The following is a 57,483-nucleotide window of genomic DNA, read 5'->3' as shown; positions in this document are numbered from 1 at the left end:
AGGGCGTGGCGCTGGAGCTGATGGCGCGCGGGGTGGCCGAGACCTACGAGCTGGCGGAGGAGATCAACCGGCGGGCGGGCCGGCAGCAGGTGGACACCCTCGACATCGGCGGCGGGCTGCCGGTGAACTTCGCCTCGGAGGCGTTCACCCCGACGTACGGCGCGTATGCGCGGGTGCTGCGGGACACGGTGCCGGGGCTGTTCGACGGGCGGTACGGGATCGTCACCGAGTTCGGCCGGTCACTGCTGGCCAAGCACGGCACGCTCCTCGCCCGGGTGGAGTACGCCAAGCGCGCGGGCGGGCGGCCGGTGGCGGTGACGCACGCGGGCGTGCAGGTGGCCACGCGCACGGTCTACGCACCGCAGGAGTGGCCGCTCAGGATCGCCGCCTACGACGCCAAGGGGCTGCCGAAGGAGGGGCCCGCGGTGGTGCAGGACATCGCCGGCCCGGCCTGCTTCGCGGGCGACCTGCTGGCCCGGGAGTATCCGCTGCCGCTGCTGGAGCAGGGCGACTACGCGGCGGCGCTGGACACCGGCGCGTACTACTTCGCCCACCACTACGCCTACAACTCGCTGCCCCGCCCGGCTGTGCACGGCTTCGTCGCGGATGAGCCGGGTGACGTCACCTTCGCCCTGGTCCGCCCCGCCCAGACGACGGAGGAGATCGTGCGGGAGTCGGGCGGCGACCACGCCGACGCGCTCGTGGAGGGCCTGGGGTCCTGAACGCGGCCAGGGCCCGCCGCACCCGGCGGGCCCTGCCCGAGGATTCCGTATTCGCCCTGGTCAGACCAGGGCCGGGGTCTTGCGGCGGGAGCCGCCCGGCTTGGCGTCGCCGGCCGCGATGCCCGTGGTGCGGTAGGCCTTGACCGCCTTGCCGGCCGGGTTGCCGGCGTTGCGGCCGAGCCAGTCGACCCGCACCCACAGCAGCTGGTCGCCGGCCTTCTCCAGGCGGCCGATCCAGGAGGCCTTCAGCCACAGGCCCACACCGCACCCGGCGAGCAGCAGACCGCCGGCGGCCGGGGCCGCGAGGGCGCTGCCCAGCGCCGCGAGGAAGGCGAGCAGCAGCCACCAGCGGTGCCCGCGCCGCCAGTTGCGGGCGGTCACCGCGCGGTCCTGGAGCACGTCGTGCTTGCCCGCCCGGGCCGCCGCACGGGTCAGGTCCCGGTAGCGGCCGCGCCGCAGAAGGGCGATTACGGCGGCCGCCACGATGAACAGGGCGGCACCCGCCAGCACGCCGATCCGGCGCCCGGTCAGTCCCGGCACCGACAGCCCGATGCCCGCGGCGAAGACTCCCAGCCACCACAGCGGCGCGGCCCCGGCCCGTACCACGACGGCCACCCGAGCCAGCCCCTGACCTCCGCGCGACACGTTCCAGCCTCCCGTCTCACATCCGATGCGCATCCGATGCACGGTCCGACAGCGGTTCCTGAAGAAGCGGTACCAGAAGAAGTACCAACTACGGCACGCTAGCGACAGAAGCTGAGACGAGTCTGAGAACGCCGGACGGGACCCACTGCGGGCCTCACTCCACGAACAGGCCCCGGGCCGCCGCCTTGGCGTCGAACTCCTCCAGCCGCGCCTGGGCGTCCGGCAGCTCGTCGCACATGGCCTCCAGCAGCACCCGGCCCAGCAGCATCGGCGCGCACGCGGTGTCGAAGACGAGCCCGGTGCCGACGGGGGCGGGCAGCAGCAGATCGGACACCTTGGCGACCGGCGCGAAGGCGGAGTCGGCGACGGTGATCACGGTCAGGCCGGACTCCTTGGCGTGGGCGAGGGTGTTCACGACCTCCCGGGGATGCCGGGGCAGCGCGAAGCAGAGCAGGGCGCTGGCACCGGCGTGGACGGCGGCGTCGATGCGGTCGTGCAGCATGGAACCGCCCTCGTTGAGCAGCCGTACGTCCGGGTGGACCTTGGCGGCGAAGTAGGCGAAGCCGTGCGCCTGGGCGGCGGCCGCGCGCAGCCCGAGCACGGGCAGCGGCCGGCTGCCGGCCAGCAGGCGGCCCGCCCGCTGCACGGGCACGGGGTCGGCCAGGGCCTCCGCGAGGTGCCGCAGATTCTGGATCTCCGCCTCGACGGCCTGCTGGTACTCGTTGACGCTGCCGGAGTCGGGCACGGGCTCGGCCGGGGCGACCTCCCGCAGATGACGGCGCAGGGCCGGGTAGCCGTCGAAGCCGAGGGCGACGGCGAAGCGGGTCACCGAGGGCTGGCTGACGCCCGCCAGTTCGGCCAGCTCGACGCTGGACAGGAACGGCACGTCGGCGGCGCGGCGCACCATGCTGTGGGCGATGCGCCGCTGGGTCGGCGTCAGCCGGTGCCCCTCGAACAGCGCCTGAAGGCGCGCGGCAGGGCTGTCGGCGGCGCTCATGACGTGCTCCCCCTCGGAACTATTCACTCTCCGCAACTCTTGCATACCGTTATACAGCCGCGGCGCCCGCCGCACGACCTCGTCCGGCGGGCACCGCGGAATCGGGGGTGCGGTGCCGGGGCCTCGGGCCCGGTGCCAGGGCCACAGATGCGGTCGATGACGAACTGCGAGCCGGGTTCGGCGACCACCTCGGCACCCGTTGATCAACAGTTTTCATCAGCAAGTCTTCTTCTTGCGCAATGAGGGTGGGCGGCCCGGTCGCCGCACCCCGGCCGTCCCGAGGCCGGGAACGGGGGTTAGCACCAGTGCGCCGGGGCCGTGCCCTGCCTACCGTGGGCCGCATGAGCGGAATGGACGCGCGGGACGCCGAGCTGAAGAAGGAGCTCGACGCCACCCTGCGGGCGCGCAGGGAGCTGGGTGAGGAGTACGAGCCGGCGCTGATCGACTCGTTCCTGGAGAAGGTCGACCAGCGCATCGACGGCGCGGTGGAGCGCCGGGTGCGCCGGCAACTCGCCGAGCAGCAGATGACGGCAGCCCGGGAGTCGAGGGCACCGAGGCCCATGGACAGCTGGGGAGACCGGTTCGGCTTCGCGATCGTCTCCCTGGTCCTCGCGGTGCCGCTGTCCGCGATCGGCGGGACCCAGGGCGGACTGCCCGGCCTGCTGGCGGCCTGGCTGGGCATCGTCGGCGTGAACGTCGCCCAGATCGCCCGCACCAACCCGGGGCTGTTCAGCGGCTGCGGGGGCGGCCGCAAGGACCGGGACGGCGGCTGCGAGGAGTGACCCGCCGGTTCCCGTGCCGCGAGCACCGGGAGCACCGGGGCTACCGGGAACGCCCTACGCACCGGGAGCACCGGGGCTACCGGGAACGCCCTACGCACCGGGAGAGTTGTGCGCGGGGACCGCCGCACCCCCGGTGGACCCGGGGGGCGGGACGACGGCGGTCCCCGCGAGGGACGCGGGACCGGGACTGAGCCGGTGGCGCGTCCATGGCGTCGGAGGTCCGGGAGCCGCTCCGGAGGTCCTTGACGCCGTTTCACCGCCGGCCGGAACGGGGAGCCGCTCCCGTCCCGCCGACATCACTCAATCTGCCGGACGCGTGTTAACCGAGTGCTGCGCGAACGTGACGCCCTCGTACCACTTGCGCGAAGTCCACGCGGACCTCATGCGGCTCAACGGTCACGTGCGCGGCGGTCGTTCACCTGTGCGGTGTTCGCGCGTCCGCCGTCACCCCGCTCGCTCCCCCGCCGTCACCTGCCGCTCTTGGCGAGGAACGCCAGCAGGTCCTGGCGGCTGACCACGCCGGTCGGCTTGCCCTCGACCAGGACGATCGCCGCGTCCGCCTTGCCCAGCACCGCCATCAGGTCGGCGACCGGCTCACCCGAGCCGACCTGCGGCAGCGGGGCCGACATGTGCTTCTCCAGCGGGTCGTCGAGCGAGGCGCTCTTGCTGAACAGCGCGTCCAGCAGCTCCCGTTCCACCACCGAGCCGACGACCTCCGCGGCCATCACGTCCGGGTGGCCGGCGCCCGGCTTGACGACCGGCATCTGCGAGACGCCGTACTCGCGCAGCACCTCGATGGCCTGGCCGACCGTCTCGTCGGGGTGCATGTGGACCAGGGACGGCATGGAGCCCTCCTTGTCCTGCAGCACGTCGGCGACGCGGGCGCTCGGGCCGCTGTCCTCCAGGAAGCCGTAGTCGGCCATCCACTCATCGTTGAAGATCTTGCTGAGGTAGCCGCGTCCGCTGTCCGGCAGCAGCACCACCACGACGTCGTCCTCGTCCAGCCGGGAGGCCACCTTCAGCGCGGCCACCACCGCCATGCCGCAGGAGCCGCCGACCAGCAGGCCCTCCTCCTTGGCCAGGCGGCGGGTCATCTGGAAGGAGTCCTTGTCGGAGACGGCGACGATCTCGTCGGCGACGTTCCGGTCGTAGGCGGAGGGCCAGAAGTCCTCACCGACGCCCTCGACCAGGTACGGGCGCCCGGAACCGCCGGAGTACACCGAGCCCTCGGGGTCGGCGCCGATCACCTTGACGCGGCCGTCGCTGACCTCCTTGAGGTAGCGGCCGGTGCCGGAGATGGTGCCGCCGGTGCCGACGCCGGCCACGAAGTGGGTGATCTTCCCCTCGGTCTGCTCCCACAGCTCCGGGCCGGTGGAGTGGTAGTGCGACAGCGGGTTGTTGGGGTTGGAGTACTGGTCCGGCTTCCAGGCGCCCGGCGTCTCACGGACCAGGCGGTCGGAGACGTTGTAGTACGAGTCGGGGTGCTCGGGGGCCACGGCGGTCGGGCAGACCACGACCTCGGCGCCGTAGGCGCGCAGCACGTTGATCTTGTCCGTGGAGACCTTGTCCGGGCAGACGAAGATGCACTTGTAGCCCTTCTGCTGGGCCACGATGGCGAGCCCCACGCCGGTGTTGCCGCTCGTCGGCTCGACGATGGTGCCGCCCGGCTTCAGCTCCCCGCTGCGCTCGGCGGCCTCGATCATCCGCAGGGCGATGCGGTCCTTCACGGAACCGCCGGGGTTGAAGTACTCCACCTTGGCCAGGACGGTCGCCCTGATGCCCTTGGTCACGCTGTTGAGCCGCACCAGCGGGGTGTTGCCGACGAGGCTGATCATCGAGTCGTGGAATTGCACCGTTGTCTCCGGATGCTGCAAAAGGTGTGGTCGTAGTGGTTCAGCCAGCCTAGGCCCTCCCGGCGGCAGTACCCGGCCGGGTCGTTCACCCGCTGTCGCGATTGGGCGACGGTCCGTACGGGGCAAGCACTGGGTGTAAGGGTTCGAGGAGGTGGCGGGGAGGCATGACGCGGATGTCGAGGGCGAGGGTGGCCCGGCGGATCGCGGCCGGCGCGGCGTACGGCGGGGGCGGCGTCGGTCTGGCCGGTGCGGCCGCGGTCGGCCTGCTGGTCGCCGAGGCGCAGCTGGCGCGGCGCCGGGTGGGCAACGGCGCGACTCCCTTCGTGCCGAACGCGGACGGGCTGTACGGCGCCGCCTACACGGTGCCGGGGGTGCCCGCGCTGCGGCTGACCATGCTGGGGGACTCCACGGCGGCGGGGCAGGGCGTGCGACGGGCCGGGCAGACGCCGGGGGCGCTGCTGGCCTCGGGGATCGCGGCGATCGCCGAGCGGCCGGTCGGGCTGAGCACGGTCGCGGTGCCGGGGGCGCGCTCCGACGACCTGGACCGGCAGGTGACGCGGGCGCTGGCCGATCCGGCGCGGGTGCCGGACGTGTGCGTGATCATGATCGGCGCGAACGACGTCACCCACCGGATCCCGGCGACGCGTTCGGTGCGGTGCCTGTCCTCGGCGGTACGGCGGCTGCGGACGGCCGGCGCCGAGGTGGTCGTGGGGACGTGCCCCGACCTCGGCACCATCGAGCCGGTCTGGCAGCCACTGCGGTGGCTGGCCCGGAGGGCCTCCCGGCAGCTGGCGGCGGCCCAGACCATCGGGGCGGTCGAGCAGGGCGCGCGCACCGTGTCCCTGGGCGACCTGCTGGGCCCCGAGTTCGAGGCGAACCCGCGCGAGCTGTTCGGCCCGGACAACTACCACCCCTCGGCCGAGGGCTACGCCACAGCCGCGATGGCCGTACTGCCGACCGTGTGCGCCGCCCTCGGCCTCTGGCCCGCCGAGGAGGAACGCCCCGACGCCTCCCGCCGCGAGGGCTTCCTCCCCGTGGCCCGCGCAGCCGCCGAGGCCGCCTCCGAGGCCGGCACAGAAGTCACCGCCGCCTCCCCCACCGGCCCCCGCGGCCCCTGGGCCCTCCTCAAACGCCGCCGACGCCGCCACATGCCGGAGCCGGAACGCACCCCGGTCGCCGAGTAACGCGCAGGGGGACGCCCCGGGGGGCGCCATACCGTCCTGCGGGCACCATCCCGCGCCCGGCGGACACCGCCCCGCATCCGACGGGACTATCCGCATCCGGGGACAGCGAGCCCGGCAGTCACCGCCCCGCGCCCGGCGGGCAGGGTCCGTCGGACGGCCGGGCATCGCCCCGCAACCGGCAGGCGCCACCCTGCACCGGTGGGCAGCGCGCGGCGGGCGTGACGCGTGCGGCAGGCGTTCCTCGGCCCAGGCGGGCGCTGTCCCCTCCGACGGAAGCGGCGTCCTGCCACACCCCGGGGGCTGCGGGAGTGCGGCCGTCGCCGGTCCCTGCGGGGCTTAGAGCGGGCTCGGGCGCTCAACAAACGGTGCGCCCGAGCCCGCTCTAAGCCCCGCAGGGGAAAGCAAGCGCTTAGACATCTGCGGTCCATGTCACATGCCGATGGCCGTGACCTGGGTGCTACGGGCCGGTAATTTCCGAAGCAGCCCTGCACCAACCCACCGGTATGCCCTGGAGCCGTGATGCCCGAAGCTGTGATCGTCTCTGCCGCTCGTTCGCCCATCGGCCGCGCCTTCAAGGGGTCGCTCAAGGACATGCGTCCGGACGACCTGACCGCCACGATCATCCAGGCCGCCCTCGCCAAGGTGCCCGAGCTGGACCCGAAGGACATCGACGACCTGATGCTCGGCTGCGGCCTTCCCGGCGGTGAGCAGGGCAACAACCTCGGCCGGATCGTCGCCGTGCAGATGGGGATGGACCACCTCCCCGGCTGCACCATCACCCGCTACTGCTCCTCCTCGCTGCAGACCTCCCGCATGGCGCTGCACGCCATCAAGGCCGGCGAGGGCGACGTGTTCATCTCGGCCGGTGTCGAGACGGTCTCCCGCTACACCAAGGGCAACTCCGACAGCCTCCCGGACACCCACAACCCGCTGTTCGCCGAGGCCGAGGCCCGCACCGCCGCCCGTGCCGAGCAGGAGGGCACCACCTGGCACGACCCGCGCGAGGACGGCCTGCTGCCCGACCCGTACATCGCGATGGGCCAGACCGCCGAGAACCTCGCCCGCTGGAAGGGCGTCACCCGCCAGGAGATGGACGAGTTCGGCGTCCGTTCGCAGAACCTCGCGGAGGAGGCCCTCAAGAACGGCTTCTGGGAGCGCGAGATCACCCCGGTCACGCTGCCCGACGGCACCGTGATCTCCAAGGACGACGGCCCCCGCCCCGGCACCACCCTGGAGGCGGTCTCCCAGCTCAAGCCGGTCTTCCGCCCCGACGGCCTGGTCACCGCCGGCAACTGCTGCCCGCTCAACGACGGCGCCGCCGCGCTGATCATCATGAGCGACACCAAGGCCCGCGAACTGGGCCTCACCCCGCTCGCCCGCATCGTCTCCACCGGCGTCTCGGGCCTGTCCCCGGAGATCATGGGCCTCGGCCCGGTCGAGGCCACCCGGCGCGCCCTGAAGCTGGCCGGCCTCACCATCGACGACATCGACCTCTTCGAGATCAACGAGGCGTTCGCCGCCCAGGTGATCCCGTCTTACCGGGACCTGAACATCCCGCTGGAGAAGCTGAACGTCAACGGCGGTGCCATCGCCGTCGGCCACCCCTTCGGCATGACCGGCGCCCGCATCACCACCACCCTGATCAACTCGCTGCAGTTCCACGACAAGCAGTTCGGTCTGGAGACCATGTGCGTCGGCGGCGGCCAGGGCATGGCGATGGTCATCGAGCGCCTGAGCTGAGCACCGCAGCGTAATCACCGAGGCACGGTCCGTCAGATTCCGGCCCGGGGTCCCGCAGTTGAGAGGATCCCGGGCCGATCTGTGATCCAACCGCCCCCAGGATGTGACCTATCCCTCTTTTCATGGGGATCAATGCAGGTCAGCATCACGCCTCGATCGGCCCCGGAACCACACCCCTGTCCGTTTCGTGACGTTACGCACTGACAGATGGTTAGTCCGCCCTTCAAGCTGATGTAGGAAGTCGGGGGTCGACTTTGAACCGGGAGTACGTCAGTGAGCGCCATGCCGATCGCCCTGCTGATCACCACGGCCGCCACCGGCGCTGTGGGCGTCGCCGTCCTGTGCAGCATCGTCAAGCTGCGCCGGCAGGTCGCCGCCCTGCACACCGAGCTGGCCGAGAACCGCGCCGCGACCACGCGCGCCCTCCTTCCGTCCGCCCGCACGGCCGACGCCGACCAGATACGCGCCGCGGTGGCCGAGGCGCTCGCCGAGGAGCGGGAGCGCGAGCTGGCCGAGGCACGGGCGTTCTGGGCCGCCCAGGAGGCCCGTGACGCCTCCGACGCCCCCTCCCTGCTGGGCCTGGCCGACAGCGAGCTGTTCCTGCCCCGGCAGGCCGATTTCGTGGGTCTGGAGCCGGTGACCGAGCCGGGCTCCGAGACCGAGGAGCACTCCGGCGACTCCCCCGAACTGGCCGCGGCCCGCCGTCGTCACCCCTCCCACCCCGACTTCGTGCCGAACCCGTCGCCGGTGGTGAGCGACCACGAGCGCACGGTGACCATGCTGGAGGAGCTGGCCGCCGAGCAGGTCGAGCTGACGGATGTGCGCCCCGGCCCGCTGGGCACGCTGGACGTGTACGTCTTTGCGAACGGGACGACCCTGTGCATGACGCCGGGCCACCGGGAGACGGCGCAGCGCCTGGCCACCGCGGTGCGCGACGGCGACGGCCCGTACCTCCTCGGCGGCTCCGGGATCTCCGGCGCGTACACGCTGACCTTCGCCTGCGGCGAGGAGAACGTCTACGTCCTGGCCGACCGCGTCATCGCATCCCTGTAGCAGCGGACTGAGGGCCTCTCAGACCCCGGCGCGATGCTGCGCCTCCTCCACCAGCCGTACCGTCTCTGCGACCTCGTCCTCGCTCTTGAGTACGAGGGCCAGGTCATGTACGGCCACGGTGATCTGATCGGCGGCGGCGAACATCCCGGCGTCCGGCATCTCGCGCGGCTCGGTGCCGGGCTCCTCGGCGAGCTGGGCCCGCCGCGCCAACTCCCTGGCCAGGGCGAGGGCCTCGGCGGCAGCGCCCCGCTGCAGCCGGCTCTGCGGCGCGGCCCGCAGCCGGTCGGCGAAATGATCCACGGCACTGATGAGGGGCGTCGTATCAACCACGCCGCGAGCGTACGCGGCGCCGCAGCACTGTTGCCAACGGGCGAACGCTCAGGCACGGTGACCTGAAGGACCGGCTTACATTCCATGCGTCCGGAGGCGCCGATGTCCCAAGTCTTCTCCGAGGAGACCCATCGCAATCTGCTCGCCCGCATCCCCCATTGCACCGGTCGTGAGATCTCCGACTGGCTGCGCACCGTCGAAGAAGGCCCGGCTCTTCTGCGCTTCGAGGAAAAGGTCAGCTGGCTCCGTCACGAGCACAACCTCGCGTACGGCCACGCCAAGGCGATCATCCACGAGTACGACCTGAGGAGGGCCGCGCGCAAGCTGCTCTAGTGACCTGAGTCGGAGATTCGTCGGCAGTAGGCGGCGACTTTGTCGAGGATCTCGTCGGCGGTCTTCGTCCAGACGAAGGGCCGTCCCGAATCGTCCACAGGGTCAGTCCGCAGTGCCGGCAGTGTCCGGCGACGACGAAGGGCCCCGGGTGAACCCGGGGCCCTTCGCTGCGAACGCGACGTGATCTTCTCGTCGGTGATCAGTCGCTGCTGTTCAGGATCGAGATCAGCCTGAGGAACTCGAGGTAGATCCACACCAGCGTCAGGGTCAGACCGAACGCGGCGAACCAGGCCTCCTCGCGCGGGGCACCGTAGGCGATGCCGTCCTCGACCTGCTTGAAGTCCAGGGCAAGGAAGCAGGCACCGAGGATGATGCCGATGATGCCGAAGACGACGCCGAGAGCACCGCTGCGGAAGCCGAGGCCGTCACCGCCGCCGAACACCGCGAACAGCAGGTTCACCGCCATCAGCAGGATGAAGCCGAGCGCGGCCGCCATCACGAAGCCGTAGAAGCGGCGGTTGACGCGGATCCAGCCCGCCTTGTAGGCCACCAGCACACCGGCGAAGACCGCCATGGTGCCGAGCACCGCCTGCATGGCCGCACCGTCGGCGACGCGGTTGTCGACGATGTTGGAGACGACGCCGAGGAACACACCCTCGAACGCGGCGTAGGTCAGGATCAGCGCGGGCGAGGCCTTGCGCTTGAAGGACTGCACGAACGCCAGGACCATGCCGATCAGGGCGGCGCCGATGCCGATGCCGTAGGACCGGCCGATGTTGGCGTCGTCCACGGGCAGCAGCGCCCAGGAGAGCGCGGCGGCGAGAACGAGCACACCCAGCGTGCTCGCCGTGCGCATGATGACGTCGTCGATGGTCATCCGGCCGGTGGTGGCCGGGGCCTGCGGCGGCGCGCCGTACTGCTGACCCTGCTGGGCGTAAGGGTTCTGCGCGTACGGGTTCTGCGCGTAGGGGTTGCCCGTCGGCTGGGCGTACGGGTTGCCCTGCGTGGCGACAGCGGGACCCCCGGCCTGCGGCGCGGTGCTGAAGCCCGCGTAGCCGTTGTCGCGGCTGAACCCCCGTCGCGAGAAGACCGGGTTTCTGCTCCTCATTTCACTCCTCCATGGCCATCACAGTGTGGCCTTGGCTCAAGAGTAATAGGTAGGCAAAGGATTGACCCTAATGCTTGGGGAGGATCTTTCCCTCGTCGTGCTGCGCAACACGCTACGCGTCCGGGTGATTCCCCTCACCGGCAGGCCGCCCGGCCGGCCGAGTGTCACTCACCCCGCCGGGGTCCGGGCCGGTCCGACCCGGTGGTTTTGCCCGGCCATGACGCGCGCCGGGGACTGTCAGGCGGCGCGGCCGGTGTTTACGTGGGTGGGGACGTTCCGGGATCCCCCGTCACGGAGGTGTACACCATGGCAGACGCCGCCTCGCGGCTGAAGGGCCTCGTCGAACAGTTGCTGGGCACCCCGCTCCCCCTCCGCATCCGCGCCTGGGACGGCTCCCAGGCCGGCCCGCCGGACGCACCGGCCCTGGTCGTCCGCAACCGCCGCGCCCTGCGCCGTCTGCTGTTCAAGCCGGGCGAGCTCGGCCTCGCCCGCGCCTGGGTGGCCGGCGACCTGGACATCGACGGCGACCTCTACACCGCCCTCGACCGCCTGTCCGGCCTGATCTGGGAGCGCGAGGAGGACGCCCGCTCCCTCGGCCGGGCGCTGCGCGATCCGCGGTTCCGCTCCGCCGTGCGCGGCCTGCTCGCCCTCGCCGGGCCCCCGCTGCCGCCGCCCGCCCCCGAGGAGGAGGCCCGCCGCCCGCGCCGCGGCCTGCACACCCGGCGCAGCGACCGGCGGGCCATCAGCCACCACTACGACGTGGGGAACGACTTCTACGAGCTGGTCCTCGGCCCGTCCATGGTGTACTCCTGCGCCTACTGGCAGGCCCCGCCCCCCGAGGGCACCCTCGAGGAGGCCCAGCGGGACAAGCTCGACCTGGTCTGCCGCAAGCTGGCGCTGAGGCCGGGCCGGCGGCTGCTGGACGTCGGCTGCGGCTGGGGCTCGATGGCGGTCCACGCCGCGCGCGAGTACGGAGCGAACGTCGTCGGCATCACCCTCTCCCAGGAGCAGGCCGCCTACGCACGCAAGCGGGTCGCCGGCGAGGGCCTCACCGACCGGGTGGAGATCCGCGTCCAGGACTACCGGGACGTCCGCGACGGCCCCTACGACGCGATCTCGTCCATCGGCATGGCCGAGCACGTCGGCTCCGAGCGCTATCTGCAGTACGCGAACGCCCTGTACCGGCTGCTCGTGCCGGGCGGGCGGCTGCTGAACCACCAGATCGCCCGCCGCCCGCAGCGCGACGAGGACTCGTACCAGGTGGACGCGTTCATCGACGCCTATGTCTTCCCCGACGGCGAGCTCTCCCCCGTCGGCACCACCGTGACCGCTCTGGAGCGGGCCGGTTTCGAGGTGCGCGACCTGGAGTCGCTCCGGGAGCACTACGCGCTCACCCTGCGCGAGTGGGTGGCACGCCTGGAGGCCGACTGGGACCGTGCGGTCGTCCTCAGCAGCTACGGCAGGGCCCGGGTCTGGCGGCTGTACATGGCGGCCTCCGCGCTGGCCTTCGAGCACAACCGCATCGGCGTCAACCAGATCCTCGCGGTGAAGACCCCCGACTCCGGCGACTCGGGGCTGCCGCTGCGCACCCGCACCTGGCACTGACCGGCGGCCGCCGGGGTCGCTCGTCCGGAAAGGCCCCGGCCGCCCGCGCGGACGGCGAAGGGCCCCGTCCCGGCTCTGGGACGGGGCCCTGCATTCCGCTCGATTCCCCTCGATTCCCCTCGATTCCGCTCGCGGTGAGGAACTACTCCGCCTTGATCGCCTGGAGCATGTTCAGCCGGGCCGCCCGCCGGGCCGGCCAGAGCGCGGCGAGCACCCCCACCGTCGCGGCCAGCAGCAGGAAGACCGCCAGGCGGTCCCAGGGCAGGACCAGTTCGTAGGTCGCCATCCGGGTGCCGAGCAGCTCACCGGCCGCCCAGCCGAAGAACACGCCCAGGCCGATGCCGAGCACCCCGCCGAACAGGGAGATCACCAGGGACTCCAGGCGGACCATCCGCTTGACGCCCCTGCGGTCCAGGCCGACCGCGCGGAGCATGCCGATCTCCTGCGAGCGTTCGAACACCGACATGGCCAGGGTGTTGATGACGCCGATCACCGCGACGATCACCGCCATCGCCAGCAGCCCGTAGACCATGTTCAGCACCAGGGTGAACATCTTGGCGATCTCGTTGGAGATGTCCTTCTTGTCCTGGACCGCGATCGCCGGGTTGGAGCCGAGCGCCTTCTCCAGCCGGTCCTTGACCGCGTCGGAGACGCCGTCCGCGGTCTTCACCAGGACCAGCATGTCGGTCGGGTCGGTCTGGTGCGGGGCGAGGGTCCGGTTGTCGATCATGATGCCGGAGAACATGTCGTTGCCCCGGTAGACCCCGGCGACGGTCAGCCGCTGCTTCTTGCCGTCCTCGTAGGCCACGTCGAAGGTGCTGCCTGCCTTCCAGTCGTGCGACTTCGCGGTCCCGTCGTCCACCACGACCCGCGTGCCGCCGATCGCGAGGGAACCGTCCTGCACCTCGAAGTCGGTCAGCTTCCCGAAGGCGGTGCCGTCGACGCCGGTCAGGAACTCGGTGCTGCCGTCGATGCGGGACGGCGAGTTGCGCATGGCGCTGGTGGCGGTGACCTCGTCGAGCTTCTTCAGCTTCTGCTCGACGTCCGGGGAGAGGGCGTTGCCGGTCGCCATGGAGACCACGTAGTCCGCCTCGATGGCCCCGGAGGCCATCTTGTCGATGGACTTCTGCAGGCTGCCCGCCATCACCGTCATGCCGGTGATCAGGGTGAGCCCGATCATCAGCGCGGACGCGGTCGCGGCGGTGCGGCGCGGGTTGCGCACCGAGTTCTGCCGGGCGAGCTTGCCGGAGACCCCGAAGAGGCGCATCACGGGGGCGGCGGCCGCGATCAGCGGGCGGGACAGCAGCGGGGTCAGGATGAACACGCCGGTGATCAGCAGCACGGCGCCGAAGCCCATGGGGGCCTGGCCGTCCGAGCCGTCCATCGAGGTGGCCGCGAGGACCACCGCGACTCCGGCGGCGGAGAACAGCGCGCCGACGGTGTTGCGCAGCACCAGCGACTTGGTGGTGGCCTTGGCGTGCACCGAGCTCATCGCCGCCACCGGCGGGATCTTCGCCGCCCGGCGGCCGGGCAGCCACGCGGCGAGCATGGTGACGAGGATGCCGACGGCGAAGGCGGTGCCGACCGTGCCGGGGGTGATCACCAGCGGCCCGTCGGGCACGGTGGCCTCCAGCATGCCCATCAGGGAGCGCAGCCCCACGCCGATGCCGATGCCGCCGAGCAGTCCGGCCACGGCGGCCACCGTGCCGACCACGAACGCCTCGATCAGCACCGACCGGGTGACCTGCCGCCGGGAGGCACCGACGGCGCGCAGCAGCGCCAGCTCCTTGGTGCGCTGGGCGACCAGCATGGTGAAGGTGTTGGCGATGATGAACGTGCCGACGAACAGCGCGATGCCGGCGAACACCAGCAGGCCCTGCTTCAGCCCGCTCATCGAGGAGGCGATGGCCTCGGCCTGCTCCTCGGCCAGCTTGCCCCCGGTCTCCGTCTCCACGACGTCCCGCGGCAGCGCCTTGTCCAGCTGGGCCTTGAGCGCGGCCTCGGAGACGCCGGCCTTGGCCTTGACGTCGATCTCGTCGAAGGTGCCCTCCTTGCCGAACACCTTCTGCGCGGTCGCGGTGTCGAACAGCGCGAGGCTGCCGCCGGCCGCCACATTGCCGTCGTCCGTGGTGAAGACGCCGACCAGGACCGGCTCGAGGAGCGGGCCGTTCACCGACATCCGCACGGGCTCGCCGACCCGGTAGCCGGCCCGCTTCACCGTCTCGGAGTCGACGAGGACCTCGTCCGGCCCCCTGGGCGCGCGGCCCTCGACCAGCGGGTAGCGGGGGTCCTTGGCGCCCCAGTAGTTGCCGCCCTGCGTCTGGAAGCCGTCGCCGACCAGCCTGCCGTCCTTGTCGGCGAGGGCGGCGAACCCTCCGACCACGCCGATGGCACTCTCGGCGCCCGGCACCCGGGCACTGGCGTCGACCATGGCCTTCGTCAGCTCCTGGCTCTTGCCGACCCGGTCGCCCTCGGCGTCCTTCCACTTGGGTGTGACGGCGACGTCGACATGGTCGAAGCCCTTGGCGGAGCTCTTCTGCAGAGCGCTGGAGATGGTGTTGGTGAAGACCAGGGTCCCCGACACGAAGGCCACGCCGAGCATCACGGCGAGCACGGTCATCAGGAGCCGGGCCTTGTGCGCGAGCACATTGCGCAAGGCGGTACGGAACATGGGTGTCTTCTCGAGTCCAGACGTACGAGGGGGGCGGGATGAGGGGCTGTCAGCTGGTGCGGCCCTTGGCGTCGAACCGCTTCATGCGGTCCAGCACCGAGTCGGCCGTCGGCCCGTACATCTCGTCGACGATCCGGCCGTCCGCCAGGAAGATCACCCGGTCCGCGTAAGCGGCGGCGACGGGGTCGTGGGTCACCATGACCACCGTCTGGCCCAGCTCGCGCACCGAGTTGCGCAGGAAGCCGAGCACCTCGGCGCCGGAGCGGGAGTCGAGGTTGCCGGTGGGCTCGTCGCCGAAGACGATGTCCGGCTTGGAGGCGAGCGCGCGGGCGACGGCGACACGCTGCTGCTGGCCGCCGGAGAGCTGGGAGGGCCGGTGGCCGAGCCGTCCGGAGAGGCCGATCAGCCCGATGACCGTGTCCAGCCACTCCTTGTCGGGCTTGCGGCCCGCGATGTCCATGGGGAGGGTGATGTTCTCCAGGGCGTTGAGGGTGGGCAGCAGGTTGAACGCCTGGAAGATGAAGCCGATCTTGTCACGGCGCAGCTTGGTCAGCTGCTTGTCCTTCAGCGTGCCGAGTTCGACGTCGCCGATGCGGACCGAGCCGGAGGAGAAGGTGTCCAGGCCGGCCACGCAGTGCATCAGCGTGGACTTGCCGGAGCCGGAGGGGCCCATGATCGCGGTGAACTCGGCCTGCACGAAGTCGACGGTGACCCGGTCCAGGGCGACCACCTGGGTCTCGCCCTGTCCGTAGATCTTCGACAGCTCCGTGGCGCGCGCGGCCACGGCGGTGGACCGGTCGGCGATGGGTGCGGTGGTCACGGGTTGGACGCTCCTGTCGGGACGACGAGTACGACGTTGCTGGGTATGCGTCCATCGTTGCGTGCGATGGTCCGCGGCGAGTCAGCCGCTGCTCCGGTTCCCGGGGGCGACTGAGGACTGACCGGCGGGCCGCTGTGTCATACCTGGGTCTGATACCGCCCCCTACCCGAGTCGGGTCCGGCCCGCGCGCCGGGGGGGCGCCTCCCCCGGCGCGAAGAACCGGCCGGGCACCCTCGTCGAGACGGTGAATTTCCGTCATTCCGCATGCGCACCCGGCGATGGCGCGCAAGGCTTGCTGGCAAGTGCTGATGGCCTGCCCATGAGCTGATGCTCCATCAGTTGCCAATAAAATAAGACAACATGGGTTTGCCCGCTCCCGAAGCGGAGGGGCCGTGACGCTAGGCTCGGAGCACTCGACGCGGAGCCCATGGCCTGCCCGGATGGTGGAATGCAGACACGGCGAGCTTAAACCTCGCTGCCCCTACGCGGGCGTGCCGGTTCAAGTCCGGCTCCGGGCACTCCGACGCCTGTAACCGCCGACCTGCAAGAACGGCGGAGCTTCGCGGTCCCTCGTCCTTGTCGCCGGCGCACCGCTGGCGCACGCCTTCTTCAGCCCTTCGGGCAGGGCGTATGCGAATTCCATGACGAACAGGGACGGGCACCCACGGGCCAGATCTGACACACCGCCAATGCAGTGATCATGTGTGGACGAGCTGCCAGCTGCGGGCGCGCTCGTCGAGCTCCACGGCGGCCTTCACGCCTCTGCGGTCGAAGACACGCAGCTGCCCGCGGATGATCCTCACCTCACTGGCGGCGCGAGCCGAGCGGACGCCGTCGAACAGGTCGAGGCTCGTCGACCAGGTCGCGCAGGCGGCCTCGAGGTGTCCCTGCGCAGACTGCTCCCGGCCCTGTGCTGCGAGGGTCAGCGCGGTGATCCTCTGGTGCTGTCCCCCGGCTCCGGGCCTGGCCTTGGCAGAGGTCGCGTAGTAGCGCTCGGCGTTGGCGTGGTCGCGCAGCTCACGGAACGTCTTCGCGGTGTGACTGGCGACGGTCGCCCGCGAGGAGCCCCAGAGCGCGGCCCAGAACGGGACGGCCTCGGGGTCACCGTGGAGAACGAGGTCCTGTGCCTGGCGGATCTGGGCGACCGCCTCCTTGCCCCGGCCAGCATGGGCGAGCGCGCGGGCGCGTGTCACCGCGAACAGGGCCTCGGTCGCCGGGTCGACCCGGCCGCGGACGGTGTCCAGGGCGCGCTCGGCGAGGTCGAGGGTGGCGGCCGGCTGGCGGATGTCCATGCCGTTGTGCGCCATGATGCGCAGTATCCAGGCGCCGTGAAGGTCGTCGTCGGCCTCCTTGGTGAGGGCCCATGCCTGGAGGTAATAGCGCTGAGCGAGACCGTGCTCGCCCGCGTCGTAGGCTTTCCAGCCCGCGAGGTAGGCGACGCAGGCCGCCGCTGACAGGGCGTCGGCCCGGTCCCGTTCGCGGGCGAAGGAGGAACGGCAGAGGTCTGCGACGTCGCTGCGCAGGTACTGGGCGACAGCGCTGCGCCCCTGCCGGCCTCCGTGCCGCTCGTCGATGCGGGTGTACATGGCGACCATGTCGCGGACGGCGGCGATCTCGGCCGGCCCCGCGCGGTGCCCCGCTGCTGCGGCCCGCTGCCGCTGCTCGACGGCCTGCTCCACGCCCAGCGGCAGAGCCGCCGCCGCGACGCTGTAGGCCGTGCCGGTGAGAAAGCCTCTCCGGTGAATGTCCGCCTCCCCGAGTCGCCGGAGGGTGTCGACCGGATCGGGCCCGAGCAGCAGGCCGAGACCCTCATGGGGGGTGTCCTGCTCCGGGGCGCACAATCCGAGATCGCTCGGCCTCAGATGGCGGCCGAGCCTGCGAGAGACCGCTTCGGCAAGGTACGTCGCTGTCCGGGGCGACGGCTTCTTGCGGCCGCTGACCCAGTGGGCGATGGCCGACTTGTTGGTGCGGAGCAACTCGCCCGCCTCGGCGGCCACGACCCTGACCGCGGCGGCGGCCTGCTCGTACGTCAGACCGGCTTCTTTCAGGGCATCATGCAGCGCGTCGTTACGCGCAGGCGGGTGATTCACCGTGCCTCTCCACCCTCCCGACCACGGCGTTAAACCCGGTAAACGCATGAGCGTTGACCGGCGCTGGTGCACCCAGCGTATTCCTCGCTTCACTCGCGGTACGAGCGAACTGCGCAATGCCGTTGGAGGCGTCTGTGGCGAGCACTGCATTCACCCGTGCCGAGGGCGGCCCGGAGACCCGCCTCGCGGCGTCGTGGCGGCCGATCGCACATGCGACCGGCTACCCGACCTTCACCGCGCTGATGCAGCGGGACGAGCTCGCCGGCGCCGATACCCGGCGGATGCTGACCGCTGTCCTCACGGGGTGGGGGCTGAGGGAGTTACGGGAGGACACACATCTCGTGGCGACCGAGCTGGTGACGAACGCCGTTCAGCACGGGTGCGGGGACGTGATCCGCGTCAACGTGGCCCGCACCGGGATGCGGCGGGTACGGGTGAGCGTGACCGACCGGAGCCGACGGCAACCGCATCTGCAGCAGGTCGACCTGCTCGAGGAGAGCGGCCGGGGCCTGGCACTCGTGCAGGCCGTGGCGAGCAGTGTCGGCGTCATCCCTTTGCCCTGGGGGAAGAGCGTCTGGGCGGAGGTGACGGCGTGAGCACGGCCTCGCCGCGCGCCCGTCGTACCTGCCCGACGGGCCGCTGGATCTGACCACCGCCGAACGGGAGAGAAACCAGTGACCACTCACGCCGTACGCCTCGCCGCCGCAGGGGCGACCGCGACCGTTGTGTCCGCCGAAAAGGCCCGTCACCGACTGGACGGCCCGCTGCTTCGAGCAGTCGTTCCACCACCGGCTCCCTGCGCCCGGAGTCGCCACAACGCCCCCGGCACGCTCTGCCCCGCACACGCCGAAGGGGCCGCCCGCACCACGGATGGCGGGTGGCCCCTTCGGGGGTATGCGGACCGGAGGTCAGGAGGCCTTGGCCTTCTCCTCGGTCTTGCGGGGTGCGGCCGCCGCGGGGGCCGGGGCCGGCTTGGCGGCCTCGTAGAACTCCTCGCGGGGGGACTCGATGGCGCCCAGCGAGACGACCTCGCGCTTGAGGAACATCTGCAGGGTCCAGTCGGCGAAGACCCGGATCTTGCGGTTCCAGGTGGGCATCGCCAGGCCGTGGTAGGTGCGGTGCATGTACCAGGCGAGCCGGCCCTTCAGCTTGATCTTCATCTTGCCGACGACGATCATCGCCACGCCCTTGTGCAGGCCGAGGCCCGCCACGGCGCCCTTGTTGGCGTGGCTGTACTCCTTCTGCGGGAAGCCCCGCATGCCGGACACCACGTTGTCGCCGAGGACCTTGGCCTGGCGCAGGGCGTGCTGGGCGTTCGGCGGGCACCAGGCGTTCTCGTTGCCGGCCTTGCGGCCCACGAGGTCCGGCACCTGGGCGTTGTCGCCCGCGGCCCAGATGTAGTCGGTGCCCTTGACCTGGAGCGTCGGCTCGCAGTCGACGTGGCCGCGCGGACCCAGCGGCAGGCCGAAGCGGGCGAGCGCCGGGTTCGGCTTGACGCCGGCCGTCCACACGATGGTGTCGGAGTCCACCTCGAGGCCGTTCTTCAGCACCACGTGGCCGTCGACGCAGGACTCCATCGAGGTGTTGAGGTAGACCTCGACACCACGGCTCTCCAGGTGCTCCTTGCCGTACTTGCCGAGCTTCGGACCCACCTCGGGGAGGATCTTGTCGGCGGCGTCGACGAGGATGAAGCGCATGTCCTCGCGGGAGACGTTCCGGTAGTACTTGGCCGCGTCCCGCGCCATGTCCTCGACCTCACCGATGGTCTCCGCACCGGCGAAGCCGCCGCCCACGAAGACGAAGGTGAGGGCCTTGCGGCGGATCTCCTCGTCGGTGGTGGAGTCGGCCTTGTCGAGCTGCTCGAGGACGTGGTTGCGCAGGCCGATGGCCTCCTCGATGCTCTTCATGCCGATGCCCTGCTCGGCGAGGCCGGGGATCGGGAAGGTGCGGGAGACCGCGCCGAGCGCGATCACCAGGTAGTCGAAGGGAAGCTCGTACGCCTCGCCGACCAGCGGGGCGATCGTGGCGACCTTGCGGTCCTGGTCGATGCTGGTGACCCGACCGGTGAGGACCTCCGCCTTGGGCAGCACGCGCCGCAGCGGGACGACGACGTGGCGAGGGGAGATGCTGCCGGCGGCGGCTTCGGGGAGGAAGGGCTGGTAGGTCATGTACGACCGCGGGTCGACGACGGTGACGGTCGCCTCGCCGTAACGCATCTTCTTCTGGATGCGCCGAGCTGCGTACAGGCCTACGTACCCACCGCCTACTACGAGGATCCTGGGACGCTCCGTGGTGCTCATGCCATCGAGTATCCACCCGCCCGAGGGGGGTGGTTCGTGCGCCCCTTCACAAGCTCGGACAGGACCTGTGTTACACTCCCCGCCCCGCGTGAATTAGATCATGTCCAAGTACGGGAACCGTGACGCTCGCCGCACGTTGTCAATGCCGCGTGAGCTGCCTCTCTGGACATCACGGTCGGCCGTGAGCCCCCTGAAACACTCCCTCCGGTACGCGATCCGCAGGTGCCTGCTGAACATGTTCAACAGGCCCGGAACCCCCCGGAAGGGCCAATGGGCCCCATTCGAGGGCCCCGTACGACCAAAATCCTTGTGAAGAACTTCACGAACTTCACCGGCGAGACACCGGCGAGGGGCCCGCGAAGGGCCCCTCGAGGTCGCTCATACGCTATCCGCACTGCTCAACCGGTGACTACCGGCGAGTAACAAAAGAGAGCTACGCCACCGACCACGCGATGCCGTCGAGGATGTCGTGCTCGGAGACCACGACCTCCTCCGCGCCGGTGCGTTCCATGATCGACAGCAGGACGAGAGCGCCGGCGCCGATCACGTCCACGCGGCCCGGATGCATGGAGGGGATCTTCGCGCGCTCGGCGTGGGTGGAGCGCAGCAGGTGCTCGGTGATCTCCCGGACGCGGTCCCGGGAGACCCGTGAGTGGTGGATGGCCGCCGAGTCGTACTCGGGCAGGTCCTGGGCGATGGCGGAGACGGTGGTGACGGATCCGGCGAGGCCCACCAGGGTGCGCGCCTCGCGCAGCGGGACGGACTGTTCGGCCAGGTCGAGGGCGGCCTCGATGTCGGCCCGCATGGCGGCGATCTGCTGCTCGGTGGGCGGGTCGGCGACCTTCCCCTCGTGCACCAGGTGCCGCTCGGTCATCCGGACGCAGCCGACGTCGACGGAGCGGGCGGCGCGCACATGGTCGTCGCCGACCACGAACTCGGTCGAGCCGCCGCCGATGTCGACCACCAGGAAGGGCTTGGGCAGGTGGTCGTGGTCCGCCAGCTCCTTGGTGGCGCCGGTGAAGGAGAACTCGGCCTCCTGGTCGCCGGTGATGACCTCGGGCTCCACGCCGAGGATGTCCACCACCCCGCGCACGAAGTCCTCGCGGTTCTCGGCGTCGCGGGAGGCGGAGGTGGCGACGAAGCGCAGGTGCTCGGATGCCCCGTGCTTCTTGATGATCTCCGCGTACTCGCGGCAGGCGGCGAAGGTCCGCTCAAGGGCCTCGGGGGCGAGCCGGCCGGTGCGGTCGACGCCCTGCCCGAGGCGCACGATGGTCATGCGGCGGTCCAGGTCGGTCAGTTCGCCGGTCACGGGGTCCGCGTCGGCCACCAGCAGGCGGATGGAGTTCGTGCCGCAGTCGATGGCGGCGACCCGGGTCACTTGGCCTCCTCCCCGGCCGTGGGCGTCACACAGGGGCCCTTGCGCCACCACTCGGGCAGCATCGCCAGCGCCTCGTCGCCGAGCGGGTTGACGCCCGGTCCGGCGGCCAGCGAGTGGGCGACCAGCACGTGCAGGCACTTCACCCGGTCCGGCATACCGCCGGCGCTGGGGAAGTTCTTCAGCTCCTCGATCTCGTCGCGCCGCCGGATGTAGTCCTCGTGCGCGGCGCGGTAGGCGGCGGCCAGCTCGGGGTCGGTGGCCAGCCGCTCGGTCATCTCCTTCATCACGCCGTTCGCCTCGAGCGTGCCGATCGCCGAGTTGGCCCGGGGGCAGGTGAGGTAGTACAGCGTCGGGAAGGGGGTGCCGTCGGGCAGCCGCGGGGCGGTCTCCACGACGTCCGGCTGGCCGCAGGGGCAGCGGTGCGCGATGGCGCGCAGCCCGCGCGGGGGCCGGCCGAGCTGCTGCTTGAAGGCCTCGACGTCCGCGTCGGTGGGCTCGGTGCGCGGGGTCGTGGGCGGGGGCTTCTCCATACCTGTCTTTCTATACGGTCACTGGGCGGCGGCGTCGGCCTTGTCGACGCCGTCCCAGAGGTTCGCGTACCAGGGGCGGTCGGCGGTCTCGCGGTCGGTGCGGGACTTCCTGGCCGTGCCCGGGTCGATCACGATGTAGCCGGTCTCGCCCGGCATGACGTAGTGCAGCCGGCGGCGGATCTCCTGCTCGGCGTAGGCGTCGTCCTGCCAGCGCGCCTTGAGGTCGCGCAGCCGTTCCACGCGCTCGCGCGCCTCCTTCTGCTGCTGCCGCAGGTCGGCGATCTCGGCGCGCTGGGAGACGTACTGGCGCATGGGGTAGGCGAGTGCCACGATCAGCGAGCAGACCACCAGGGCGAGCAGCGCGGCCCGGCCGGTCAGCCGGGAGCGGCGGGCCTGGCGCCGGGTCTGCGAGCGGTAGACCCGGGCCGCGGTCTGCTCACCGATCAGCCGGATCCTGGTCGCGGTGGAGAAACGGTCCCGGTCCTTCACAGCCATCTGCCTGGCGCCTCCCGTCCACGCGCGTACGTCCCCGCACACGGTACGGGACCGAGTACGGGGACGTACGTACGACGCTGCCCTCTCACGGGGACGGGGCCCCGTGTGGCGTCAGCCCTTGAAGCGCGGGAAGGCGGAGCGGCCGGCGTACACCGCCGCGTCGTCGAGGATCTCCTCGATGCGCAGCAGCTGGTTGTACTTGGCGACGCGCTCGGAGCGGGCCGGGGCGCCGGTCTTGATCTGGCCGCAGTTGGTGGCGACGGCGAGGTCGGCGATGGTGACGTCCTCGGTCTCGCCGGAGCGGTGGGACATCATGCACTTGTAGCCGTTGCGCTGGGCCAGCTCGACCGCGTCCAGGGTCTCGGTGAGCGAGCCGATCTGGTTGACCTTCACCAGCAGGGCGTTGGCGGCGCCCTCCTCGATGCCGCGGGCCAGACGCTCGGGGTTGGTGACGAACAGGTCGTCGCCGACGAGCTGGACCTTGTCACCGAGCTTGGCGGTGATGGTCTTCCAGCCCTCCCAGTCGTCCTCGAACAGCGGGTCCTCGATGGAGACCAGCGGGTAGGCGTCGACCAGCTCGGCGTAGTACTCCGTCATCTCGGCGGCGGAGCGCTCCTTGCCCTCGAAGACGTAGGAGCCGTCCTTGTAGAACTCGGACGCGGCCACGTCCAGGGCGAGCGCGACCTGCTCGCCGGGGGTGTAGCCGGCCTCCTTGATGGCCTCGAGGATGAGGTCGAGGGCCTCGCGGTTGGAGCCGAGGTTCGGGGCGAAGCCGCCCTCGTCGCCGAGGCCGGTGGACAGGCCCTTGCTCTTCAGGACCTTCTTCAGGGTGTGGTAGACCTCGGCACCCCAGCGCAGCGCCTCGGAGAAGGACTCCGCACCGATCGGGGCGATCATGAACTCCTGGATGTCCACGTTGGAGTCGGCGTGCGAGCCGCCGTTCAGGATGTTCATCATCGGCACCGGCAGCAGGTGCGCGTTGGGGCCGCCCAGGTAGCGGAACAGCGGCAGGTCGCTGGCCTCGGAGGCGGCGTGGGCGACGGCGAGGGAGACGCCGAGGATGGCGTTGGCGCCGAGGGAGCCCTTGTTGTCGGTGGCGTCCAGGTCGAACATGGCCTGGTCGATCAGGCGCTGCTCGGTGGCGTCGTAGCCGACCAGCTCAGGGCCGATCTGCTCGATGACCGCGAGAACGGCCTTCTCCACGCCCTTGCCGAGGTAGCGGTTCGAGTCGCCGTCGCGAAGCTCGATGGCCTCGAAGGCGCCCGTGGAGGCGCCGGACGGGACGGCGGCACGACCGGTGCTGCCGTCGTCGAGGCCGACCTCGACCTCGACCGTGGGATTGCCTCGGGAGTCCAGGATTTCCCGGGCTACGACGACGTCGATGGACGGCACGAGCATCTCCTTCTTGGATGTGACGCGAGTGTGCAGGGCCGTGGTGGCGCTGCGAGACCGAGCCTAACCGGCTCCGGGCGATCGGCCATCCGGTCGCCCATCCCGTGGGACGGAACCGAGCATAGATTGTTTCCGAACGGAACAAACATGGTTCCATGAAAAAGCCCGCCCCGGTGCGCACGGGGGAACACGCACCGGAGCGGGCGGACCGCGGGGCCGCTGCTTACTTCAGGTGCAGCTGCTGGCCCGGGAAGATGAGGTCGGCGTCCTCGATGATGTCGTCGTTCAGCTCGAAGAGCTTCTGCCAGCCGCCCTTGACGCCGTGCTCGGCGGCGATGGAGCTGAGGGTGTCGCCCTTGACGACCTTGTACTCGCCGTCGCCCTTCTCGACCTTGTCGCCGGCCGGGGTGGTGACGGTCTTCTTGGCCTCGGCCTTCTTCTCGGCCTTCGGCGCCGGACGCTCGGTGGAGCGGGTCGCCTTCTGCTCGGTGGAGCGCTCGGCGGAGGCGCCGGCCTTGGGGGCCTCGGCGGCGGCACCGTTGTAGGGGGTGCTGGACAGGTTCTTGCCGCAGACCGGCCAGGCACCCTTGCCCTGGCCCGCGAGCACCTTCTCGGCGATCTCGATCTGCTGCGCCTTGGTGGCCTTGTCGGCGGTGGCGGCGTACTTGGTGCCGCCGTAGGCGGCCCAGGTGGAGGCGGAGAACTGCAGACCGCCGTAGTAGCCGTTGCCGGTGTTGATGGACCAGTTGCCGCCGGACTCGCACTGGGCGACGGCGTCCCACTCGGAGGCGGTGGCGGCGGAGGCCGAGCCGGCCGCCATCAGCGGGGCGGCGACGGCGGCGCCGGTGACACCGGCGATGGCGATGGCGCGGGTGGCCTTGTTCGGACGACGGTGCTTGCCCTTGCCGGAAAACAGCATGGATGGATCCCCTCACCGACGCCTGCGAGGTGAGCTGTCGGGTTCGGGCCGGTTGAGTTGCCCGGCCACGTCCCGCACGGGACGCGGCTTCACCCCAAGCCGCACTCCGGTGCCAGGCACCGGAAACGGCACTTACCTTGGGTCCCCCGCTCCTGCCTACGGCGCATGACGCGACGACTGTTCCCGGGTGCCACTGGCAGGATTCGGCGTGGCGGCAGCCGGGGCCCGCGATGGCGAGCGGTCACGACCGTAGACACCCGTTCGGCCGATTTTCAAAGACGATCAGGGCTTCTGAGACCTATCTCTCACCGCTTTTATATCGGGCATTCAGCTCGAATCATGACGTCAACTACCGTCCGATCCGCGGCTTTTCGCCCGTCACTTCCCGCTCGCGCCCTCTGCGACCTCAAGCGTCTGACCGGGCAGGATGAGGTCCGGGTCGTCACCGACGACCTGCTCGTTACGCTCGTACAGCGCACGCCAACCGCCGTCCACCTCAAGGGAGTCGGCGATGGACCACAGGCTGTCCCCGCGGCGGACGGTGTAGGAGCCGTCGGAGGCGTCGTCCGAGGGGTGCGCGGCATGCCGGCCGGACGACCCGGACGCGAGGTCCTCTTCCTTCTCCTCGGCGCTGGGGCCGCGGTGCCGGCCGGTCCCCGTGGAGGCACCGGTGTCGATCAGCGCGGAAGAGCCGGTGCTCTGGCCGGACTTGTCCGACTCGTTACTGTTTCCGGTTGTTTCGACGGCCGAGGACTCGGAGTCGACATCGGTGGACTTGTCGGACTCGGGCGATTCATTCGCATCGGCCGAGCCCGTGGAGCCCTCCGCGCCGTCTCCACTGGCCCCGCCCTCCGTGGCGGAGGGCGATGCAGACGAAGAGACGGACGGATCAACGGAATCCGATGAGCCGGACTCATCGGTAGATTCGCTGCTTTCCGGCGTGTCCGTGGAGGACGGAGACTGCGAGCCCGTGCCCGTGTCAATCCCCTCGGCCCCCGAGCCCTGCTCCAGCCCCGCGAGCAGGCCGCAGGCGCGCCAGGCGCCGACACCCTGGTCGGCGAGTATGCGTTCCGCGACCGCTATCTGCTGGTTCCGGCTGGCCTGGTCGGCGCTGGGCGCGTACTCCAGTCCGCCGTAGTTCTCCCAGTCGTCCTGGGTCAGCTGCAGACCGCCGTAGTAGCCGTTGCCGGTGTTCTGGCTCCAGGAGCCGCCGGACTCGCACTCCGCGACCTGGTCCCAGGTCTCCCCGTCGGCCGCGCTGGCGCCGCTCGCCCCCAGAAGCGGAATGGCGATGGCGGATCCGGTCACTCCGGCCGCGACAAGGAGAGCCGGAGCCTGGCGGGGGCGACGGTGACGACCGTTCCCGGAGAGCATGCGGAGACCTTTCAGACGGACAGCAGTGACCAGCGCGGCGAACCGGAATTGGACGTCGCGTTGACAGGTGAACGTATCGGCAGACGATCAGTTGTCACAAGTTCATGCCGCGCAGATCACGTGAAGATCACATAGTTGAACGTGTGTCATGTTTGCGCTGGCCGGACGGGGTACCCAAAGCGCGGTCCGTTTTGGGAAGTCAGGTCCGCAAAGGGGTGAATTCCACGGGCAGTGTGCGCAGTCCGCGCATGATGAGCCCGCCGCGCCAGCGCAGTTCGTCCGGTTCGACCGCAAGGCGCAGATCCGGCAGCCGGGTCAGCAAGGTGCCGAGCGCGGTCTGCCCCTCCAGCCGGGCCAGCGGCGCGCCCAGGCAGTAGTGGATGCCGTGGCCGTACCCCAGATGCTGGTTGTCGCGCCGGCCGAGGTCGAGCACATCCGGGTCGGCGAACCGCTCCGGGTCCCGGTCCGCCGCGGCGAGGACGACCAGCACGGGGTCCCCGGCCTCGATCCGCTGTCCGCCGATGACGACCGGCTCGGTGGCGAACCGCCAGGTGGCGATCTCCACCGGGCCGTCGTAGCGCAGCAGTTCCTCCACCCCGGTGGTCAGCAGCTCCCGCTCCCCCGCGGCCAGGGACCGCTGCAGCCGGGCCCGCTGCTCGGGGTGGGTGAGCAGGGCGTAGGTGCCGTTGCCGATGAGGTTGACGGTGGTCTCGAAACCGGCGAACAGCAGGATGAACGCCATCGCGGCGGCCTCGTTCTCGGTGAGGTGCTCGCCGTGGTCGGAGGCCCGGATCAGACCGGAGATCAGGTCCTCGCCGGGTGCCGGCCGGTCGGGCAGGGCCGCGCGCTTGCGGTGGATGAGGTCGGCGAGATAGCCGCGCATCTTCTTCACCGAGCGGGCCACTCCACCGCGCGGGCCGCCCTGGTGACGGATCATCATGCCCGCCCAGTCCCGGAAGTCGTCCTGGTCCTCGCGGGGCACGCCGAGCATGTCGCAGATGGCGTAGATGGGCAGCGGGAAGGCGAACTCGTGGATGAGGTCGGCCGACCCCCGAGCGGCGAACCGGTCGATGAGGGTGTCGGTCAGCTCCTGCACCCTGGGCGCGAACTCGGCGACCCGGCGCGGGGTGAAGGCCTTGCTGACCAGCCGGCGCAGCCGGGTGTGGTCCGGCGGGTCGATGTTCAGCAGATGCGTCATCAGCTCCGCCTTGCGCTCGCCGGGGATGCCCGTCTTGCCCTTGGCGTGCTCCGGCTCGTCGTGATGCGCCGGGTTCTTGGACAGGCGGTTGTCGGCGAGGGTCTGCTTGGCGTCGGCGTAGCGGGTGACCAGCCAGGCCTCGACTCCGCTCGGCAGGCGGGTCCTGTGCACGGGGGCGTGCTCGCGCAGCCAGGCGTAGGCCGGGTAGGGATCGGTGGCGAACTCCCAGGTGAAGAGCTCGGGGGCGGGCGGCGGCTGCGGCATGTCGTGCTGGTCGGTCGGGTGCTGGTCGGTCACCTTCCGACCGTATATCGGGGCCTGTGGTCGTATGCCCGCGGGCGTGTGCCGGGGGCCGCGTCCGCAGCGGCGTTCCGTCCGCAGCGGCATGCGTGCAGGCGGGCCGCATGCGTGCACGGCCGGGGCCCGCGGCGGTGTACCGGGCCCCGGCCGTGCACGGATGAGGAAGCCGTGTGCGAGCAGGGAATCAGCGGCGGAGAAGGAAGTCGTACACCGCCTCGCGGCCCTCGTCGCTCGCCGCCCTGCTCTGCACCGAGTGCGCGGCTCCCTCGACCACCACGACCTCGGCGCGCGGGGTCAGCTTCTTCTGGTTGTACAGCCACTCCACCGGCGTCGACAGATCGCGGTCGCCGCCCAGCAGCAGGACCGGGACGGAGCCGGGCAGCCTGCGGTGCGGCGAGGGCAGCGGCGGCGCCGGGGTGGGCGGCCAGTGCAGACAGCTGAGCATCGAGCCGAGGCCGGTGGCGGTGGCCGCGTCGAACGGGCCGTAGTCGCGCGGGGTCAGCTCGGCGCCCGCCTTCTCGAGCGCCTCGCGCCGCCCGGCCACGGGGGCGTCGGACCTGCCCCAGGGGTAGCGGCCGTCCAGGCACAGGGTGGAGGCGTGCAGCCCCTGGCTCAGCTCCTCGGCGGTGGCGGCGTTGCCCTGCCGGGTGCCCGCGATCAGTCCGCGCAGCAGTCCGGGGTCGCCCTCGGCGGCCCGGTGCAGCGCGTCGATCATCTCGGCGTAGTCCGGGTCGACGAAGCCCCAGGTGGTGAGCGCGTCGATGACGTCGGCGCCGTTGCCGTAGGTGTCCACCACCTTCGCGAGGTCCGCGCCGGGGTCCGTGGTGCACTCGATCGCCGCGCAGGCCTCGCGCAGCACGCGCGGTGCCGCGCGCAGGGCGGCGAGGTCCATCGGGTCGTACCCGGTCTGCGGCACCACCGAGTCCAGCACCAGCCGGGCCACGCGGTTCGGGTGGGCCAGCGCGTACCGGGTGGCGGTGTAGGTGCCGTAGGAGACGCCGTCGAGGGTCATCTTCCGCACGCCCAGGGCCCGGCGCAGCAGCTCCAGGTCGGCGACGGTGTCACCGGTGCTGTAGAAGCGGCGCTGCTCGCCGATGGCCGCGGCGCACTCCTTCACCGCCTGCTCGGTGGGCGGGGTGAGGTCGGAGGCGCCAATCTCCTTCTGCAGCCGGGGACATTGCAGCGCGCCGGCGCCGGTGCCGCGCTGGTCGATCATCACCAGGCGGTAGTCCTTCAGCACCGGCGCCATCCGGTCGCGGATGCGCTGGACGAACGGCACGCCGGGCTGGCCCGGCCCGCCCGTCAGGAACAGCAGGACGCCCTTGGGTGCCTCGGCGTTGTCGGCCATCGCGATCTTCAGGCCGAGCCGGCCCGGGGTGCGGCCCCGGTGGTCGAGCGGCACGTTCAGGGTGGCGCAGGTGAAGCCGTCCAGGCCGGGGCAGGGCGCGGCGCCGGAGAGCCCCCCGTTCTCCCCGGCCGGTGCCGCGACCGTCCCCTCCCGGTCCTGCGCCGCCGAGGTGCAGGTGCCCGACACCACCAGGAGTCCGGCGGCGGCGAGCGCCACGGTCACCCGTGACCGGGATCTCCGTGTTTTCCGTGTTCCCCGTGCTCCCCATGCCCTCCGTGCTCTCCAGGTCTCCCGGGCCCGGCTCGCGACCGGTGCGTCCGGCGCCGCCGGTGTCCTTCGACTCCCTTGGAACCGCGGTGATGTGCGCATGTCCTCCCCCTCGGCTTCGATGACCGGTCATCAGGGTGCGCCGGGGCTGTTGGTCACGGCGAGCGCTCGTGCCACGATTCGAGCAGGTTCGAAGAGTCGGTGCGCACGCGGTGCGCTCGGGGCCTGCTGGGGGGGGAGCGGTGATCGAGCTGACGGTGGACGCGGAGGGACTGGCCCGCTCCCGCTTCGCCGTCTCACCGCTGCACGAGGTGACGTCCACGCTGCTGCCGTGGGGACTGCGCACGGAACCGGGCTCCGATCCGTGGGTGGCCCGCGCCCGCCGGGTGCTGCGCCGGGCGCGGCTGCCGCTGCTGACCGCGCTGGCACTGGACGCCGGGGGTTACGTACCGGACTTCCTCAGTCCACATCCGTCGGACCCCTCCCCCACCGTCGAGGAGGAGCTCGAACAGGTCCGCTCCACTCCGCCCGAGCGGGTCCTGGCCGAACTCCGGACGCTGCGCGACGGCCGGCCGGACAGCGGCCTGGCCGGCAGCGAGCTGCCGGAGGTCGTGCGGTGCGCCATGGCACGCGGCGGCGAACGCGTGGCCCGGCAGGCGGCGGAGGAGCTGCGGCGCTACTGGGAGCTGGCCTTCGCCCCGCACTGGGAGGCCGCCCGGGCCACCCTGGAGGCGGAGGTCGACCGGTGTGCGGGGGTGCTGGCCCGCAGCGGCGCGGCCACCCTGTTCAACTCGCTGCACCCCGGCATCCGGTGGGCCGACGGCACCCTGCGGGTGGAGAGCCGGTTCACCGTTCGCCTGCCGGTGCCGCTGGTGGTGGTCGTGCCGTCGCTGGTGGCTCCGGTGCCGGCGGTGGTCGTGGACCCGGTGCCGGGCGGGCGGCGGCCGCCGATGCTGGTGTATCCGGTGCGGGCCGGGTCGAGTGCCCCGGCGGCTCCGCCCGAGGAACTGGCCGGGCTGCTCGGCCCCACCCGCGCCGGGCTGCTGGCCGCCCTGGCCCGTCCGGCGTCCACCGCGCAGCTGGCGGCACGTCACTTCCTCAGCCCCGCCACCGTCTCGTACCACCTGGGGGTGCTGCACCGGGCGGGCCTGGTGACCCGCGCCCGCTCCGGCCGCTTCGTCCTCTACCGCCACACCCCGGCGGGCGCCCGCCTGGCGAGGAGCTCCGCCGCGCGAGGGCGCCAGGGCACGTCCGGCTAGGTGTGCTGTTCGGAGAGGTTGGTGACGCGGCTGGCTGGTGGCCAGACGCAGCCTGCCGGTCGGGGTCAGCGGGGCGTTACGGTGGGACACGAGGGCCTCCTGGCGGTCGGACGTGAATGTCGCAATCCACACCGAACCCAGAAGGCCCTCACCCGTTCAAGCACCCAGCACGCGTGTCACCAACGTCCCGGGACAGCACACCTAACTCCCCTCGGCCGCCAGCACCGCGTCGCGGTACGCGCGGGCCGCCGCGCGCAGGGCCGCCTCCGGGTCGACGCCCTCCGCCTCGGCGCGTATCGCCAGGGTCAGCAGCTCGTAGCCGATGCCGTCGGTCCGGGGCGGGGGCACGTCCAGGCCGGCCGTGCGGACCCGTGAGGCCAGCTTCGCGGCCAGGGCCAGGGCCGGCTGGCCGAGGGGGATGCCCTCGGTGACCGAGGTGCGGCGCTTCTCGACGGCCTTGGTGCGCAGCCAGTGCTCCTTGACCTCCTCCGGGGTGCTCGCCGTCGCGTCGCCGAAGACATGGGGGTGGCGGTGAATGAGCTTGTCGACGATGCCGGCGGCCACGTCGTCGACGGAGAAGGGCTGCTCGGGGTGCTCCTCGGCGATCCGGGCGTGGAAGACGACCTGGAGCAGGACGTCGCCGAGCTCCTCGCGCAGCTCGTCCCGGTCGCCCTCCTCGATCGCCTCGACGAGTTCGTACGCCTCCTCGATGCCGTACTTCGCCAGGCCCTTGTGCGTCTGCAGCGACGACCACGGGCACTCGGCGCGGATGCGGTCCATCACCTGCACCAGGTCCAGCAGGCGGGCGCCCGGCAGGTCGTAGGAGGCGGGCAGCAGCTCCAGCTCGGGCATCCGGACGCGTCCGCTGCCGGCGAGGCGGGCCAGTCCGTCGGTGAGCGCGGGCTCGCCCTCACCGGTGGCGACGACCACCACCGTGTGCCCGCCCGCGCAGGCACCGACCAGCTCCTCGGCGGTCGGCGCCGCCTCCTCCACGGATATCCCCGCCTCCCGCAGATACGGCAGCTGGGGATGGGCACCGTCGGCGCACAGCACCCGGTCGGCCGCGTGCAGCGCATGCCAGGCCGGCCAGGACAGCAGGCCGGGCGCGACCCGGTGGCTGGTGGTGAGCAGGACGACACGGCCGGGAGCGGCCTCGGCGGGGGCGTCGGAGCTGATGGCGTTCACGCTCCGAAACTAACCCACGCCGCCGACAGCCCCCGAGTTGTCCACAGGCTGTTGTCCACAGGCGGGCGGGCCGTGATGGGAGGCCCCATCAGGCGGTCCGGCAGGCGATCCGGCAGGCGATCCGGCAGGCGGCCCGCGGCAGGCGGCCCGCGTCAGGTGGGCTGCTGGGTGTCCGCCGACGTCACGTCCCGCAGCCACGGGGCCTTGGCGTCCACGCGGCTGCTCTTGTTCACGTCCCAGGTGCCGTAGCGCGGGTTGATGTCCACGTCGAGTTCCTTGCCGGCCTCGGACAGGGCCTTCCAGAACTCGGGGCGGCTGGTGTCGGTGCCGAGCTTCTCGGCGAGCTTCTGGGCCTTCAGCTGCAGGCGGAGGTTCTCCTCCAGGCGCTGCGGCGGGATGCCGTACTGCTGCAGCCAGGCCCGCTCGAGCGCCTCGGCGCCGCCCGCCTGGTCCTCCATGTCGGCCCGCATCCGCTGCACCTCGCGGGGCGTGACGCTCACCCCGGCCTCGCGCGCGGCGTGGTCCAGGACGCGGTCGAGGACCATGCTGTGCAGGGTGTCGCGGGTGAGGCTGCCGGTGCGGGCGATGGCCTGCTCGTACTGGGCCTCGTCGGGGACGGCCTCGCGCTGGGCCGCGCGGACCTCCTTCACCCGGTTCTCCAGCTGCGACACGGTGATCCGTTCGTCGCCGACGACGGCTGCCGCGCCCGGACGCGCATCGTTTCCGCAGGCGGTGAGCAGGGGGCCCGCTGCGGCGATCGCGGCGGTGAGCAGGAGCGCGGTGCGACGGCGGCGGTGCAAGGAAACCTCCTGAGGGAGCTTGTGCGGCGGTGCACAAAGTCTTGCGGTGATCGATGGTAGGCACGGGGCAAGCTCTGGCCAACCCATTCGACCAACGATTCACCACGACTTCGGGCACCGGCACCCCGCCGCCCGGCCGCCCGGCATCCCGGCCGCCCTACCGCCGGGCACGGCCGCATGCCGGACCTCAGCCGCGCACCTGCCCCAGCCACTGCAGCGTCCGCCGGATCTCCACGGCGAGCGGATGTCCGGGACCCTGGCCGCGCTCCACGTCGTGCAGCAGGCGCACGAGCGTGTCGTGGGCGGCGGCCCGGTCGCCGAGGGCGAGCAGCAGATGCCCGATGCGGCGGCGCACCTCGTGGGCGAGCCGCGGGTCGCCGGCGGCCACGTACTGGTTCTCGTAGTACGGCAGCAGCGCCCGGTACTCGGCGAGCGCCCCGGCCGGGTCGCCGAGCTGCTCCAGGCACTGGGCGGCCTCGTAGCGGTAGCGCAGCGACTGCGGGTCGGCCTGCCCGGCCTCGGCGGCGCGCTCGGCGGCGAGGCGGCGCAGTTCGGGCAGGGCGCGGCGGTACTGGCCGTCGTCCAGGAGGGTGGCCGCGTACTGCTTGCGCAGGGTGCGCACGACCGGGGAGTTCTCGCCGTGCTGCTCGGCGGCGACGGGCAGGATCGAGCCGAGGATGTCGACGGCCTGGGTGATCCGTCCCTCGCCGAGGAGCCGCTTGACCTCGTCGACGGCGGCGGCGACATCGGCCTTCTCCGCGGCCGGCGAGGCGGGCGCGGCGGGGGCGGGCTGGGGTGCGGGGGTGCGCGCCCGGTCCGGCCAGGGGGCGAGCGGCCGCAGGAAGGGGCGGGTGGGGTCCAGCAGCGCCAAGGTGGGCGTGCCGCGGGCGGGCAGCAGCGGCTCCAGATGCTCGTAGACCTCCTGCGCGGAGGCCGGGCGGTGCTGCGGGTCCTTGGCGAGCAGCCGCAGCACCAGCGTCTCCAGCGCCTCGGGCACCTCCGGGCGGAGGGTGCGCACCGGCGGCGGCGGTTCGTACAGGTGCCGGTGCAGCACGCCGAGCGCGGTGGAGCCGGAGAAGGGGACGTCCCCGCTGAGCAGTTCGTGCAGCAGCACACCGAGCGCGTACAGGTCGGTGTAGGGGCCGACCGCGCCGCCCATCGCCTGCTCGGGGGCCATGTAGGCGGGCGAGCCTATGGGGGTGCCGGTGTGGGTGAGGCGGGTGGTGTCGGCGTCCATGACGGAGGCGACGCCGAGGTCGAGCACGGTGACGGTGCCGTCCTGCCGGACCATCACATTGCGCGGCTTGAGGTCGCGGTGGACGATCGGCACCGCGTGCACGGCGCTCAGCACGGCGCACAGCTGGGCGGCCACCGCGACCGCCCACTGCCACGGGTAGGGCGCGTGCTCGGCGAGATGGTCGCCGAGGTCGGCGCCGTCGACGTACTGCATGACGAGGAACAGCTCCTCGCCCTCGCTGCCGGCGTCGTGCACGGTGACCAGGCCGGGGTGGTCGACCTGGGCGGTGACGCGGCACTCGCGCACGAAGCGGCGGCGCAGTTCGTCGGCCTCCTGCCCGGCCACCTTGTCGGGCCGCAGCAGCTTCACCGCCACGCGCCGGTCGAGCCGCTGGTCGTACGCCGTCCAGACCTGGCCCATGCCGCCCTGGCCGATGAGCGTGGACAGCTCGTAGCGGCCCGCGACGACCCGTCCCGTCGTCGTCACGCTCACCTTCCGCTCTCGGGCCCGGCCGGCCGGCCGCCCTGGCCGTCCTGGCGGCGCAGGTAGTCACTGAGTTCGTCGAGTTCGGCGCGCACCTGGTCGATGCGGGCCGGTGCGGGGCGCGGCGGCGGCGCCGGGGTGGGCGGCGTCTGCGGCACCGGGGTGTGGGGCCCGGGAGTGTGCGGCACGTGGGGTGCCTGCGGCACCGGCGTGTGGGGCGGCTGCGGGACGGGCGTGGCGGCGTACGGCGAGGCGGGCTGCGGGTAGCCGTAGGGCGCGTGGGCGCCGGGGGCCTGCACGGTGGTGGCGTGCGGCGACGGCGGCACCGGGGCGCCCGGGCGGTGCGGCTGGTGCCAGCGGATGTCCGCGGTCAGGAAGTACACACTGGACGCGGCGCCGGTGAAGATCAGCAGGCCGAGGGCGACATCGCCCCGGGTGTCCGACTCCGGCACCGAGCCCACCACCGTCAGCAGCACGATCGACACGACCAGGCCGGACCAGGCCAGCACCCAGTCCGCCGTGCGCGCCCGCAGGATGGCGATCCGGAACAGCGGCACGGCGGCGAGCAGTCCGCACGACAGGATGCCGGCGCCGGCGAACAGCACACGCAGGGTGATGATCGTTGCCGCGCTGCGGGTGGGCGGCGCCGCGCCGTGGCCGTACATGACTGCTCCTGGACCGTGAGGCCGATGGGGATGGGTGCGAGCGTCAGAGCTCCTCGGGAAGTCTGAGCGTATAGGCCGACACGGACAACCGGTCCCCGGTTGTACCGAACCGTTGTCGTCCCGATCACCTCCGCCGCCCCGCAGGTGCCGGGGCGGGCCGTGCTCAGCCGGGCGGGATCGTGCCGTCGGTGAGACCGTCGTACATGCCGCGCACCAGCTGTTCGCCGAGGCGGCCGGCCGTGCGCAGCGCCCGTTCGAACTCGTCCAGGGCGCGGAAGCGGGCGCCGTAGCGGCGCTGTTCCTCCAGCGGCAGCCGGGGCAGCTGCAGCCGGCGCACGTCGAGCCGGGTGGCGGTGGACGCATAGCTGCTGGCCTGGCGGTTGTTGGCGGTGCCGCGCAGGAACCCGGCGAGGAACCAGGGGTCCAGCGCGTCCGGGTCCGGGCGCAGCAGCACCAGGTTGCGGCCGAGCGCGGCCCCGGCGGTGGCCTCGTCGACGACGCGGGCCACGGAGCCTCCGCCGAGCACGGGGACGACGACGTCGCCGGGTTCGGTGAGCACCGCCTCCTCGTCGCTCTCCGGGAGCGTGCCGGACGGTTCGGTGCCGTAGAGGACGTCGTGGTCGGTGAGGACCGGCACGCGCTCGCGGCCGCCGCTGCCGCCGGTGCGCATCACCAGTGCGCCCCCGCGTGCCAGTTCACCGACGGTGGTGAGCGGGCGGCGCGGTGCCTCGGCGGAGGGGGCGGGCGTCACGGGCGGCGGGGTCAGCCGCGCGGTGAGCCGGAGGGTCTCGTCGAGGCGTTCGCGCACCTCGGCGAGGCGGGCGGGGCCGTCGGCCGCGGCCGGGGGCGGCAGATGGCGGGCCGGGGCGAGGTCGACGTCGTCGTCGAGGAGGTCGATGACCGGTACGGAGCGGGCCAGGCCGGGCCGTTCGTCGAGCCGTCCGGCCCGCTCGAAGGTCCGCCAGGCGTCGAGCAGCGTCTCGCGTACGCCCTGCCAGTCGGGGCCGCCGCGTCCCTCCCCGGCGAACCGGCCCGCGTCGGCGAGCAGCAGTTCCGGCTGCGCGGGCACCTGCCCGGGGCGGCGCAGCAGCCACAGGTGCAGCGGGAGGTTGTACGGCGGTGCCGCGCCCAGCGGCAGCGCCAGCACGGCCCTCAGCGCGCCCCGGCGCAGCAGGTCGGCGCGGATCCGGCGGCCGGAGCGGCGGGAGGCGACGGCGGGCGGCATCAGCAGCACGGCGGTGCCGCCGTCCTTCAGCCGGGCCAGCGCGTGCTGCACCCAGGCCAGCTCGGACTCGGTGCGGGCGGGGAAGCCGTACTCCCAGCGCGGGTCGTAGGCGAGTTCGTCGTGGCCCCAGTTGCGTTCGTTGAACGGCGGGTGGCACAGCACGGCGTCGGCGCGCAGTTCCGGGTGGGCGTCGGCGCGCAGGGTGTCGCCGGCGGCGGCGTGCACGGGGGTCCGGGTGTGCAGGGCGAGGCGCAGGGCGGTGAGCGCGGCGAGTTCGGGGGCGCTGTCCTGGGCGTAGAGCTCCTGGCCGGGGCGGGGGGTGAGGGCGCGCAGCAGGGCGCCGGTGCCGCAGGCGGGGTCGAGGACGGTGCGGGCGGGTCCGGCCAGGTCGGCCATGAGCGCGGCGAGTTCGGCGGGGGTCAGCGTGTACTGGCGGGGGTTGGCGTCGAGGTGCCGGCCGAGGAGGAACTCGAAGGTCTGCCGGGCGCCGAGCTCGGCGGCGAGTTCGGCGGCGCCGCGCAACAGCGGTACGGAGGGCCGCAGTTGCCCGGCGGTGAGGTCCTGCGGGGCGGCGGGCCGGGTGAGTTCGCGGGCCAGTGCCCCGGGCAGGGCCTCGGCGAGCTGCTCGTCGGAGCCGGCGGCCAACTTCAGCCAGACGGTGGGCCGTTCGTGGATCAGCAGCAGGACGCAGCCGGCGTGCAGCAGGGCGGTTATCGGCCCCTCGGGGTGGCCGGTGAGCTGCTGCCAGACGCGTTCCCGCAGGGGCACCTCGGCGAGTTTGCCGTGCCGGCGCAGCCAGTCCTCGACCTCGGCGAGGGCGAACGAGGGGCTGGTCTCGGTGCCGCCGACGGGCTGGGGGAAATCGGCGTGCCGGCGGCGCCAGTTGCTGACGGCGGCCCGTCCGACCCCGGCCAGCCGGGCGATCCCGGCCGCGGTGACCTCCGTGGCGCCGTCCTGGGTGTCTCCTGCCTGCCGCGTCCGCTGCACCCGCCGACTCCCCTCGTCCCACGTGATCACGTCCGTGTGAGGCCGAGCATACCGGCGTATACGTAAAACGGCGGTTCACGTCGTGTACGAACGAGAATCCGTGAACCGGGTTGACTCGGTTCACAGCTCATGCTCTGATTGACCCAGCGAACGAGCGGTCGCCGGGGAGCGGCGGTCGCCACCATTGGGGAGGGACTCAGTCATGGGCATGAAGACCAAGGTCGCGCTGGGCGCCGTCGTGGGGCTCGTCGTCATCGGCGCCGTCTCGGCGAATTCCGGTGACACCGAGGGGGGTTCCGGAGGCAAGGGCTCCTCCGCGTCCGCCGAGCGGCAGTCCGGCGACACGAAGGCGGCGGACGGCAAGGGCGCAAAGGACGCCAAGGACGCCGAGAGCAACGACTCCGCCGACAAGGGCGCCGAAAAGGCGTCCCAGGCCGAGCAGTTCAAGGCCTTCGTGCAGAAGCACGGCTCGCCCCAGGAGAAGGCGGCCGTCGAGCACGTCACCAAGGTCCAGGGCGCCGACCAGCAGAACGACATCCTCGACGCCGCCGACGTCTACACCGACTTCACCGGCGGCATCATGGGCGAGGGCGCGGGCCCCGCCAAGCTGATCGCCTCGGCCTTCGCCGACTGGAAGCAGAGCAAGAACGGCCTGGTCACCGTCTACGACGCCAACGGCGAGCTGCTCGGCAACGGCAAGTTCTGACCGGCCCTCACCATCCCCGCAACCAGATCCCCGTAAGGAAAACCGCCATGCGTCGCACCGCGCTCGCCACCCTCTGCCTCATCGCCGTGACCGGGGCCGGGCTCACCGGCTGCCTGCCCGGCGAGGACAAGGCGTCGAAGGCCTCCGAGCAGTCGGAGGGGGTGAAGGACGGGAAGAACGGGAGGAAGGAGCCGTTCGCCGGGCTGAGCGGCGGTGAGATCGCCGACCGTGCCGTGGCCGCCACGACCGGTGCCCACTCGCTGCGGATGCGCGGCGACGTCCCCGACGAGGCCGCCGGCGCCATGACCTTCGACATGGCGCTGGACCGCAAGGGCGAGTGCGCCGGCACCCTGACCATGAAGAGCGGGGGCGAGGCCGAGCTGATCAAGACCGGCGACACCCTCTACATCAAGTACGACGAGGCGTTCCTGCGGGCCCAGAGCAAGGGCGAGCCGAAGGCCGACGTCGACGCGGCCGTGGACATGCTGGCCGGGAAGTGGACCAAGATGTCCGCCACCGGCGCGGACGCCGAGGAGATCGCGGGCTTCTGCGACCTGGACGAGGTGCTCGGCGACGTGGAGGAGGGCGGCTCCACCGCCGGCCGGGGCCGGACGACGACCGTCGACGGCACCCCGGCGCTGACGCTGACCGAGCGCGACGGCAAGGACCGCTACACCATCTACGTCGCCACCGAGGGCGAGCCGTACCTGCTGCGGCTCGACAGCACCGCCGACGGCGACTCCCCGGTCACCTTCTCGGACTACGAGAAGCCGGTCCCGGCCAAGAAGCCCGAGGGCGAGATCGTGGATCTCGACGCGCTGGGCTGACGATCCGTCACGGGGATGAGCTGTCACAGCCGTTGAGCTGTCAGGGCCGTTGAGCTGTCACAGCCGTTGAGCCGTCACAGCGGGTGCCGCATCCACACATTGGGCTCGACGTACACGGCGTAATCGCCCCGCACGTCGCAGTGCACCGGCACCAGCGCCCCGGGCACCTCGACGGGGCCGTCGGTGTCGAAGGGCAGCCCCGTCCAGTCCCGCCATTCGGCGAGGGACGCGGACACCGTCATGGACGCCGGCGCCACCCGGTCCACGGTGGCGCCGGCCCGTGCGTGCACCCGCATCCACGGGTCCTGCGGCAGCCCGTCGGGGCGCACCCGGGCCACGTACGGGCTCTACCGGTTTTCGTCCCACGACGGGCTCCACCGCTTGTCGTCCGACGGGCTCTACTGCTTCAGCAGGAGCTGGTCGGCGAGCCCGCTGCGCCGGTACAGCACCTGGCGTCCGTCGCGGGCGCGGGTGACCAGGCCCGTGGCGTGCAGCACGCGCAGATGCTGGGAGACGGCGCTGGGCGTCACCCGCAGGCGGCGGGCGAGCTCCACGGTCGGCAGCGGCTCCTCCAGGAGGCCGAGCAGTCTCACCCGGGGGGCGCCGATCAAGGACACCAGGGCCTCGTCGTCGGGGGGCGGGGTCTCGTCCCACAGGGTGGCCACTCCCCGGCTGGGGTAGACCAGGCTGGGCGGCTCGTCCGGGCTGACCGGAGGCGCCGGCTTGTGCGCGAAGACCGACGGCAGGAGCAGCAGCCCCCGGCCGGCCGCCGCCACCCGGTGCCTGCTGATCATCTGGCTGATGTGCAGCTCGCCGTCCCGCCAGCGCAGGTTGGGGTGCATGTCGGCGAAGAGCAGCCGGGCGCCGCCCAGGGCGAGCTGCCGCGCCCGGTAGGTCATGTCGGCCTCCAGCACAAGCCGCATGTGCGGCCACATCGGCTCGAGGGCCGCCCGCCAGTACTGCCGCAGCACGTCGCAGATGGCGTCGCGCAGGGCGGTGACCCGGTCGTCGTCGCCGAGTGCGTCGCTCAACGGGGCGGGGAGCGGGTCCGGGGCGTGCGCCAGCCGCAGGTCGTGGCGGACCTGGGCGGGGCGGGTCCGGCGGACCACGTCGAGTTGCTCGTCGAAGGACGGGGCGAAACCGGCCGGGTTGGGGGTCAGGAAGTCGGGGAGGGTGCGCCGCTGGGCGACCAGCGACATCAGCAGCCGGGTGTCGAGGGCGCCGAGCCGGCCCAGCACGGACCGGCGCCAGGGCAGGTGCAGCGCGGACAGTCCCGGGTCCTGGAGCACCCGCAGGCTGAGCAGGGTCTCGTGCAGGGGCGAGAGCGCGAAGCGCGTGTCCGCGAGGTCCTCGACCCCGAGAACGAAAACGATCATTAAGCCATACGCTACATCGATTCCCGTGGGGTCGTCGATGCCCTGAACTGCCACCCATGACACGGACACGGACAACTCATGCGCGCCGCACGGCGATCGTGCCCGGCGCGGGCTTCGTCTCCGGCCAGGTCCTGTACGTCGCCGACGGACCGGTGGACTGAGGATGGGCCGCCGGACGACCCTGCTGCTCGCCGTCACCTGCGCGGTGGCCGTGGGCAACCTCTATTTCCCGCAGGCGATCACCCCCCTGGTCGCCGAGGACCTGCACACCTCCGCCGACTCGGCCTCGGCGGCGGTGACCGCCACCCAGGCCGGCTACACGGCGGGGATGTTCCTGCTGGTGCCGCTCGGCGACCGGCTCCCGCACCGCTCGTTCCTGGTGGTCCTGCTCCTGCTGACCGGTGCCGGGCTGCTCGCCGCGGGCTGCGCCCCCTCCTTGCCGTTCCTCGTCGCCGCCAGTGCCCTGATCGGCTTCACCACGGTGGCCGCGCCGCTGGTCGGGCCGCTGGCGGCCGGGCTGGTGGCGGCCGAGCGCCGGGGGGCGGTGCTCGGCACGCTGATGACCGGGTCGATCGGCGGGATGCTGCTGGCCCGCGCCTTCAGCGGGACCCTCGGCGAACGGCTGGGCTGGCGGGCGCCGTATCTGGCGGCCGCCGTGCTGGTCCTGGTGCTCGCCGCCGTCCTGGCCCGCAGCCTGCCGGTCACCACCCCGCCCTCGTCCCAGCCGTACCCGGCGCTGCTTGCCGGGTCGCTGCGCCTGCTGCGCACCGAGCCCGAGCTGCGGCGCTCCTGTCTCTACCAGGCGACGGTCTTCGCCGGGTTCTCCGCCGTGTGGACGTGCCTGGCGCTGCTGCTCACCGGCCCCGCCTACGGCATGGGCGCCCAGGCCGTGGGGCTGCTCGCCCTGGTCGGCGGCGCCACCATGATCTGCACCCCGCTCGCCGGGCGCCTGGTGGACCGCCACGGGCCGGGTCCGGTGAACCTCGCCTGTCTGCTGGGCGTGCTGCTGTCGGCCGCGGTCCTGACCGCCGGGGCGCTGGGCGGGGTGCCGGGGCTGGCCGCGCTGGTCGCCGGCACGCTGCTGCTCGACGTCGCCATGCAGTCCGGCATGGTCGCCAACCAGGCCCGCATCTACGCGCTGCGCGCCGGCGCCCGCAGCAGGCTCAACACCGCCTACATGACCTGCGCCTACCTGGGCGGCAGCGCCGGTTCCTGGCTGGGGACCCGGGCCTGGGCGGAGGCCGGCTGGCCGGGGGTGTGCGCGCTGCCGGCCCTGCTCACGCTGCCCGCCCTGGCCCGGCACCTCAAAGCGCCGGCCGGCCGCCGCACTGCCGCAGCATCATCCGCTTGTCCGCCACGGTCACCGGCATCTCGTACTTGACGGCGACCTGGGCGAACCGGACCGCGTAGGCGCAGCGGATGCGCTTGCGGGGCGGCAGCCAGGAGGCGGGGCCGGAGTCGCCCTTGGCGGAGTTGGCCCGCCCCTGAACCGGCATCAGGTTGAGGACGTCATTGGCCAGTCGGCGGCGCTTGCTCTCCGGCCAGCGCGAGGCGCCCATCTGCCAGCTGTAGCTGAGCGGGACGACATGGTCGATCTGCACCTCGGCGGCCCGCTGCTTGCGCCACTCGATGGTCCGGCCGGTGTAGGGGTCGTGCAGGGTCATGGCGACGACGACGCAGTCGGATCCGGAGCGGAAGCGGAGCCTGAGGCCGTCGCGCTGAAGCACGTCGTTGCGGGTGTCGCAGCCGTTCCTGGCCAGCGGCACCCCGTCGGCGGTGTCCATCCAGGCGTAGCCGAACTCCTCCCGCTCGTAGCCGGTCCGCGGTCCTCGGCCCTTGGTGGCGACCCGCTCGATGAGCCGGACGGCCGCCGCGCGGTCCTGCTCGGTGGTGACGGGGGCCAGGCCCGGGGCGGTGCCGTCCGGGTTCTTCAGGGGGCTGACCGCCCTCGTGTCCCGCTCGGCCGGCTCGGCACCGGCGCCCGCGCCGGCCGAGGAGCCCTCGGGCAGCCCCTCGCACCCGGTGAGAAGCGCCGCCGCGGCGAGCACCGCCGCCGCCGTCGCCCTGGTCCGCCGCTCGTGTCGCGCCACCGCGCCCCTCCCCTTGCCCGCGTACGGCCCGCACGGACGGGCCCGAGCGCAGCGTAGCGAGCGAGAGGTCCAGACCACATCCCCCTCAAACGGGCATACCGGGCAAGCGGCGCGTATCGTCGGAGCTGAGTCGAGTCATGCGGAAGGAGCTCTGTATGGGCATCTTCGACAAGCTCAAGGGCAACAAGGCGGCACGTCAGAAAGCCCACCAGGGCTCGGACGCCGCCGAGAAGCAGATCAACGAGAGGACCGGCGGCAAGTACGAGAAACAGGTCGACACCGGGCAGCAGCAGGCCGAGGAACGTCTCGGCATGGACCCCGACCGCCCCGACCAGCAGTAGACCCGCGCCGACCGGACCGAGCGATACCGGCTCAGAAGCCGCCCACGGCGCCATGCGCCCGTGGACGGCTTCCGGCGTCTCCTTCGCTCTCTGTGATCTCCCTGCGATCTCCCGCTCGCCGGGCTACGTGTCCAGCACCGAGGTCAGGAACTCCCCGACCCAGCCCAGCAACTCCCGCCCGACCAGCGGCTTCCCGCCGACCTTCGCGGTCTTCGGGCGGGGTACCAGCACCTGCCGCACCGCCGGCTTGATCACCGAGCCGGGGTAGAGGCGCTTCAGGCGCAGCTCCTGCGACTCGCGCAACTCCACCGGCGCGAAGCGGATGTTGTTGCCCTGCAGGACGATCTCGCTCACCCCGCACGCCCGCGCCAGCATCCGCAGGCCCGCCACCAGCAGCAGGTTCTCCACCGGCTCCGGCAACTTGCCGTAGCGGTCGACGAGTTCCTCGCGGACGGCCTTGATGTCCTCCTCCGAGTTGGCGGAGGCGATGGCGCGGTAGGCCTGCAGGCGCAGCCGCTCGCCGGGGACGTAGTCGTGCGGGACGTGCGCGTCGACCGGCAGCTCGATCTTGACCTCGAGCGGCGGCTCCTCCTGGATCTCCCCGGTCTCCAGCTGGCGCCGGTAGTCCGCGACCGCCTCGCCGACCATGCGCACATACAGGTCGAAGCCGACGCCCGCGATATGGCCGGACTGCTCGCCGCCGAGCAGGTTGCCGGCGCCGCGGATCTCCAGGTCCTTCATCGCCACGTACATGCCCGCGCCCATCTCGGTGTGCTGGGCGATGGTCGCCAGGCGCTCGTGCGCGGTCTCGGTGAGCGGCTTCTCCGGCGGGTACAGGAAGTAGGCGTAGCCGCGTTCCCGGCCGCGGCCCACCCGGCCGCGCAGCTGGTGCAGCTGGCTCAGGCCGAAGGTGTCGGCGCGCTCCACGATCAGGGTGTTGGCGTTGGAGATGTCGATGCCGGACTCGACGATGGTCGTCGAGACCAGCACGTCGAACTTCTTCTCCCAGAAGTCGACGACGACCTGCTCCAGCACCGACTCCGACATCTGGCCGTGCGCGATGGCGATCCGCGCCTCGGGCACGATGTCCCGCAGCCGGGCGGCGGCCCGGTCGATGGTCTCGACCCGGTTGTGGATGTAGAAGACCTGGCCCTCGCGCAGCAGTTCGCGGCGGATGGCCGCGCCGATCTGCTTCTCCTCGTAGGGGCCGACGAAGGTGAGCACCGGGTGGCGCTCCTCCGGCGGGGTGGTGATCGTCGACATCTCGCGGATGCCGGTGACCGCCATCTCCAGGGTCCGCGGAATGGGCGTGGCGGACATGGTGAGCACGTCGACGTTGGCGCGGAGCTTCTTCAGCTGCTCCTTGTGCTCCACGCCGAAGCGCTGCTCCTCGTCGACGATGACCAGGCCCAGGTCCTTGAATTTGGTCTCGGAGGAGAACAGCCGGTGGGTGCCGATGACCACGTCCACCGAGCCGTCGCGCAGGCCGTCCAGGACCGCCTTGGCCTCGGCGTCGCTCTGGAAGCGGGACAGCGCCCGCACGTTCACCGGGAACTGGGCGTACCGCTCGCTGAAGGTGCCGAAATGCTGCTGCACCAGCAAGGTGGTGGGCACCAGCACGGCGACCTGCTTGCCGTCCTGGACGGCCTTGAACGCCGCCCGCACCGCGATCTCGGTCTTGCCGTAGCCCACGTCGCCGCAGATCAGCCGGTCCATCGGGACCGCCTTCTCCATGTCCTCCTTGACCTCGGCGATGGTGGTGAGCTGGTCGGGCGTCTCCGCGTAGGGGAAGGCGTCCTCCAGCTCGCGCTGCCAGGGCGTGTCGGGGCCGAAGGCGTGGCCGGGGGCCGCCATCCGCGCGCTGTACAGCTTGATCAGGTCGGCGGCGATCTCCTTGACCGCCTTCTTGGCGCGCGCCTTGGTCTTGGTCCAGTCGGCGCCGCCCAGCCGGTGCAGGGTGGGCGCCTCGCCGCCGACGTACTTGGTGATCTGCTCCAGCTGGTCGGTGGGGATGTACAGGCGGTCGCCGGGCTGGCCGCGCTTGGCGGGCGCGTACTCCACGACCAGGTACTCGCGGGTGGCGCCCTGGACGGTGCGCTGCACCATCTCGATGTAGCGGCCGACGCCGTGCTGCTCGTGGACGATGTAGTCGCCCGCCTCCAGGGTGAGCGGGTCGATGGTCCTGCGGCGCCGGGCCGGCATCCGGGCGCCCTCCCGGCCGGACGCCTTCTGGCCGGTCAGGTCGGTCTCGGTGAGCACGGCCAGCTTGAGTCCGGGCGCGACGAAGCCCCGGTCCAGGCAGCCGCAGGCGACATGCACCACGGACGGCGAGATCTCGCCGAGGTCGGTCTCCAGGCGGGCGGGGATGCCCTCGTTGCCGAGCACCTCGACGGTGCGGGCGGCCGGGCCGTGGCCCTCGGTGACGAAGACCGTGCGCCAGCCGTCGGCGAGCCAGCCCTTGGTGTCGGCGAGGGCCCGCGCGGTGTCGCCGCGGTAGGCCTCCGGGGCGTTCATGCCCAGCTTCAGCGTGTCGCCGTCGAACTCCTCGTCCGCCGCGAACGGCGACACCGACCACCACATCAAGCCCAGCTCGCGGGCCCGTTCGCGGACGTCGGCGATGGACCACAGGGAGGCCGCGCCCACGTCGATGGGCGCCTCGCCCGCCCGTCGCCCACCACCACCCTTGCCGGAGCGGCCTTCGTCCGCGCTGGACATCGCGGTGGCCGCCCAGGACGCCTGCAGGAACTCCTGCGAGGTGGCCACCAGGTCGGCGGCCCGGGTGCGCACCCGCTCCGGGTCGCAGACGACGGCCATGGCGCCCGCGGGCAGCACGTCCAGCAGCAGCTCCATGTCGTCGACCAGGACCGGGGCGAGGGACTCCATGCCCTCCACGGCGATCCCCTCGGCGATCTTGCCGAGCAGTTCGCCCAGCTCGGGATGTTCCTCGGCGAGCGCCCGGGCGCGGGAGCGCACCTCGTCGGTGAGCAGCAGCTCGCGGCAGGGCGGGGCCCACAGGCCGTGCTCGGCGACCTCCAGGGAGCGCTGGTCGGCGACCTTGAAGTAGCGGATCTCCTCGACCTCGTCGCCCCAGAACTCCACCCGCAGGGGGTGTTCCTCGGTGGGCGGGAACACATCGAGGATGCCGCCGCGCACCGCGAACTCGCCGCGCTTCTCCACCAGCTCCACCCGCGCGTACGCGGCGGCGGCGAGCGCGTCCACGACCTCGTCCAGGTCGGCGGTCTGGCCGGTGCGCAGGGCGACGGGCTCCAGGTCGCCGAGGCCCTTGACCTGCGGCTGGAGGACGGAGCGCACGGGCGCCACGATCACGGAGACCGGGCCGGTCTCCGGGTCGTCGCTGCTGGGGTGGGCGAGCCGACGCAGCACCGCGAGCCGGCGGCCCACGGTGTCGCTGCGCGGGCTGAGCCGCTCGTGCGGGAGGGTCTCCCATGCGGGGTACTCCACCACGCCCTGCGGGGGCAGCAGGGAGCGCAGGGCGTCGACCAGGTCCTCGGCCTCCCGCCCGGTCGCCGTCACCGCGAGCACGGGGCGGCCGGTCTCGCGGGCCAGGGCGGCGACCGCGAAGGGCCGCGCGGCGGGCGGGCCGACCAGGTCGACGTGCATGCGGTTGCCGTCCGCAGCCGCAGTGATCGCTTCCGCGAGGGCGGGGTCCTTGACTACGGCGTCGAGCAGACCGTGCAGGCTCATGGGCTTCCATCCGAGGGGGTGCAACGCAACGACCCGACACGTCTCACGGGCCGGGGTTGCCAGCCTACGACGCCCGCGCGGCGACCGCGTCGCCGTTCCGCTGCCCGGGGATCAGGCCGCCCGGGACCCGCGCCCCGCCGCCCCGGCCCGGGCCCTCGTCCGGATCCGTGAAGGTGACCGTGACACCGCGGCCCGGCTCGACGGCCACCAGCAGGGTCGCCTCGAGCGCCGCGGAGATGCGTTCCAGCAAGGGAAAGGTCGGCATGCATTTCCCGCGCTCCAGCCGGGAGACGGCCGCCTGGGTCATGCCGGCCAATTCGGCGAGCCGCGTCTGCGTCATCCCCGCCCTGCCGCGCCGTTCCCGCACGGCGCTCTAAGTCGCCGGACAGCATCCCCGGCGGCTACTCGTTCAAGTGGTCCTGTTACCGCCACGACTTCGGCTACCGCAACTACAAGAAGCTGGTCGGCAAGTACTGGTTCAAGAAGAGCCACAAGACCCGAATCGACAAGGCCTTCCTCAGAGACATGTACGAGGACTGCGACTTCAAGCCCTGGATCGACCCCTACACACCGTCGCAGCGCAAGAAGCTCAAGGCCGCCTGCAGGAAGACCGCGAAGAAGTACTACCAGGCGGTCCGCACCTTCGGCTGATCACGCCCCCTCGATCCGCCGGCCCCCCGGCCGGTGACATCCCTTGACGGCGGGGCCCGGAGATCCTCCCCCGGGCCCCGCCGTCCTGTCGTGCCGGCGACCGACTGCGCGCCTGGCCGCCCGTCACGCCCGTCACTCCGTGGCGATCGCGTTCAGCACGTTCATCCGTGCCGCCCGGAACGCCGGCACCAGGGCCGCGAGCAGACCCACCAGGGCCGCACCGGCGAAGACACCGGCGATCGTCGGCCACGGGATCTCCAGCACCGTCAGGCCCTCCATCGCCAGGAGCTTCTGCGCGGTCGCACCCCAGCCCAGGCCCAGGCCGAGCCCCAGCAGCGCGCCGAACAGGGCGATGACCACCGACTCCAGCCGGATCATGCGGCGCATCTGGCGGCGGGAGGTGCCGATGGCCCGCATCAGCCCGATCTCCCTGGTGCGCTCCACCACCGACAGGGCCAGGGTGTTCACCACGCCCAGGATCGCCACGACGATCGCCAGGGCCAGCAGACCGTAGACCATGTTCAGCAGCTGGCCGATCTGCTCCTTCAGCTCCTTCTTGTAGTCGGCCTGGTTCCTGACGCTCAGGTCCGGATAGTCCTTGAGCGACGACTTCAGCGCCTGGTAGGCGGCCGTCTCCTGCCCCTCCTTGGCACCGGCCAGCACCAGCACGTCGAGCGGCATCCGGTCGGCGGGCAGGTACCGGGCGACGGTGGAGACGGACGTGTACATCGCGCCCTTGTCGATGACGACCTCGTCGCTGGTGATCGCGCGGACCGTCAGCTCGGCCTTCCGGCCGTCCTTGAAGTGGACCCCGACCGTGGAGCCGACCTTGATGCCGTGCTCCTCGGCGAAGCCCTCGGAGACCGACATCGAGTCGGGCCGGTAGGCGTCCGGCAGGTCGCCGGCGACCGTCTCCATGCGCAGGTCCTGCGCGTAGGTGGGGTCCGCCGCGTTGAGGGTTTCCTTCTTGGTGACCTTGCCGTCCGGAGTGGTCAGGGACACGTCCACCAGCTTGTACTGGGTGACCCGCTGCAGATGCTCCGTGTCCTTCACGGCCCGGACCGCCTGCGGCTTGATCAGCCCGTTCTCCTGGTTGCTCAGGACGATGAAGTCGGCGCCGACGGTCTTGTCCAGCTGGTCGGTGGCGGAGGCCACCATCGAGGAGCCGACCACCGACAGGCAGGCCACCAGGGCGAGGCCGATCATCAGCGCGGCCCCCGTGGAACCGGTGCGACGCGGATTGCGCAGCGCGTTGCGCTCGGCCATCCGCCCGATCGGGCCGAAGCCGCGCAGCAGTCCCGCGGCGAGGACCCGCACCACACCGGCCGCGAGCAGCGGACCGATGGCGACGAAGCCGATCAGCGTCAGCACGATGCCCAGGCCCAGCCAGAGGGAGCCGGCCTTCGCCTTGTCGGCCTCGGCCGCCGCGTACAGGCTCCACGCCCCGGCGCCGGTGAGGACGAAGCCGGCGACCGCCCGCACGGCACCGGTCCTGACGCCGGCCGGGGTGCCCGCGTCCCGGAGGGCGGCCATCGGGGAGATCCGGCCGGCCCGGCGGGCGGGCAGATAGGCGGCGAGGACGGTGACGACGATGCCGAGGACCAGGCCGGTCACCGGGGTGGTCCAGGCGATGGTGAGGTCGTCGGTGGACAGCTTCATGCCCATCCGGCCCATGAGCTTCATCAGGCCGATGGCGAGGCCCACACCGGCGGCGACACCGAGGACGGAGCCGATCACGCCCAGCAGCAGTGCCTCGAACAGCACCGACCGGTTCATCTGCCTGCGGGAGGAGCCGATGGCCCGCATCAGGCCGATCTCCCGGGTGCGCTGGGCGACCAGCATCGAGAACGTGTTGATGATCAGGAAGATGCCGACGAGGAAGGCGATTCCGGCGAAGCCGAGCATCGCGTACCTCATGACGTCCATGAAGCCCTTGACGCCCTTCTGGTTGGCCTCGGCCGTCTCCTTCGCGGTCAGCACCTTGTAGACGCCGCCGAGTTCGGCCAGGACGTTCTGCTTCAGCCGCTCGTCGCTGACACCGGGGGCGGCGGTGACGTTGACGTGGGTGAAGACGTCGCTCTCGCCCACCAGGGTCCGCTGAGCGGTCTTCAGGTCGAGGTAGAACAGCGCGGCACCGGGGTTGGTGACGGTGAACTCGGCGATACCGGAGATCCTGGCGGTGTAGGTGCCCACCGCCGTGATCCAGCTGATCTCGTCACCGAGGACCAGGTCGTGTTTGTCGGCGGTGTCCGCGTCCACCATCACCTGGCCGGAGCCCTTGGGCGCCGCACCCGAGGTGATCTTCATGGTGCGGGCGTCGTTGCCGTTCCAGCTGCCCACGATGGTCGGACCACCGTTGGTGGGCGACAGGCTGTCCTTGTCGGCGTCGACGACGGTCACCGAGGTTGAGGAGACCGTGCCCTCGGCGGCCTTCACGCCCTGCGCCTTCCTCACCTCGGGCAGCACAGAAGCCGGGAAGGCCGGGGGCTTGCCGTTCCTGGAGGTCGTCTCGCCCGTGTCGGAGGAGTCCTTGGAGCTGACCGTGACGTCCGAGGACGTCGCCGCGAACAGCTTGTCGAAGGTGGTGGACATGGTGTCGGTGAACACCAGCGTCCCGCACACGAACGCCACCGACAGCAGCACCGCGACCGCCGACAGCGCCATGCGTCCCTTGTGCGCGAGGAAGTTGCGCATCGAGGTCTTCAGCACGGTCATGACGTGCGCCCCCGGGCGTCGAAGTCCTTCATACGGTCCAGGACCTGCTCGGCGGTGGGCTGCAGCATCTCGTCGACGATGCGGCCGTCGGCGAGGTACAGCACCCGGTCCGCGTAGGAGGCCGCGACCGGGTCGTGGGTGACCATCACGATGGTCTGGCCCAGTTCGTCCACCGAGCGGCGCAGGAAGCCGAGCACCTCGGCACCGGCCCGCGAGTCGAGGTTGCCGGTCGGCTCGTCACCGAAGATGATCTCCGGCCGGGCGGCCAGGGCCCGGGCCACCGCGACGCGCTGCTGCTGACCGCCGGAGAGCTGGGTCGGCCGGTGCTTGAGCCGGCCGGCCAGGCCCACGGTCTCCACGACCCGCTCCAGCCACGCCTTGTCGGGCTTGCGCCCGGCGATGTCCATGGGCAGCGTGATGTTCTCCAGCGCGTTGAGCGTGGGCAGCAGGTTGAACGCCTGGAAGATGAACCCGATGCGGTCCCGGCGCAGCTGGGTGAGCTTCTTGTCCTTCAGGCCGGTGATCTCGGTCTCGTCCAGGTAGATCTTCCCGGACGTCACCGTGTCGAGCCCGGCCAGGCAGTGCATCAGCGTGGACTTGCCGGACCCCGAGGGGCCCATGATCGCGGTGAACTGCCCGCGTGCGATGTCCACGTCCACGTGGTCCAGGGCGACGACGCGGGTCTCGCCCGACCCGTAGGCCTTGACGACCTGCCGCGCCCGCGCGGCAACGGCCGTTCGACTTCCAGTACCCCCGTGCCTGGGAATGGTCACAGCCGATGTCACGGTATGTCTCCTATGCCGGTCAGCAGATGGAAAGCGGTGCACCCGTACGCAAGCGGTGCGGTGGTGCTCGAAGCGTTGTGACGTGCTTGACGTGCTTCAGTCTTGCCGCGGAGAGGGGTCGGGCGCGCTGGTGCTCAGCGCAGTCCTGTACTGAGGAAAACCCCACCCCTCGTGCTGGGCTCAGCCGCCCCCCCAACGCCGTAAAGCCAGGTTAAGGACGGTCCTTGCCCGTCTCGTCCTCCGCCGGTACGAGCCCTCCCCGAGCCTTAGTACGGAGGTACCCCTAGGGGCCCTCCCCCCGCGGGCGGAGCCCGTCTCGGGGCCGGATCCGTCCGCCGGTGGAGTCAGCGTCCACCCTCCCGCCGCGTGAGGGTCAAGCGGGATCAAGTGAGATGCTGAGCGGCGGCGGACAGGTGCAAGGGGCATGCAACTGCGAGGGAAGGGACCCCGGGTGGGTGAGACCGGACGGACGGCGGCCCAGGAGAGCGCCGAGCGGGCCGCACCCAAGCGGCGCGGCGCGGTGGTGGCCGCCCTGATGCTGGCGATGGCGCTGGCCGCGCTGGACTCCACCATCGTCGCCACCGCCGTCCCGCAGATCGTCGGCGATCTCGGCGGCTTCTCCGTCTTCTCCTGGCTGTTCTCCGGCTATCTGCTGGCGGTGACCGTCACGCTGCCCGTCTACGGCAAGCTCTCCGACACCTTCGGGCGCAAACCCGTCCTGGTGGCGGGCGCCGCGGTGTTCCTGCTGGGCTCGCTGCTGTGCGCGCTGGCGTGGAACATGGCCGCGCTGATCGCCTTCCGCATCGTGCAGGGCCTGGGCGGCGGCGCCCTGCAGGGCACGGTGCAGACCCTCGCCGCCGACCTCTACCCGCTCGAGCAGCGCCCGAGGATCCAGGCGCGGCTGTCCACGGTGTGGGCGGTGTCGGCGGTGGCCGGACCGGGCCTCGGCGGCGTCCTCGCCGCCTACGCCGACTGGCGCTGGATCTTCCTGATCAATCTGCCGGTCGGCGCGGTGGCGCTGTGGCTGATCGTGCGTCATCTGCACGAGCCGCGGCGGCGGCTCGCGGAGCGGGCCCGTGTGGACTGGGCGGGCGCGCTGACGGTGTTCGCCTGCGGCGGCGCACTGCTCACCGCGCTGGTGCAGGGCGGCGTCGCCTGGGACTGGCTGTCCGCACCGTCACTGGCCCTGCTGGGCACGGGATTTGCGCTGCTGGTGGTGTTCTTCGCCGTGGAGCGCCGGGCGGAGCAGCCGATCATCCCGGGCTGGGTGTGGCGCCGGCGCACCATCGCCGCGGTCAACCTCGCCCTCGGCGCGCTGGGCGTGCTGATGGTCGCCCCGACCGTCTTCCTGCCCACCTACGCCCAGTCGGTGCTCGGTCTCGCCCCGGTGGCCGCCGGTTTCGTGCTGTCGGTGTGGACGCTGACCTGGCCCGTCTCGGCGGCGCTCAGCCAGCACGTCTACCGCAGGATCGGCTTCCGCAACACCGCGATGCTCGGCATCGGAGCGGCAGCGCTGATCCTGTCCGCGTTCCCCCTGCTGCCCTACCCCGGCCAGGCCTGGCAGCCGACGCTGCTGATGATGCTGCTGGGCGCGGCGCTCGGCCTGTTCCAGCTGCCGCTGATCGTCGGGGTGCAGTCGACGGTGCGCTGGGAGGAGCGCGGCACGGCCACGGCGTCGGTGCTGTTCTGCCGCCAGACGGGACAGACGGCCGGCGCGGCCCTGTTCGGCGCGGTCGCCAACGGCGTGCTCGCCGGCCGCCTCGGCGACGCGAGCGACCTGGACACGGTGACCAGGGCCCTGGACACCGGCACCGCCGCCGAGGCGACCCGGCGGGCCATCGCCGACGCCGTGCACGCCGTCTACCTGGGCGCGGCGGCCGCCGCGGCGCTGGCGTTCGTGGTGCTGCTGGTGCTGGCGCCGCGGAAATTCCCGGTGCTGAGGGACTGACCGCCTGCGTACGCTGCCGCCATGGTGACCCTGGAACGGCTGCGCGCGGACCACGCCGGCGCCCTGCTGGACTTCGAGCACGCCAACCGCGCCTACTTCGCGCGCACGGTGCCGGACCGCGGGGACGCCTTCTTCACCCCGTCCGGATTCGCCGAGCGCCTGGCGTCGCTGCTCGCCGAACAACGCGACGGGATCTGCCACTTCCACGTGATCCTCGATGACGAGGGCCGCCTGGCCGGCCGGATCAACCTGATGGACGTGGCGGACGGCCGCGCCGGACTCGGCTACCGGGTGGCCGAGTCCGCGGCCGGCCGGGGCGTGGCCACGGCGGCGGTCGCCGGGATCTGCCGGCTGGCGGCGACGGCGTACCGCCTCACCGCCCTCACAGCGGTCACCACCCTGGACAACCGGGCCTCCCGGAAGGTCCTCACCCGCAACGGCTTCACCCGCACCGGCGACACCCTCGTCGGCGGCCGCCCCGGCACCGCCCACCTGCGGCACCTCGGACACCTTCCTCCACACGCCCCTCACACGAGCACCCCAAGTTAACGCCGGTAACTCCCCAGGTCAGCGCAGCGTCTCCCTACCGACCGATCAGTTTGGCCAAAACGCAGCGCGCCGCGGAACCGCCGAGTAGCGTGCGTGGACCGCCACCCCCCAACCTCCCTGCGGTCCGCCGCACCGGACCCGAGCCACGCAAGGAGCACGGGATGACGTACGACCCGTACCAGCCACCGTCCCCACGCCCCGACGCCTCTCCCCCCTACGCCTCCTACCCCTGGCAGCCGCCGCTCCCGCCCCAGCCCCCCGCACCCAGACGCCCCGTCGTTCCCCCCGCTCCCCTCGGCCACCACAGCGACCTGCGGATCCTGCGCAGCGCCTACCGCTGGCAGCGCCGCGTGGCCACCCTCACCGCACTCGGCTACTTCACCCTCTTCCTGATCCTCTCCGCCTACGCCCCCTCCTTCATGACCGGCACCGTCACCGACGGCCTGCCCCGGGGACTGCTGCTCGCCCTCGGCCAGGTCCCGGTCACCTGGCTGGCGATCGTCCTGTACGAGGGCACCGCCCGGCGCCGCGTCGACCCGCTGGCCGCCCTCATCCGCAAACAGGCGGAACTCGACGCCAGACGGGGAGCCGCCCGATGAACCCCGAATTCAGCGGAAACGCCCAGGCCATGGCGCTCGTCGGGTTCACCGCCGTCGCCACCGTCACCCTGCTGCTGTGCGTGATGACCGGCCCCGACCGCGACGACCTCGACCAGTTCTACACCGGCTACGGCTCCCTGTCCCCCCTGCGCAACGGCCTCGCCATCGCCGGTGACTACATCTCCGCCGCCACCGTCCTCGGCACCGGCGGCATCATCGCCCTGTTCGGCTACGACGGCGTCGTTCTCGCCCTCAGCACCGCCCTGTCGCTGATGCTGCTGATGTTCCTGCTCGCCGAACCCCTGCGCAACGCGGGCCGGTTCACCATGGGCGACGCACTCGCCCGGCGCATGCCCGGACGCAGCGTCAGGATCGCCACCTGCCTCGTCACCCTCGCCGCGCTGCTGCCGCTGATGCTGGTGCAGCTCGCCGGAGTCGGCCAGCTGATGGGCTTCATCCTCGGCTTCTCCGGCGAGTCGATGCAGACCGGCTGCATCATCGGCGTCGGCGCCCTGATGATCAGCTACGCGGCGATCGGCGGCATGAAGGGCACCGCCCTCATCCAGATCCTGAAGATAGTGATGCTGCTCGGCTCCGGAGGCATCGTCGCCGTCCTCATCCTCAACCGCTTCGACTGGGACCCCGGCGCCCTGTTCGACGCGGCCGCGGCCAACAGCGGGATCGGCCCGCAGTTCCTCGCCTCCGGACTGCAGTTCACCGGCGCCGGCGCCCCCGAACTCGACATGATCAGCGGGGAGCTGACGGTCGTCCTCGGCGGCGGCGTCCTGCCCCACATCACCATGCGCATGTACACCGCCTCCAGCGCCCGCCAGGTGCGCCGCTCCATGTCCTGGGCGGTGTCGATCGTGGCGCTGTTCGTCGTACTCATCACCGTCGTCGGCTTCGGCGCCACCGCCCTGATCGGCCGGGCCGCCATCGCCGAGGCGGACCCGCGCGGCAACACCGCCTATCTGCTCGGCTCCCAGGCCGCGTTCGGAGCGGAGGTGACCACGGCGGAGACCTTCCTGTTCACCACCGTCACCACGGCGATCTTCCTCACCGTGCTCGCCTCCGTCGCCGGCATGATCCTCGCCTGCGCCAACTCCCTCGCCCACGACGTCTTCGCCGCCCGCGTGCAGGAGATGTCACCGCGCCGCGAGATGACGCTGGCCCGCCTGTCCGCGTTCGCCGTCGGCGTCCCCACCATCGCGCTGGCCACCCTGGTGCAGCACTACAGCCTGCATCCGCTGGTCACCCTGTCCTTCTGCATCGGCGCCTCGGCCATCGCCCCGGCCCTCGTCTACGGGCTGTTCTGGCGCCGCTACACCCGCACCGGCCTGCTCAGCACCCTCATCGGCGGCACCCTCGCCGTGCTGCTGCTGATGCCGGGCACCACCCTGGTCTCCGGCACCCCCGTCTCCGCCTTCCCCGACGCCGACTTCACCTACTACCCGTTCACCACCACGGGCCTGCTGTCCATCCCGATCGGCTTCGCCTGCGGCTGGCTCGGCACCCTCGTCAGCGGGCGGACGAAGGCCGAGGAGCAGCGGCGGCAGTACGAGGCGGTGGAGGCCTGGATCCTCGCCGGGGCGGCCCGCAGGAGGAACTGACGGAAGGACAGACGACATGGAGACGACCGCCGGCTCAAGGAACGGACCAAGCAGCTGACGGGCGACGGGACGGTGCCCTCACTCCGCCGCCCGGCCCGTCAGCGCCGTCAGGCTCGAGCACACATGGTCCATATGGGCCTGCACCTCGTCCCGCGTCCGGGCGTGCTCGCGCAGCAACTGCTCGGTGCGGGCCCCGATCGCCTCCTCCTCGGCCCGCGCCGCCGCCAGCACCTCCTCCGCCCGCTCCCGCGCCTGTTCCTCCAGGCGCCGGGCCGCCTCCTCGGCGTCGGCGAACGCCCGCTTCGCCTCGGACAGTTCCCGCTCGGCCACCGCCACCTCCCGGGCGTGCCGGGCCTCCAGCTCCGCCATGCGGCCGGCCTCCTCGTCCTCCACCTCGGTCAGCCGCGCGGCCTGCTCCTCGGCCATCTCCGCGAGCATCTCGGACACCCGCTGCCGCATCTGCCGCTGCGCCTGCAGCGCCTCACCGCGCCGCTCCTTCACCTCACGGCGGGCCGCGACGCGGATCTCGTCCGCCTCCGCACCCGCCGCCAGCAGTCGCTGCCGGGCCCGCTCGTCCGCCTCGGCGCGCACCGCGTCGGCCCACGCCTGCGCCGACTCCCGTACGCCCTCCGCCTCGGCGCCCGCCTCCTGCGCGATCCGCCGCGCCTCCTGCCGCGCCCCCTCCCGCACGGCCGCCGCCTCCTGCTGCACCAGCTCGAACAGCCGCCGGGCGCTCTCCCCGAGCGACTCGTACGTCTGGTCGGGCAGCTTCGCCACCCGCTCCCGCAGCAGCCGCAGCTCCTCCTCCATCTCCCGGGCCAGCACCGTGAGCCGGGCCGCCCGCTCCCAGGCGGCGTCGCGGTCCTTGGACAGCGCCTCGACGTACGCGATCACCTGAAGGGGGCGGTAGCCGCGCCCCCGCGCGGTCACGAAGTCCTGCGTCGACCCCGGTGCGCTGCTCATCCCTCGACCTCTCCTCCGGATGGATGCGACATGATGATTTCGCGCACATCTTGAGGTATGGAACATCAGGGTACATAACGCGACACTCCGGACATCGAGCCCGTTCGGTGCGCGCCGGTGAACCAGAAAAGGGGGCCGGCCCCGGTCACTCGACCGGGGCCGGCCCCCTCACCACTGTGCGCTCAGCGCCTCACAGCAGGCCGTCCCACATCTGCTCCAGCAGCACCGACCACCAGCTCTCCGGCGAACCCAGCGCCGCCGGGTCCAGCGCGGCCAGCTGCGCCTGGAAGTCCACCGTCCAGCGGCCCGCCTGCTCCTGGTTCAGCCCGAACCTCAGCCGCCACATCCGCCCGAGCAGCGCCAGGCAGCGCGCGAACTCCGGCAGGCCGGTGTTGACGAACTGCGGCGGCACCGGAGTACCGCCCGGCCCCGCCTCCACCGGCACCGCGACGATGTTCGCCGTGCCGTACTGCACACAGATCGCCTTGCCGAAGTCGCTGCCCATCACCAGGTACGAGCCCGCGTCCGGGGCCGGCTGCACGCCCCGCTCGGCTGCCAGCTCCGCCAGCGTCGGCACCGGGCGGCCCGGCTGTGCCTGCGCCCAGAAGAACGGGCCCATGTCCATCGGCAGCCCGGCCACCACCAGCGTGTGCGCCACGATCGGCGGCACACCCTGCCGGGACACCGCCGCCTGCTCGAAGCGGAACACGCCCGGACCGAACGCCGTCGCCAGCTCCTGGGCGATGCCCTCCGGCGGGATCGGCGGCGCCGGCTGCACCGGAGGCACCGGCACCCGCACCGGCGCCGGCCGCGCGGGACCGTCCGCCACCTGATGCAACTCGCCCTGGTGCGCGAGCAGCTGCTGCATACCCTGCTGCCGGCTCGCGTGATCCCGGCCGTACGGCGCGATCGAGGTGATCCGCGCCTGCGGCCACTGCTCACGGATCATCCGCGCGCAGTAGGCGCCCGGCAGCTCGCACGACTCCAGCTCGGTGTGCAGCTCCAGCACCTGGTCCGGCGGCACGTTCATGGCGCGCAGCTCGTGGAAGATCTGCCACTCCGGGTGCGGCATGCCCGGCGCGGAACGCCGGATCAGCTGCTGCTCGGAGCCGTCCTGCGCGCGGTAGCGCAGCACCGCCTGATAGCCGGGGCCGACGGTCGGCTGCCCGGTCGGCTGCTGCGGATACCCGTACGCCGGCGGCTGCCCCGGCACCGGGACCCCGGGCGGCGGCGTGCCGCCGGGCATGCCGGGCATGCCGGGCGGAGGCGTACCCGGAACACCGGGCGCCGGAGGCGGCGGAGGCGTACCCGGAACACCGGGCGGCGGCGGAGGCGCGCCGGGG

At 72.0% G+C, this 57,483-nt stretch carries 48 protein-coding genes, 1 tRNA gene, 1 pseudogene and 1 riboswitch (1 of these 51 only partly in view); of the genes and pseudogenes, 19 read left to right on the top strand and 31 right to left on the bottom strand.

Annotated elements, in window-relative coordinates:
* Positions 1-722: the 3' portion of a type III PLP-dependent enzyme domain-containing protein gene (locus ABD198_RS06740; RefSeq protein ID WP_343998465.1), read on the top strand. It extends 628 nt beyond the left edge of the window; 722 of the gene's 1,350 nt are visible here — the last part of the coding sequence; its start codon lies beyond the left edge, outside the window; the stop codon is at positions 720-722.
* Between the two features lie 60 nt (positions 723-782).
* Here ABD198_RS06740 and ABD198_RS06735 read toward each other — a convergent pair whose 3' ends face one another.
* The gene (locus ABD198_RS06735; RefSeq protein ID WP_343998464.1) at positions 783-1,367 is read right to left on the bottom strand and encodes a hypothetical protein; all 585 of its coding nucleotides are present in this window, start codon (positions 1,365-1,367) and stop codon (positions 783-785) included.
* A 154-nt stretch (positions 1,368-1,521) separates the two neighbouring features.
* The gene (locus ABD198_RS06730) at positions 1,522-2,364 is read right to left on the bottom strand and encodes a MurR/RpiR family transcriptional regulator (protein WP_343998463.1); all 843 of its coding nucleotides are present in this window, start codon (positions 2,362-2,364) and stop codon (positions 1,522-1,524) included.
* Between the two features lie 341 nt (positions 2,365-2,705).
* Here ABD198_RS06730 and ABD198_RS06725 point away from each other — a divergent pair, with 341 nt between their 5' ends.
* Positions 2,706-3,146 (top strand): hypothetical protein, encoded by a 441-nt coding sequence (locus tag ABD198_RS06725; protein ID WP_343998462.1) that lies wholly within the window; start codon positions 2,706-2,708, stop codon positions 3,144-3,146.
* Positions 3,147-3,613: 467 nt separating this feature from the next.
* Here the strand turns inward: ABD198_RS06725 and ABD198_RS06720 are convergent, their stop codons facing one another.
* Positions 3,614-4,999: a cystathionine beta-synthase gene (locus ABD198_RS06720; protein WP_343998461.1), complete on the bottom strand. Its 1,386-nt coding sequence runs from the start codon at positions 4,997-4,999 to the stop codon at positions 3,614-3,616.
* Positions 5,000-5,163: 164 nt separating this feature from the next.
* On the opposite strand from ABD198_RS06720, the gene ABD198_RS06715 reads away from it, so the two are divergent.
* The 3 genes from ABD198_RS06715 (at position 5,164) to ABD198_RS06705 (ending at position 8,976) form a co-directional block, all read left to right on the top strand.
* A complete protein-coding gene (locus ABD198_RS06715) occupies positions 5,164-6,183 on the top strand; it encodes an SGNH/GDSL hydrolase family protein (protein ID WP_343998460.1) in 1,020 nt (339 codons plus the stop codon).
* A 519-nt stretch (positions 6,184-6,702) separates the two neighbouring features.
* Positions 6,703-7,923 (top strand): acetyl-CoA C-acetyltransferase, encoded by a 1,221-nt coding sequence (locus tag ABD198_RS06710; protein ID WP_343998459.1) that lies wholly within the window; start codon positions 6,703-6,705, stop codon positions 7,921-7,923.
* Between the two features lie 273 nt (positions 7,924-8,196).
* On the top strand, positions 8,197-8,976 hold the full coding sequence (locus tag ABD198_RS06705) for a hypothetical protein (RefSeq protein WP_343998458.1): 780 nt from the start codon (positions 8,197-8,199) through the stop codon (positions 8,974-8,976).
* Between the two features lie 18 nt (positions 8,977-8,994).
* On the opposite strand, the gene ABD198_RS06700 is transcribed toward ABD198_RS06705, so the two are convergent.
* On the bottom strand, positions 8,995-9,306 hold the full coding sequence (locus ABD198_RS06700; protein ID WP_343998457.1) for a hypothetical protein: 312 nt from the start codon (positions 9,304-9,306) through the stop codon (positions 8,995-8,997).
* A gap of 102 nt (positions 9,307-9,408) precedes the next feature.
* On the opposite strand from ABD198_RS06700, the gene ABD198_RS06695 reads away from it, so the two are divergent.
* Entirely contained in the window at positions 9,409-9,639 is a 231-nt protein-coding gene (locus tag ABD198_RS06695; RefSeq protein WP_343998456.1) for a DUF4287 domain-containing protein, read from the top strand.
* Between the two features lie 199 nt (positions 9,640-9,838).
* Here ABD198_RS06695 and ABD198_RS06690 read toward each other — a convergent pair whose 3' ends face one another.
* On the bottom strand, positions 9,839-10,747 hold the full coding sequence (locus ABD198_RS06690; RefSeq protein ID WP_343998455.1) for a Bax inhibitor-1/YccA family protein: 909 nt from the start codon (positions 10,745-10,747) through the stop codon (positions 9,839-9,841).
* Positions 10,748-11,053: 306 nt separating this feature from the next.
* Between ABD198_RS06690 and ABD198_RS06685 the strand changes: the two genes are divergently transcribed.
* Entirely contained in the window at positions 11,054-12,352 is a 1,299-nt protein-coding gene (locus ABD198_RS06685; protein ID WP_343998454.1) for a class I SAM-dependent methyltransferase, read from the top strand.
* A 142-nt stretch (positions 12,353-12,494) separates the two neighbouring features.
* Here ABD198_RS06685 and ABD198_RS06680 read toward each other — a convergent pair whose 3' ends face one another.
* Both ABD198_RS06680 and ABD198_RS06675 read right to left on the bottom strand, forming a co-directional pair.
* Positions 12,495-15,023: an ABC transporter permease gene (locus tag ABD198_RS06680; RefSeq protein ID WP_343998453.1), complete on the bottom strand. Its 2,529-nt coding sequence runs from the start codon at positions 15,021-15,023 to the stop codon at positions 12,495-12,497.
* Positions 15,024-15,072: 49 nt separating this feature from the next.
* A complete protein-coding gene (locus tag ABD198_RS06675; protein ID WP_343998452.1) occupies positions 15,073-15,843 on the bottom strand; it encodes an ABC transporter ATP-binding protein in 771 nt (256 codons plus the stop codon).
* A 434-nt stretch (positions 15,844-16,277) separates the two neighbouring features.
* On the opposite strand from ABD198_RS06675, the gene ABD198_RS06670 reads away from it, so the two are divergent.
* Positions 16,278-16,361, top strand: a tRNA-Leu gene (locus tag ABD198_RS06670).
* Between the two features lie 180 nt (positions 16,362-16,541).
* Here the strand turns inward: ABD198_RS06670 and ABD198_RS06665 are convergent.
* The gene (locus ABD198_RS06665; protein WP_343998451.1) at positions 16,542-17,933 is read right to left on the bottom strand and encodes an NsdA family TPR-like regulatory protein; all 1,392 of its coding nucleotides are present in this window, start codon (positions 17,931-17,933) and stop codon (positions 16,542-16,544) included.
* Positions 17,934-18,067: 134 nt separating this feature from the next.
* On the opposite strand from ABD198_RS06665, the gene ABD198_RS06660 reads away from it, so the two are divergent.
* Positions 18,068-18,529 (top strand): ATP-binding protein, encoded by a 462-nt coding sequence (locus ABD198_RS06660; RefSeq protein ID WP_343998450.1) that lies wholly within the window; start codon positions 18,068-18,070, stop codon positions 18,527-18,529.
* Positions 18,530-18,841: 312 nt separating this feature from the next.
* On the opposite strand, the gene ABD198_RS06655 is transcribed toward ABD198_RS06660, so the two are convergent.
* The 9 genes from ABD198_RS06655 to ABD198_RS06615 form a co-directional block, all read right to left on the bottom strand.
* Positions 18,842-20,233 (bottom strand): NAD(P)/FAD-dependent oxidoreductase, encoded by a 1,392-nt coding sequence (locus tag ABD198_RS06655; protein WP_343998449.1) that lies wholly within the window; start codon positions 20,231-20,233, stop codon positions 18,842-18,844.
* 433 nt (positions 20,234-20,666) lie between these two features.
* Positions 20,667-21,611 carry a Ppx/GppA phosphatase family protein gene (locus tag ABD198_RS06650; protein WP_343998447.1) on the bottom strand — a complete coding sequence of 315 codons (945 nt, stop codon included), beginning with the start codon at positions 21,609-21,611 and terminating at the stop codon, positions 20,667-20,669.
* Complete coding sequence (locus tag ABD198_RS06645; RefSeq protein ID WP_343998446.1) at positions 21,608-22,141, bottom strand: DUF501 domain-containing protein; 534 nt, start codon at positions 22,139-22,141, stop codon at positions 21,608-21,610. Before ABD198_RS06645 ends, ABD198_RS06650 begins: the two co-directional genes overlap by 4 nt.
* Before the next feature lie 18 nt (positions 22,142-22,159).
* A complete protein-coding gene (locus ABD198_RS06640) occupies positions 22,160-22,636 on the bottom strand; it encodes an FtsB family cell division protein (RefSeq protein WP_343998445.1) in 477 nt (158 codons plus the stop codon).
* Positions 22,637-22,747: 111 nt separating this feature from the next.
* The gene (gene eno, locus ABD198_RS06635) at positions 22,748-24,028 is read right to left on the bottom strand and encodes a phosphopyruvate hydratase (RefSeq protein WP_343998444.1); all 1,281 of its coding nucleotides are present in this window, start codon (positions 24,026-24,028) and stop codon (positions 22,748-22,750) included.
* A gap of 223 nt (positions 24,029-24,251) precedes the next feature.
* Positions 24,252-24,947 (bottom strand): transglycosylase family protein, encoded by a 696-nt coding sequence (locus ABD198_RS06630; protein ID WP_343998443.1) that lies wholly within the window; start codon positions 24,945-24,947, stop codon positions 24,252-24,254.
* A gap of 4 nt (positions 24,948-24,951) precedes the next feature.
* A riboswitch (cyclic di-AMP (ydaO/yuaA leader) is annotated at positions 24,952-25,121 on the bottom strand.
* Positions 25,122-25,325: 204 nt separating this feature from the next.
* Positions 25,326-26,321: a transglycosylase family protein gene (locus ABD198_RS06625; RefSeq protein WP_343998442.1), complete on the bottom strand. Its 996-nt coding sequence runs from the start codon at positions 26,319-26,321 to the stop codon at positions 25,326-25,328.
* A gap of 199 nt (positions 26,322-26,520) precedes the next feature.
* A complete protein-coding gene (locus ABD198_RS06620; RefSeq protein WP_343998536.1) occupies positions 26,521-27,783 on the bottom strand; it encodes a cytochrome P450 family protein in 1,263 nt (420 codons plus the stop codon).
* A gap of 220 nt (positions 27,784-28,003) precedes the next feature.
* Positions 28,004-29,389, bottom strand: a complete 1,386-nt coding sequence (locus ABD198_RS06615) for an alpha/beta fold hydrolase (RefSeq protein WP_343998441.1) — start codon at positions 29,387-29,389, stop codon at positions 28,004-28,006.
* A gap of 287 nt (positions 29,390-29,676) precedes the next feature.
* Between ABD198_RS06615 and ABD198_RS06610 the strand changes: the two genes are divergently transcribed.
* Entirely contained in the window at positions 29,677-30,693 is a 1,017-nt protein-coding gene (locus ABD198_RS06610) for an ArsR/SmtB family transcription factor (protein WP_343998440.1), read from the top strand.
* Between the two features lie 201 nt (positions 30,694-30,894).
* Here ABD198_RS06610 and ABD198_RS06605 read toward each other — a convergent pair whose 3' ends face one another.
* The 5 genes from ABD198_RS06605 to ABD198_RS06585 all read right to left on the bottom strand — a co-directional run bounded on the left by ABD198_RS06605 (position 30,895) and on the right by ABD198_RS06585 (position 37,275).
* Positions 30,895-31,878, bottom strand: coding sequence for a nucleoside triphosphate pyrophosphohydrolase (locus ABD198_RS06605; protein ID WP_343998439.1), 984 nt, complete (start codon positions 31,876-31,878; stop codon positions 30,895-30,897).
* Positions 31,879-32,030: 152 nt separating this feature from the next.
* On the bottom strand, positions 32,031-32,678 hold the full coding sequence (locus ABD198_RS06600) for a SurA N-terminal domain-containing protein (RefSeq protein WP_343998438.1): 648 nt from the start codon (positions 32,676-32,678) through the stop codon (positions 32,031-32,033).
* A 187-nt stretch (positions 32,679-32,865) separates the two neighbouring features.
* Positions 32,866-34,362, bottom strand: a complete 1,497-nt coding sequence (locus ABD198_RS06595; protein ID WP_343998533.1) for a serine/threonine-protein kinase — start codon at positions 34,360-34,362, stop codon at positions 32,866-32,868.
* A gap of 41 nt (positions 34,363-34,403) precedes the next feature.
* Complete coding sequence (locus tag ABD198_RS06590; protein ID WP_343998437.1) at positions 34,404-35,063, bottom strand: hypothetical protein; 660 nt, start codon at positions 35,061-35,063, stop codon at positions 34,404-34,406.
* 163 nt (positions 35,064-35,226) lie between these two features.
* Positions 35,227-37,275, bottom strand: a complete 2,049-nt coding sequence (locus ABD198_RS06585; protein ID WP_343998436.1) for an N-6 DNA methylase — start codon at positions 37,273-37,275, stop codon at positions 35,227-35,229.
* A gap of 202 nt (positions 37,276-37,477) precedes the next feature.
* Here ABD198_RS06585 and ABD198_RS06580 point away from each other — a divergent pair, with 202 nt between their 5' ends.
* Positions 37,478-37,981 carry a hypothetical protein gene (locus tag ABD198_RS06580; protein ID WP_343998435.1) on the top strand — a complete coding sequence of 168 codons (504 nt, stop codon included), beginning with the start codon at positions 37,478-37,480 and terminating at the stop codon, positions 37,979-37,981.
* A gap of 47 nt (positions 37,982-38,028) precedes the next feature.
* Complete coding sequence (locus ABD198_RS06575) at positions 38,029-38,808, top strand: hypothetical protein (protein WP_343998434.1); 780 nt, start codon at positions 38,029-38,031, stop codon at positions 38,806-38,808.
* A 74-nt stretch (positions 38,809-38,882) separates the two neighbouring features.
* Here ABD198_RS06575 and ABD198_RS06570 read toward each other — a convergent pair.
* Positions 38,883-39,255 (bottom strand): annotated as a pseudogene (locus ABD198_RS06570) (N-acetyltransferase); the annotation flags it as partial.
* Entirely contained in the window at positions 39,207-40,184 is a 978-nt protein-coding gene (locus tag ABD198_RS06565) for an ArsR/SmtB family transcription factor (protein WP_343998433.1), read from the bottom strand. The gene ABD198_RS06565 and the pseudogene ABD198_RS06570, both read right to left, overlap by 49 nt.
* Positions 40,185-40,347: 163 nt before the next feature.
* Here ABD198_RS06565 and ABD198_RS06560 point away from each other — a divergent pair, with 163 nt between their 5' ends.
* The gene (locus ABD198_RS06560; RefSeq protein ID WP_343998432.1) at positions 40,348-41,565 is read left to right on the top strand and encodes an MFS transporter; all 1,218 of its coding nucleotides are present in this window, start codon (positions 40,348-40,350) and stop codon (positions 41,563-41,565) included.
* Here ABD198_RS06560 and ABD198_RS06555 read toward each other — a convergent pair.
* Entirely contained in the window at positions 41,489-42,274 is a 786-nt protein-coding gene (locus ABD198_RS06555) for an HNH endonuclease family protein (RefSeq protein WP_343998431.1), read from the bottom strand. The genes ABD198_RS06560 and ABD198_RS06555 overlap by 77 nt on opposite strands.
* A gap of 155 nt (positions 42,275-42,429) precedes the next feature.
* Between ABD198_RS06555 and ABD198_RS06550 the strand changes: the two genes are divergently transcribed.
* Complete coding sequence (locus tag ABD198_RS06550; RefSeq protein ID WP_343998430.1) at positions 42,430-42,615, top strand: antitoxin; 186 nt, start codon at positions 42,430-42,432, stop codon at positions 42,613-42,615.
* Positions 42,616-42,738: 123 nt separating this feature from the next.
* Here the strand turns inward: ABD198_RS06550 and mfd are convergent, their stop codons facing one another.
* Together mfd and ABD198_RS06540 are read right to left on the bottom strand one after the other, a co-directional pair.
* A complete protein-coding gene (mfd, locus tag ABD198_RS06545) occupies positions 42,739-46,320 on the bottom strand; it encodes a transcription-repair coupling factor (protein ID WP_343998429.1) in 3,582 nt (1,193 codons plus the stop codon).
* Positions 46,321-46,384: 64 nt separating this feature from the next.
* Positions 46,385-46,687 carry a helix-turn-helix transcriptional regulator gene (locus ABD198_RS06540; RefSeq protein ID WP_343998428.1) on the bottom strand — a complete coding sequence of 101 codons (303 nt, stop codon included), beginning with the start codon at positions 46,685-46,687 and terminating at the stop codon, positions 46,385-46,387.
* On the opposite strand from ABD198_RS06540, the gene ABD198_RS06535 reads away from it, so the two are divergent.
* The gene (locus ABD198_RS06535; RefSeq protein ID WP_343998531.1) at positions 46,588-46,971 is read left to right on the top strand and encodes a phospholipase A2; all 384 of its coding nucleotides are present in this window, start codon (positions 46,588-46,590) and stop codon (positions 46,969-46,971) included. The two genes, ABD198_RS06540 and ABD198_RS06535, sit on opposite strands and share 100 nt — an antisense overlap.
* A 132-nt stretch (positions 46,972-47,103) precedes the next feature.
* On the opposite strand, the gene ABD198_RS06530 is transcribed toward ABD198_RS06535, so the two are convergent.
* Both ABD198_RS06530 and ABD198_RS06525 read right to left on the bottom strand, forming a co-directional pair.
* A complete protein-coding gene (locus ABD198_RS06530) occupies positions 47,104-49,686 on the bottom strand; it encodes an FtsX-like permease family protein (RefSeq protein ID WP_343998427.1) in 2,583 nt (860 codons plus the stop codon).
* Positions 49,683-50,471 (bottom strand): ABC transporter ATP-binding protein, encoded by a 789-nt coding sequence (locus tag ABD198_RS06525; protein ID WP_343998426.1) that lies wholly within the window; start codon positions 50,469-50,471, stop codon positions 49,683-49,685. The genes ABD198_RS06530 and ABD198_RS06525 overlap by 4 nt, the downstream gene beginning before the upstream one ends.
* Before the next feature lie 424 nt (positions 50,472-50,895).
* Here ABD198_RS06525 and ABD198_RS06520 point away from each other — a divergent pair, with 424 nt between their 5' ends.
* The 4 genes from ABD198_RS06520 to ABD198_RS06505 all read left to right on the top strand — a co-directional run bounded on the left by ABD198_RS06520 (position 50,896) and on the right by ABD198_RS06505 (position 55,177).
* On the top strand, positions 50,896-52,419 hold the full coding sequence (locus ABD198_RS06520) for an MFS transporter (RefSeq protein WP_343998425.1): 1,524 nt from the start codon (positions 50,896-50,898) through the stop codon (positions 52,417-52,419).
* A 21-nt stretch (positions 52,420-52,440) separates the two neighbouring features.
* Positions 52,441-52,968, top strand: a complete 528-nt coding sequence (locus ABD198_RS06515) for a GNAT family N-acetyltransferase (protein WP_343998424.1) — start codon at positions 52,441-52,443, stop codon at positions 52,966-52,968.
* 161 nt (positions 52,969-53,129) lie between these two features.
* On the top strand, positions 53,130-53,567 hold the full coding sequence (locus tag ABD198_RS06510) for a DUF485 domain-containing protein (protein ID WP_343998423.1): 438 nt from the start codon (positions 53,130-53,132) through the stop codon (positions 53,565-53,567).
* Complete coding sequence (locus ABD198_RS06505) at positions 53,564-55,177, top strand: sodium/solute symporter (RefSeq protein ID WP_343998422.1); 1,614 nt, start codon at positions 53,564-53,566, stop codon at positions 55,175-55,177. The genes ABD198_RS06510 and ABD198_RS06505 overlap by 4 nt, the downstream gene beginning before the upstream one ends.
* A gap of 78 nt (positions 55,178-55,255) precedes the next feature.
* Here the strand turns inward: ABD198_RS06505 and ABD198_RS06500 are convergent, their stop codons facing one another.
* Together ABD198_RS06500 and ABD198_RS06495 are read right to left on the bottom strand one after the other, a co-directional pair.
* Positions 55,256-56,140 carry a coiled-coil domain-containing protein gene (locus tag ABD198_RS06500; RefSeq protein ID WP_343998421.1) on the bottom strand — a complete coding sequence of 295 codons (885 nt, stop codon included), beginning with the start codon at positions 56,138-56,140 and terminating at the stop codon, positions 55,256-55,258.
* 190 nt (positions 56,141-56,330) lie between these two features.
* The coding region (locus ABD198_RS06495) for an SUKH-4 family immunity protein (RefSeq protein WP_343998420.1) at positions 56,331-57,483 on the bottom strand (1,153 nt) is incomplete at its 5' end.

Origin of the sequence: Streptomyces thermocarboxydovorans (genome assembly GCF_039524635.1) — a bacterium.
GTDB classification, from domain to species: domain Bacteria; phylum Actinomycetota; class Actinomycetes; order Streptomycetales; family Streptomycetaceae; genus Streptomyces; species Streptomyces thermocarboxydovorans.
Note: the sequence above shows the minus strand (reverse complement) of the source record. Positions and strands in the feature narration are given on the sequence as shown.

Coding starts and splice junctions, on each gene's coding strand:
- ABD198_RS06630 (WP_343998443.1), bottom strand. CDS start 24,947: ATGCTGTTTTCCGGCAAGGGCAAGCACCGTCGTCCGAACAAGGCCACC.
- ABD198_RS06510 (WP_343998423.1), top strand. CDS start 53,130: ATGACGTACGACCCGTACCAGCCACCGTCCCCACGCCCCGACGCCTCT.
- ABD198_RS06640 (WP_343998445.1), bottom strand. CDS start 22,636: ATGGCTGTGAAGGACCGGGACCGTTTCTCCACCGCGACCAGGATCCGG.
- ABD198_RS06695 (WP_343998456.1), top strand. CDS start 9,409: ATGTCCCAAGTCTTCTCCGAGGAGACCCATCGCAATCTGCTCGCCCGC.
- ABD198_RS06680 (WP_343998453.1), bottom strand. CDS start 15,023: ATGTTCCGTACCGCCTTGCGCAATGTGCTCGCGCACAAGGCCCGGCTC.
- ABD198_RS06685 (WP_343998454.1), top strand. CDS start 11,054: ATGGCAGACGCCGCCTCGCGGCTGAAGGGCCTCGTCGAACAGTTGCTG.
- ABD198_RS06560 (WP_343998432.1), top strand. CDS start 40,348: ATGGGCCGCCGGACGACCCTGCTGCTCGCCGTCACCTGCGCGGTGGCC.
- ABD198_RS06655 (WP_343998449.1), bottom strand. CDS start 20,233: ATGAGCACCACGGAGCGTCCCAGGATCCTCGTAGTAGGCGGTGGGTAC.
- ABD198_RS06500 (WP_343998421.1), bottom strand. CDS start 56,140: ATGAGCAGCGCACCGGGGTCGACGCAGGACTTCGTGACCGCGCGGGGG.
- ABD198_RS06620 (WP_343998536.1), bottom strand. CDS start 27,783: ATGCCGCAGCCGCCGCCCGCCCCCGAGCTCTTCACCTGGGAGTTCGCC.
- ABD198_RS06715 (WP_343998460.1), top strand. CDS start 5,164: ATGACGCGGATGTCGAGGGCGAGGGTGGCCCGGCGGATCGCGGCCGGC.
- ABD198_RS06690 (WP_343998455.1), bottom strand. CDS start 10,747: ATGAGGAGCAGAAACCCGGTCTTCTCGCGACGGGGGTTCAGCCGCGAC.
- ABD198_RS06520 (WP_343998425.1), top strand. CDS start 50,896: ATGCAACTGCGAGGGAAGGGACCCCGGGTGGGTGAGACCGGACGGACG.
- ABD198_RS06580 (WP_343998435.1), top strand. CDS start 37,478: ATGGGCATGAAGACCAAGGTCGCGCTGGGCGCCGTCGTGGGGCTCGTC.
- ABD198_RS06515 (WP_343998424.1), top strand. CDS start 52,441: ATGGTGACCCTGGAACGGCTGCGCGCGGACCACGCCGGCGCCCTGCTG.
- ABD198_RS06550 (WP_343998430.1), top strand. CDS start 42,430: ATGGGCATCTTCGACAAGCTCAAGGGCAACAAGGCGGCACGTCAGAAA.
- ABD198_RS06645 (WP_343998446.1), bottom strand. CDS start 22,141: ATGGAGAAGCCCCCGCCCACGACCCCGCGCACCGAGCCCACCGACGCG.
- ABD198_RS06625 (WP_343998442.1), bottom strand. CDS start 26,321: ATGCTCTCCGGGAACGGTCGTCACCGTCGCCCCCGCCAGGCTCCGGCT.
- ABD198_RS06565 (WP_343998433.1), bottom strand. CDS start 40,184: ATGATCGTTTTCGTTCTCGGGGTCGAGGACCTCGCGGACACGCGCTTC.
- ABD198_RS06575 (WP_343998434.1), top strand. CDS start 38,029: ATGCGTCGCACCGCGCTCGCCACCCTCTGCCTCATCGCCGTGACCGGG.
- ABD198_RS06530 (WP_343998427.1), bottom strand. CDS start 49,686: ATGACCGTGCTGAAGACCTCGATGCGCAACTTCCTCGCGCACAAGGGA.
- ABD198_RS06710 (WP_343998459.1), top strand. CDS start 6,703: ATGCCCGAAGCTGTGATCGTCTCTGCCGCTCGTTCGCCCATCGGCCGC.
- ABD198_RS06725 (WP_343998462.1), top strand. CDS start 2,706: ATGAGCGGAATGGACGCGCGGGACGCCGAGCTGAAGAAGGAGCTCGAC.
- mfd (WP_343998429.1), bottom strand. CDS start 46,320: ATGAGCCTGCACGGTCTGCTCGACGCCGTAGTCAAGGACCCCGCCCTC.
- ABD198_RS06590 (WP_343998437.1), bottom strand. CDS start 35,063: ATGTACGGCCACGGCGCGGCGCCGCCCACCCGCAGCGCGGCAACGATC.
- ABD198_RS06730 (WP_343998463.1), bottom strand. CDS start 2,364: ATGAGCGCCGCCGACAGCCCTGCCGCGCGCCTTCAGGCGCTGTTCGAG.
- ABD198_RS06505 (WP_343998422.1), top strand. CDS start 53,564: ATGAACCCCGAATTCAGCGGAAACGCCCAGGCCATGGCGCTCGTCGGG.